Origin of the sequence: Candidatus Pantoea multigeneris (assembly GCF_011752615.1) — a bacterium.
Taxonomy (GTDB): domain Bacteria; phylum Pseudomonadota; class Gammaproteobacteria; order Enterobacterales; family Enterobacteriaceae; genus Pantoea; species Pantoea multigeneris.
Window position 1 is genome coordinate 1 of sequence record NZ_VWXF01000015.1, and the last position, 57,348, is coordinate 57,348.

Sequence of the window (57,348 nt, forward strand, 5' to 3'; positions counted from 1 at the left end):
ACCCGTCGGTGCAGATACAGTATCTGCACTGCGACCTGAACAGCGCCCCGCTGGAGTGCACCGACGAACAGGGCCAGCTGCGCTGGTCCGGCGACTACGCCCCGTTCGGCGAGGTCACCAACCCGGTTATCAACAGCATGCCGATGCTGAAAAATCAGGTACATATCCCGCTGCGCTACGCCGGGCAGTACGAAGATGAGGAAACCGGACTACACTACAACCTGTTCCGCTATTACGATCCGCAGGTCGGCCGCTTTACGACCCCGGATCCGATTGGTGTTCTGGGTGGGTTTAATCTTTACCAGTATGCGCCGAATCCGAACGGTTGGATTGATCCGCTGGGGCTGTCATTTGGTTCGGGTAAAGGTACTCATACTGCTAATGCCACATTATTTGATTCTGATGGTAATATAAAAGCACAAGGAATATGGCAAAGTGGCAATATGACACCGGAAGAAAAAGCCCTTGGCTTTCCCCAGAGTTCACTGGCAACCCATACAGAAGCGCGAATAACACGTGAGTTAGATCAAATAGCTTCACCAGGAGACAAATTGGTTATTGATGGCCAATATCCTCCATGTACTTCATGCCGTGGAAAGATGAACAAATTTAAATTAAACACTGGTTCAGATGTCGTCTATACATGGCCCGATGCAAAAGGTGAAAAAAATGTCTGGGCTGCCGCAGGTAAAAAATTAACAAGAGCCAAAACTTGTTCTGGCCTAAGGAATAATCAATGAGTTCTACTAAAAAAATCGATGCTATCTGTGTAAACTGCTCTGATGAAGACGATGTGCTTACACTGGCAGTGGGCGATGATAACAGCGATCCTAAAAACTTTTTTATAATCGGAAGATTTGACGAAGATGATTTATCTGTTGATGAATGTATTGGGTTTCAGAATGAGTCTACTCAATACGAGATACCATCAGCAATAGAGTATGTTGAGCTAAATGATAAGGAATTGGTGATTACAGTGAATGACATGGCCTCCAATGAGGCTGGTGCAAAAATTTTTCATGCTGTTTTTAATACTACTATTGATAAAGAAAAAATAAAGCAATTCCTAAAATCTATTTTTAAAGATAGCAGTACAAAATTAATTACAAAATAGTTTTCTAAAAAATAACAATTAAAAGTCAAGTGCCTGAATCTTGACTTTTAACTTTTAAATATGAGCAGCTAGAATAATAGTAAACTCATAGCCTGGGAACTTGCATATAGAAAACTCAATATTATTAGACTAATTCACGGTAGTTTTGGAGAAGTTAACTAGCAGGCAGAAGGCTTCCACAGATTCACGCAAAAAAAGTAGATGTTTTCGGAAATGAAAGCCCCATATCGGAACAAGAAGCATGGTTATCTCCCAGAATGATCCCACACTCCGACTATCATATTAAATCATTATTGAAATATGCTTATGAAATTAAAGGTAGATAAATAAAGGGGTGCATATGAATGATTTCAAATTTTGTGGTTGGGAGAAGAAGCCAAGAACCATGCTTCGTTTTGTTAAGCCTGGTGATATTTTTTGTTTTCGATTAGATGATAAAAAATATTGCTTTGGTAGAATTATATCAAAAATCATGCTTGGCCATGTTGCTGAGATCTTTGATTCTATATCTTCCTTACCGGAAATAAGTGAAAAGGAAATAATTACAGCGAAAAAAATTATTGACTTGGTTGTAATTGACACATATTCATTATTTGATAAGAAGATAGAAAACGGTAGTGATTGGCGTATTATTGGCCATCAAAATAATTACACACCTAAAGATATAGATGGTGTTTATTTTACATATGGCTTAGGTAAGTCTTGTAAGAAAGTGGATGTTTTTGATAATGAATCTTCAATATCAGAGGAAGAGTCAAAGAAATTCCCTCGTTTAATCCCCCATGGTGATTTTGATATCAAAAATTTAATTAAAAAATAATGAAAAATGTGGGGCTAGGCCCCACTTTTTTCATCAGCTATTATACTAAATGGTCATCAACAGCACGCCCATGTTGAAAATTAGGCATATATCACGCTGCGCTAAGCCGAACAGTTTTAAGGTGAATAAACCAACCTGTTCCACTACTACGATCCGCAGGTCGGCCGCTTTACGACCCCGGATCCGATTGGGGTTCTGGGTGGGTTTAATCTTTACCAGTACGCGCCGAACCCGAACGGGTGGATAGATCCGTTAGAGCTATATAAAGGTGAGGGGCAACGAGGTTTAGGTAAATACCATGTGTTCCATGAGCACACATTAGATCCTTCAGAATACACCATGACGGATAAAGAGCATTTTAGTCGTGCTAATGAGTCGGTTTATAAACGCCTGCAAACTGACGCTGAATTTAAGCGTGAGATACAAACAAAATATCCTGGTGTGGTGGATCATGTTCAGCCAATGCGAAATGGCAATTTTAGAGGCTCTTCTCCTAAAGGGATGACATGGCATCATGGTGACTCACCAGGCTCACTACAACTTGCTGATTTTAATGACCATAAAAGCTATCACAAGATTTATCACCCTGATGGAACCGGGGGGCGTAATAAATGGGGTGGTGGAACTCAATGTCGAAAACAAAGGGGGTTTTAAATGATTGTTATCTCAGGTTTTGATGAGTTGCTACAGAAATATAAAGAACTTCCAGATGTAGGTTGGCTATATGTGGAAAGTTCCTTTGATTTAGAATCTAGGAGCGATATCCATAGTGGAAAATATTATATTTCAGAGAATGAAGATGAAGAAATGGATTTTGAAGAGAACTATGGGACTTTTTTAGAAGCTCCTATCTTTACTGCTATCATTGAAAATAAACTTGAGAATAGCCCCGATTCGACTAAAGAAGATCTTTTTGAAGCCACTATATATTATCTGGAAAACGACGACTTCTTAGACTGACTATAAAGCCGGAAGCGATCTCCACGATCCTTCCGGCTTGTTCTCTTTAACTGCCCGCAGTCAGAATCAGACAACCCTGTTCAATCGTCACCGTTACCTTCTTGTCAAAGGTGATGTTCAGCTTAAAAATCACACGATCAACCAAAGGTAATAACAATGTCAGATATGATTGGGAAAATTTATTTAACAGATGATTAAACAATTTATTTATAAAGAGATATTGATTGCATATTAATATATTTAAGTAACATAGGTCATTATTACTTTAACGAATCAACAATTGATTAGGAAAGATATAGAGCATATGAGCAAGAAACTACTAACTTCATTGAAGATAATGAAATTAGTAAGTTAGTATCGAGGGTCAGGGGGGGATTGGAAGTAAATTTTAACTTGAACTTGAACTTGAACTTGAACTTGAACTTGAACTTGAACTTGGAGAAGATGATATGGACGATTTGGAGCAATCTACTGAAAACACTAAATATTGGGAAAAACCATAATTGTGAAAGCATATATTTGATTTTAAAAAATATATTGACAATTCATTTAGCTTATTAGTGAATAATGATATAGCTACATTCCCACCCACTAATTTTAAATAGTTCTGATGATCCAAGATGGCTGATTGGTGGCGTAGAATATCTACGCTTATGCCTCTAAACAGGGCTACACTATAACCTGTTTCGCTATTACGATCCGCAGGTCGGCCGCTTTACGACCCCGGATCCGATTGGGGTAGCGGGTGGGTTTAATCTTTACCAGTATGCGCCGAACCCGAACGGGTGGGTGGATCCGCTGGGGCTGACTCCAGTTGATGCAGCAGGTTATAGTGTTTATGGTTTATTTGATTCCGGAGCGAAAGAGCCTTATTACGTTGGTATTACCAATGATGCGGATCGAAGAATGGGTGAGCATATGGCATCAGGGAGATTAACTTCTCAGTCATCAATGATTGTTCTTGATGAAAATATAACATATGGTCAAGCCAGAGGTTATGAGCAGCATTATATAGAAGAATATAAAACCAGAACCGGAACCATTGGAGAAAAACCATCGCCAATCAACCGAGGAAATAAATATAATTCGTTTGAACATGGACGAACTGATCCCAGAGCGCTGGCATTTAAAGATGCTTATAATAGTAAGAAAAATGGTTCCGATGGAGGAAGATGTGGATGAGTAACTTTAAATTCTGGAGTTGGGATAAAAAACCGAGAACAATGCTGCGCTTCGTGAAGCCAGGAGATATATTCTGCTTTAAAATAGACGATAATACATATCGATTCGGAAGGATCATGTCTAAAATAATAACGGGACATATTGCTGAAATATTCGACCACTCATCTGAAAAGCCTGAAATAACTATGGATGTGGTTAATAAAACACAGAGGTTAATTCCACCAATCATAATAGACACTTATGGACTGTTAGATAAAAAAGTATATAAAGATGGTGACTGGAGAATCATTGGCCACCAAGAAAATTACATCCCTCAAAACGTGAGTGATGTCTATTTTGCATTTGGCATAGGGAACAACTGTAACAAGAAGGATTTCTATGGGAATAATACACCTATATCTGAAAGTGAATGGGAAGCACTACCGAAGTTATCCCCCAAAGGAAACCTTGATATTATAACCCTGCTGAATAACATTCAAAAACAATAAAACAGGCTATATAGGCGTGATTTTTTATTATTTAACTTTGGTTCAACCTACCAAACCAATACATTCTTAACCCTCGCCACCGCCAGCGGTGCCTCGTAAATCTGCTGGCGGGCTTTCTGTATCTTGTTACTGTTCGGGATAAGCACCACAAAGCCCTCCAATTGCTGTACCGTAAACGACGCCTCCGTCTCAAAACCCACTGTTACCAGCCAATTCTCTTTGATAATCATCACCAGATACTGCGTGTAGTTTTGAACATCTCCCGGTCACACTGTTAGCAACACTGATATAGGGCAGGTTCTCGTCCTCCCCAATCAGGCCAGAGTCGCGTGTTGTTGACCGGTACGGCCCCGGAAGCACCCGCTACCAGTACGATACCGCGGGCCGCATGACCAGCGTAATCCCGCACCCGCATACCCGGCCCATGACCCACCTTCGCTATGACGGGGCGGATAACCTGCTCGACGAGACCCCGGTGAGGCTGAGCAGCAAGGACGACGCCCCGCTGCACCACGTCACCGGCAACCGCCTGCGCCACTGGCAGCGCCTGTTTAACCGCTATGACCCGTGGGGCAACCTTATCAGCCGCCGCTGCGACTGGCTGGAGCAGCACTACGAATACGATGACGACAACCGCCTGATTCGCGCCCGCGGCACCGGCCCCCAGGGCCGCTATCAGGCCGAATACCACTACGACGCGCTGGGGCGGCGCAGCAGCAAAACCGTCACGCGCGAGCAGTGTGACCCGGAGACCACCCGCTTTGTCTGGCAGGGCTGGCGTCTGCTGCAGGAGCAGTTCGCCCCGCACGCGGGCTACGGCGACCGCTGCCGCACCTGGTGCTACGACCCGGACAGCCCGTGGACGCCGCTGGCCGCGCTGGGCCACACCGGCGGCTACCCGTCGGTGCAGATACAGTATCTGCACTGCGACCTGAACAGCGCCCCGCTGGAGTGCACCGACGAACAGGGCCAGCTGCGCTGGTCCGGCGACTACGCCCCGTTCGGCGAGGTCACCAACCCGGTAATCAACAGCATGCCGATGCTGAAAAATCAGGTACATATCCCGCTGCGCTACGCCGGACAGTACGAAGATGAGGAAACCGGGCTACACTACAACCTGTTCCGCTACTACGATCCGCAGGTCGGCCGCTTTACGACCCCGGATCCGATTGGGGTGGCGGGTGGGTTTAATCTTTACCAGTATGCGCCAAATCCGAACGGGTGGATTGATCCGTGGGGGCTTTCTGCTGAAGGTCTGGTTCGCTATAAACCCGTTTCCACACTCAGCTCCCAACCAGGAGCAAGAGCGACCGCAATAAGCCGTGCCTGGGGTGAGGAACGAGAACTAGTTGCGGCTGGTGGAGGAACTAGAGAATGGTCAGCCGGCGAACGAGAAGTAATCATCAGTACAAAAAACAACCGCCAACTTTCTTCGGTTATGTCTGATATGGGATATACTGGCCACCACATTAATAGTGTCAAAGGCAATGGCATACTGGGCGAAAAATGGCAGGGTGATCCGCGAAATATTGTTTTCCTGCAAAATGCTAATCATCCTAGCGGCTTCGATGAGCACCTGCATGGACTACAAGGTCACCGTGGCAGCTATGAAACTCCTGGAAAAGGCCGTTTAATTGACAGGAGTTTGACTCGAAAAAACTTAACTGGGTGTAACAGGATGTCTAAATAGACCGGAGAAATGTGATGAATGACATGCATAGTATATTTAAAAACTTCGTTTATGCTTGTGAAAAATACTCCATCCCTGGTGATTTCAAAGTTACAAACGGTGAAGTTGAGCTTTTTTTTGATAATCTCACAAACTCCAGTGATATTGGTTTTTTTTACAAAAATTACAACCCCGAAGGATTAAAAATTGAAACCGGATTCACACCAATAAAAATACATTCCATTACGGACATAGAAAAAGGTAAAACTGGATACGCTTACTTACCAGATAATTATCTTGTATTTGGTGATGACGTTGGCGGAGGGAAGCCCATAATAGCTGCATTTAATGACAAAGGTACATCAATATATGCGAACTATGATGTTGGACTACCATTTGAAATAGGAAGTAGCTTTTGTGAGTTTATTTCATCATTAACCAAACTAATTGAGTTGGTTTATGGTAAATATAACATCTTCGATATTACTGATGATGAAGACATCATCAAAACTGAATTCATTGAAGATTTAAGAAAATCTATAACACCAGTCATAGGGAAGGAAAAATTCCTTAAATTTTATGATTATTTTTATGGGTGATCAATAACCTATTCATAGCTTCATTAAAATAGTGAGTCAGGATAATGCATCATAGTAACAAAAGCATCATCCTGCCTCAGGATTATTTTCATTTAAAGGAAGAATTTATACCATTGTATTAAAAACATTAAACTGACCTTTTCATAAAAAATGATATTTCCTATACATCCCCTGAAGGTCAATTATTCAAAATAAGGAATCACCCTAAATATCTGGGTGGAATAGTGCTCCACTTTTTGTCGGCCATGATGGGACTGGGTGCTTTCGCTGCCACTTGCTGTTACATCAGGTTTACCATACCTCGTTCTAACATACCTGCCAGCCCCCCGCCGCCTCTTATCCCTTGGCCCATGACCAGCCTGCGCCACTGGCAGCGCCTGTTTAACCGCTATGACCCGTGGGGCAACCTTATCAGCCGCCGCTGCGGCTGGCTGGAGCAGCACTACGAATACGATGACGACAACCGCCTGATACGCGCCCGCGGCACCGGCCCGCAGGGCCGCTATCAGGCCGAATACCACTACGACGCGCTGGGGCGGCGCAGCAGCAAAACCGTCACGCGCGAACAGTGTGCGCCGGAGACCACCCGCTTTGTCTGGCAGGGCTGGCGTCTGCTCCAGGAGCAGTTTGCCCCGCACGCCGGCTACGGCGACCGCTGCCGCACCTGGTGCTACGACCCGGACAGCCCGTGGACGCCGCTGGCCGCGCTGGGCCACACCGGCGGCTACCCGTCGGTGCAGATACAGTATCTGCACTGCGACCTGAACAGCGCCCCGCTGGAGTGTACCGACGAGCAGGGCCAGCTGCGCTGGTCCGGCGACTACGCCCCGTTCGGCGAGGTCACCAACCCGGTTATCAACAGCATGCCGATGCTGAAAAATCAGGTACATATCCCGCTGCGCTACGCCGGACAGTACGAAGACAGGGAAACCGGGCTACACTACAACCTGTTCCGCTACTACGATCCGCAGGTCGGCCGCTTTACGACCCCGGATCCGATTGGGGTTCTGGGTGGGTTTAATCTTTACCAGTATGTGCCGAACCCGAACGGGTGGGTGGATCCTTGGGGGTTAACTGGTAAACCTCTGAACTCACCTTTGCTAGATAAGTGGAATGAAAAGGGTGGAACAGTCTGGCAGGAGATTGATACCCGTACATGGGTGTATCAGGATAATAGTGGTAATATTGTCCGATATCCAAATGGGTATCCAGATTTTAAACCTTATGAGATTCAAAGCGTTGATGTACCAGATCTTAAGGGGAATCATCGGCTCGGCCCTAGTGGTGATTTTGGCAAAGCCAACGCCTTGGCTCCTAATGGACCCGCTAATTTGGAGAGCAATACATGGCACCATCATGAAAATGGGATTACGATGCAAGAAGTACCCAAAAATATTCATAGTAATTTCACCCATCGTGGTGGCGTTTCTAAAATTAAAAAATCTTGCCAATAAAAAGGAAATATAATTATGCCTATTTCTTGTGGAAAACCATTATTAGGTCCAGAAATCCATTCATTGGAAATGAAGTACAATACTCGTCTTCCAGATGATTATAGAAAATTTTTGGAAAAGAAAAATGGATTTGTAGTTAAAAGCCCAGATTTTAGCGAATTACACTATGATGGTGTTGATGAAGGAATCATCGCTTTCCATGGATTATTCGGCATAGAAACTCAAAACCATTACAATGATGTCTATTACCACAATGATAACTTCCTAAATGAAGTTGACTTTTTAAAAGAAAAGATGATTATTGGCGATGATCCAGGAGGGAATTACTTTTTGATTATTAACATTGACAATAAAACAGGAGTTTACTACTGGGACAGAACCCACTTACATTCGGAAGATGACATTCAAATCTTCGCAATACCTGAAAAAAATGATAGTGGAAACATATATAAAATCACAGATGATTTTACATCTTTTTACAAAATGGTGCTGCAGACAACCGCAGATCTAGGAATGAAAATAAATAATGACCTTTGAACATTAAGTGAATAACATTGCGACAAAATAATTTCCAGCATGGATTATAAAAAATCCAGCTGGTTATATTTGTCAATAATTTAAATATAAAGTTTTCATAAAAAATATCACTATCATGCGATTTGTAGAGACAACCGTTTAAGAAGCCACGTTGCTCAGTAGGCAAACACGAACAGCATCATAGTGTAAAATATGAATCATTTGAAGTTGAGAAAAATAAAAACCATTTAATTTTAAATATTTATGGCTGACATAGATTTATCAAGATTGAAATCATAACGTTGTTCGCTACCTTGATGGACATCCGAATTTCATCGTTTAAAAAGGCAGGAAATTAACATTCCAGAATTAAAAAGTGATCACAGCCAGTTAATGGGTAAAAATTTCAGACAAGCAGATGCGAAGTCTCCTTTGGAGACAGGCTGACTATAATATAAGTACTTATTATAAAAATCAAAATGGAAAAAATGCAATCCCCCACCAAATATAAATAAAAACCTTTACAGAAATTAAGGAGTTTAAAATTGGCTATTTTAACAGGTGTTAGCATCAGTCAAATAGATATAGATTTATTAGCTAAAAGGTTGTCAGTAGTGTTTCCTGACGATTACAAAAATTTTCTAAGCAATTACAATGGCTTTAGAGTATCATCTCCGGATCATTGCGATATTCCATACAATAATGTAGATAATAATTTCATCTCATTCGATGCTTTGTTTGGTCATAAAGTTAATAATGACAACTATGATATCGAAAGTGTGAATGATGATGTAATTGACGAATTATCATTCATAAGTAACGCAGTAGTTATTGGTATTGACCCGGGTGATAACTTCTACGTGTTGGTTACTGAAGGAGAAAAATCAGGGGTGTACTATTGGGATAGGGCCTGTTTGCATGCTGATGATAAAAAAAATAATTATTCTATTTCAGGCGAAGATGGCTATCTTCACCTCTATTTTTACGCAAAAACATTTAAGCAATTCTTTGATCTGTTGATAGGTCAAACAATAAAAAAAGGGATGACAGTATCCTCAGGACTATAATATATCTAAAAAATATTCTTGATATCGTGCTCCCTCAAAATAACATGGGTATTATGCAACCTACAGAACGAAACTCACACTAAGGGATTATCCACAGCGGCAACTTCAGTTAAAATAAAGCAATCACTGAAAAAAACATACATATCCAGAAATGTTATAAGGGTAAAAATCATGTCCTTAACCTTAGAGGGATCAGAAGAAAATATCACTTTAGATGATATAAGAAAATTTGAAATGTCTAATAATGTAGAGCTACCAACCAATTTCATTGATTTTTATTTGATAAATAATGGCGGCTATTCCCCCGAAAAATATGAGCCTAATCCGTTTTTGCTGGGTGGTTTTTTCTCATTTTCACATGGAAAAGTTCCAATAGAAAAACGCTATAAAGAACTGTTAGAAGATTGGCCTAATCTTTTGGGTCTTATTCCATTCGCATATGATGATGGCGGGAATTTATTCTTAATATCTACTGTTTCGGACAGTTATGGTGAAATAAAGATCTGGATCACTGACGAAAGTGAGTTAGGTAATGTTTCAATGTCGTTCTTATCGTTTATAAATGAAATGAAAAAAGATTACCTTTTCATTCCCTAAAATTATGCATCAGTGATTTTCTCTAGTTCAAGGTGGTGAAAAATGCTAAGTGAAATTGAGTTGCTTGGGGTAAAACATGCTCCAATTGAGACGATCAAAAAAAACAATCTATTAGGAAAACTGGAAAAATTAACTGGTGTTCTGCCGAAAGATTATAGTGATTTTTTATTGCATTTTGGTAGCAACATAAATTTTAATACCATGGTATATTTCAAGAGCATTGAACCTTCTCCATGGGCAGATAATAATAAATTAGATGCTATTGAATATTTTTATGGATTGAGTAGTACCGATGATGGTTATACTATTTTCGAAGCTATAAATACTTACCAGAATAATTTTAAAATGAAATTAATTCCGATTGGTTTCTCTTCAGGTGGAAACCAAATATGTATATGCACTAAAGGAAAAAGAAGAGGAAGCATCTGGTTTTGGGATCATGAAATTGATCCTATTTTTGATGAAGGGATAACTATATCAGGATTAACATTGGTTGCATATGAATTCAAAGAATTTGTTGCCAAACTAACAGTAGAAAAAGATAACTCACCCTCAAAAGGTATTGGCGGCCACTTTGATTTTTAATATTAAATTAAAGATAAAAAATAAAAAATAACTGGAATTATTAAATAAATAATTCCAGAAACAAACTCATCAACAGAGTTGTGTTATTTTACCTGAGGCTTCACGCCAAGAAATAGTTGATTTGGTTTATGATGATTTAATATTAATCCAAGATGCCTAATCCAATTAACAACCTCACCACATCCCCACCAAAAACGGCAGCGAACCACCTGCCGTTTTCAGTGACGGGTTGAGCGACTACTCGACCCGTTGATGTTCGTCTTCATCGACGGCGAAGCAGGCAACGGCCTGATCGCCGTAGGTTTTTAGCTGCGGCTGGAACTGGGTGCAGGTGCCGAAACGACGACGGCAGCGGGCGTTAAAAGCACAGCCAGGGGGTGGATTGAGCGGGCTGGGCAGTTCGCCGGTGAGCTTGATGCGCTCACGCCGCTGCTCTGGGTTGAGGCGTGGCGTGGCCGATAACAGCGCCTGTGTATACGGATGCCGTGGATGGGCAAACAGCTCTGCCTTGCTACTTTTCTCCACGCAGCGTCCGAGATACATCACCATCACCTCATCGGCAATGTGTTCCACCACCGACAAATCGTGGGAGATAAACACATACGAAAGCCCCATCTCCTGCTGGAGATCCATCATCAGGTTCAGTACCTGAGCGCGCACCGAAACGTCCAGGGCTGAAACCGGCTCATCGGCAATCAACACATCCGGGTCGAGCATCAGGCCGCGTGCAATGGCAATGCGCTGCCGCTGTCCGCCTGAAAACATATGCGGATAGCGATCGTAGTGCTCGGTTTTCAGGCCCACTTTCGCCATCATCTCCAGCGTTTTTTCCCGCCGTTCCGCTTTGGTCAGTGACGTGTTGATCAACAGCGGCTCTTCCAGAATCTGGCTGATTTTCTTACGTGGATTCAGCGAGCCATAGGGATTTTGAAAAACGATCTGAATCTTTTGCCGCCGCAATTTTTGCGCCTGCGGATCGTGTTTCAATAAATCCTGGCCGTGCCAGTAAAGCTCGCCCGCGGTGGGGGTTTCGATCATGGTGAGCAAACGTCCCAGCGTCGACTTACCGCAACCCGACTCCCCTACCACCGCCAGCGTCTTGCCGCGCTCCAGATTAAACGACACGCCATCCAGCGCTTTAACCAGCCGTTGTTCACCAAACAGCCCTTTTTTCACCGGGTAGTGCTTTTTCAAATCAACGGCCTGTAACAGGAAATCCTGTGGGCCTGCATTAGTGCTCATAAGTGGGTCTCCCGGCGTCATCCAGCGGAAAGTGGCATTTTGACTGGCGGCCTGGGATATCCCGCAGAGCAGGCTCCTCCTGGCGGCAACGGTCAGTCACATAGGGGCAACGCGGGTTCAGCAAACAGCCGGTTGGGCGGTCATATTTGCCCGGTACCACTCCCGGCAGCGAGGCCAGACGCGCCTTGTCACTGGAAAACTCGGGCAGCGCACGCAGTAGCGCCTGGGTATAGGGGTGACGCGGCGCACGGAAAATATCCGCCGCTTTGCCGCTCTCCACCACCTGCCCGGCGTACATCACAATAATATGGTGTGCCGCTTCAGCCACCAGCGCCAGGTCATGGGTGATCAGGATCAGCGCCATGTTCTCCTGTTGTTGCAGCTCCAGTAACAGCTCAATAATCTGCGCCTGAATGGTCACATCCAGCGCGGTGGTTGGCTCATCGGCAATCAGCAGTTTGGGTTTGCAGGCTATCGCCATCGCGATCATCACGCGCTGGCTCATCCCTCCCGAAAGCTGATGCGGATACACATCCAGCCGCGAGGCGGGATCGGGAATCCCCACCTGCGTCAGCAGATCTATCGCCCGTTGGCGGCGAGTGCGGCGATTTCCTCCCTGATGCACCTTCAGCGCTTCCATGATCTGGAAGCCGACGGTGTAACACGGATTCAGGCTGGTCATGGGGTCCTGAAAAATCATCGCCACTTCCGCCCCCACCAACTGACGACGCTCTGCTTCTGAAATCCGCTGTAAATCGCGCTGATTAAATTGCAGCGAATCGGCCTTCACCTTGCCTGGGAAATCAATCAGCCCCATTATCGCCAGCGAACTGACCGATTTACCGGAGCCGGATTCGCCCACAATCCCCACCACCTGGCCTTCATCCACCTGATAGCTAATGCGATCAACCGCGCGGAACGGGTGGCCATCATCGCCAAAATGTACCGAAAGTTGTTCTACCTGAAGTAATGACATTTTCGGCCCCTACTGCTTGAGTTTTGGATCGAGCGCATCGCGTAAGCCATCGCCCATCAGGTTAAATGCCAGTACCGTCAACAGGATCACCAGCCCAGGGAAAGTCACCACCCACCATGCGCTTTGCGCATATTGCAGCACGTCAGAAAGCATGGTGCCCCACTCTGGCGTCGGGGGCTGTGCGCCCATGCCAAGGAAGCCCAGCGCCGCCATATCGAGAATGGCGTTGGAAAAGCCCAGTGAGGCCTGCACGATCAGCGGAGCGAGGCAGTTCGGCAGAATATTGATAAACATCTGACGCAGCATGCCAGCACCGGCCACGCTGGAGGCGGTCACATAGTCGCGATTGACCTCAACCAACACCGCAGCGCGGGTCAAACGGATATAGTGCGGTAAGGCGACAAAGGTCAGTGCCAGTGCGGCATTGACGATCGAAGGGCCAAAAATAGCCACCAGCACCAACGCCAGCAGCAGGCTTGGCAGCGCCAGCATGATATCGACGATGCGCATGATCACCGCATCCACCACGCCGCCGAGGTAGCCCGCCAGCAGACCAAAAATGACCCCCAGAATCAGAGAAAGCACCACCACCAGGCAGCCCACCAGCAGCGACAGACGCGCACCGTACATCAGGCGCGTCAGGACATCGCGGCCAACGTCATCGGTCCCGAGGATGAATTTCCAGCTGCCGCCCTCCTGCCACACCGGCGGGTGCAGCAGCGCGTCGCGAAACTGCTCAGCAGGGGCATGAGGCGCGAGCAGACCGGCAAAAATAGCCACCAGCAGCATCAAAACGATATAAACCAGACCGACGACCGCACCATGATTGCGCCGGAAGTAGTGCCAAAATTCCTGAATCGGGGTCATTGGCTTGGGTGCAGCGTTTACGCTTGCAGGATCAACAACACTCATTTTTCCCCCTCACTTCTTATGGCGGATGCGTGGGTTAACCACGCCATACAGCAGATCAACCAGCAGGTTGACGAGGATGATCAGGATAGCGACCAGCAGCACGCCGCCCTGCACCACCGGATAGTCACGGCGTTGCAAAGCTTCAATCAGCCAGCGGCCCAGACCTGGCCAGGAGAAAATGGTCTCTGTGAGGATCGCCCCCGCCAGCAGCGTTCCCACCTGCAAACCAATCACGGTGACAACCGGCAGCATGGCGTTACGCAGCGCGTGTACCACGATGACGCGCATCCGCGTCAGCCCTTTGGCCCGCGCGGTACGGATATAATCTTCTCCCAACACTTCCAGCATGGATGAGCGGGTCATACGCACAATCACCGCGAGGGGGATAGTCCCCAGCACAATGGCCGGTAATAGCATGTGCATCACCGCATCTTTGAAGTCGCCAGGCTCACCCCAAAGCAGCGTGTCGATCAGCATAAAACCGGTCAGCGGGTGGCTGTCATCGAGGAACAGCGTATCGCTGACGCGCCCGGAAACCGGTGTCAGGTTAAGCTGCACCGAGACCAGCATAATCAACATGATGCCCCACCAGAAAATCGGCATGGAATAGCCGGTCAGGGCGATGCCCACCGCAGTGTGATCAAAGATGGAACCGCGTTTTACCGCCGCCAGTACGCCAACCGGAATACCCACCGCAATCGCAAACAACATGGCGCAAATGCCCAGCTCCAGCGTGGCTTTAAAGCGCGGCACAAACTCATCCCACACCGGAATACGACTTTTCAGGGAGACGCCCAAATCGCCATGCAGCACCCCATTGACGTAGGTGAGGTATTGCTTCCACATGGGCTGATCGAGACCAAACTGCGCCAGTAACTGGGCGTGGCGCTCGGGGGAGATACCGCGTTCACCCGCCATGATCAGCACCGGATCACCGGGGATCAAATGGACAAACGCGAAGGTCAACAGCGTGATGCCGATAAACGTCGGGATGACAAGGCCCAGACGCCGGAGTACGAACTGCAGCATAAGCCAAATTCTCACTTTTCCCGCACAAACAACGCGGGTACTGATTGCTCACAAACGCGCCCGACAAAAACAGCCGAACGCCACGCCTTACGCGCGCAAATAAAAGGAAGTGACCGGAGCTGGGCGATAACCTCTGGCACCCGGGTAAGTGCCGTTATCGCCCGGTCCGCAAAGGTTATTCCTGAATATCGACGTTTTCGAAGTGATGTTTGCCCAACGGATCAACCACATAGCCAGTCACTTTCTTACTGACCGGTTCGTACACCGTTGAATGGGCAATGATCAGAGCCGGAGCCTGGTCATGCATCACTACCTGCGCCTGTTTGTAATACTCAATCCGTTTATTGTGGTCGGCTTCAGCGCGCGCGGGCTGAATCAGGTCTTCAAACGGTTTGTAGCACCAGCGGGAGTAGTTGGAGCCGTCTTTGGCTGCTGCACAGCTGAACAGCGTCGCGAAGAAGTTATCCGGGTCGCCATTGTCTCCGGTCCAGCCCATCATCACGGTCTGATGTTCACCGGCTTTGGCGCGTTTCAGGTATTCGCCCCATTCGTAGGTCACGATGTTGGCTTTCACGCCGATTTTCGCCCAGTCTGCCTGAATCATCTCCGCCATACGGCGTGCGTTCGGGTTATACGGGCGCTGCACCGGCATCGCCCACAGGTCGATACTGAAGCCATCTGGCATGCCCGCTTCTTTCAGCAGGGCTTTCGCTTTGGCAGGGTCGTAAGGATAGTCTTTGACGTCATCGTTGTAGCCCCACATGGTAGGTGGGATCAGGTTTTTCGCCGCCTGGCCCGCCCCCTGATAGACCGCATCAATGATCGCCTGCTTGTTCACCGCCATGGTCAGTGCCTGACGCACTTTGACGTTATCCAGCGGTTTTTTCTCGGTGTTGAATGAGAGATAGCCCACGTTCAGGCCTGGCTGCTCCAGCAGATTGATATTGGTATCTTTCTTCATGCTGGCGATATCTGCCGGGTTGGGATACGGCATCACCTGGCACTCGCCTTTCTGCAATTTGGCGTAGCGCACGGAGGCATCCGGGGTGATGGAGAAGACCAGACGATCAATTTTCGGCTTGGTGCCCCAGTAGTCCGGGTTGGCTTTATACAGGATGCGCGAATCTTTCTGGTATTGCAGCAGCACAAACGGGCCAGTACCAACCGGATTAAGGTCGACTTTTTCTGGCGTACCCGCTTTCAGCATGTTATCCGCGTATTCCGCAGACAAGATGGAGGCAAAGTCCATGCCCAAATCGGCGAGGAACGGCGCTTCAGAACGCGTCAGGGTGAAGCGTACGGTATGGTCGTCCACCTTCTCGATTTTGCTGATCAACTTCGGCATGTCCATGCCTTCGAAGTACTCGTAGCTGCCGCCAGAGACACCGTGATACTTATTGTTTTTGTCGAGCTGGCGTTCGAAGGAGAACACCACGTCATCAGCGTTGAAGTCGCGCGTGGGTTTAAAATCTTTGGTGGTTTGCCACTTCACACCCTGGCGCAGGTGGAAAGTGTAGGTTTTGCCATCTGCGCTGACGTCCCATTTTTCTGCGAGACCAGGTTGCAGTTCAGTGGTGCCGGTTTTGAACTCGACCAGACGGTTGTAGATCGGTACTGAGCTGGCATCGTAGGTGGTGCCGGAAGTGAAGAGCTGCGGGTTGAAGCCTTCCGGTGAACCTTCTGAACAGTAAACAAGGGTTTTTGCCTGAACACCGGCGGCCACGGTCATAGCCAATAGGCTAAGACCGACCTTCAGCATCCTGGATTTTGCCAGGGAGTTGCTCATGTCGTTGCTCCATCGTGATGTGTTGTTGTGTGCTTCGTCCGACCTCTGTTTTTTTTGTGCGGTTCGGACAGGTCACGTCAAATGACCCCTGCGCGTGGCGATTTTTTTAGTAAACCGTTCTGGTAAGAAGCGGGTTATTTGACCACTGCGCAGCGTGACGACTCAATTTGTCAACAGTTGCAATCAACGTCAATACAAGCACAAGTTATTTACATAGAGTGTGAGTAACCGCAAGCAACGATAAAAAAGTGAAAAAAACGTGACCAGTAGTGATTAATTTTATCTTTCAGTGGAAAAATCCAGTAATCACGCTGTGAACTATCCCCTTATTAGCCATTTTTCATCGCTAAAAAACCTTAGTATATTAGCGGCAATTGCTGACAATATGAGCGATATTGCGTGCGTTATGACGTTCAGGCAGCAAAATATGCTGCTTTGCGTGTATAAGAATTAGGCAAGTGGTCGATTTTTATCATAAGAAAAATGTGTCACGAATTAAGATTCGAGCGCAGATACCGCAAGGGCTGAGAAGAGATTGATCTGCTTTTTTACGCGTTGAACTAATGAAAAGCCGCTAAGCCGGATTTTTTGGTAATTACTGACAACGGTAACAAAACATGACGTGAGCGCGCCACTCGCGGAGGAAATCAGGGGAATTTACACAGATGGGGCAAAAAATAGACGAAAAAAAACCTGCTTTTTCAAGCAGGCTTTCTTAAAGATGGTCGGCGAGAGAGGATTCGAACCTCCGACCCACTGGTCCCAAACCAGTTGCGCTACCAAGCTGCGCTACTCGCCGATGGGGGCGCATGTTACTGCTCCCTCATGGGAGCGTCAACCGCTTTTTAATCCCCCCGGTTTGATTGCCTGAAAAGCAGCCAAATTAGAGCCAAAACACCGTTTAAAGTGGATGCGCCACCGGTTTTGCCGGTGGCTGACACCAGTTGTTCGCCGGGTTGATCCCACCGTTTGGCGAGGTATAACCGAGGCAACCCAGAATGGAGTCAAACAGCTCGACGTGACGATGGGGTTGGCCCACACGCTGTTCTGCCTGCAAACGCTCAAAGCGAGCGCGGTTCTGTGCGTCCGCCAGATAGCTATCGGAAGCCCACACCAACATAGGCACGCGGAACTGCTCTGGTGGAGCCATCTCGCGTGGCGTCCCGTGCAGGTGCATATTTTCGCTGATCGATTCACCGTGATCGGCCGCGTAGAACACGATCGCTTTCTTGTTACGTAGCTGGTCAAACACGCTATCGAGCATGTTATCCACGTACATCACCGAGTTGTCATAAGCGTTGATCAACTGTGCTTTACTACAGAAATCATCCACACCGATACATTCTGGCTGGTAGTGGGCAAAGCTGCGTGGATAGCGCTGAGAATAGAGATAGTGCGAACCCTTGGTATGCAGGATCACCAGATGCTTGCCCTGAGGATAGCGTTCCAGTGACTTCTGCAATTCAGGCACCAGCAGCATGTCATCCACGGCTTTCCCTGCATTGTCTTTTTCCGAGCCAATCTGCTCGCGGAAAGCAAAGTTGTTGACGTTGGTGTTGTCGTAGAACCACACCTCACTCTGCATAGCAAAGAGTTCAGAGGTGAACCCCAACGATTTCATCACTGCGAAGACGTTTTCCTCTTTCAGGGTGCGGCCTGGGTTATCCATGGTGCCGCCCTCGCGTACAAACATGCAGCGTAATGAAAGCTTGGTTGCGGTATCACATGACTGGCCACGGAAAGCCACCAGGTTCTTCTCCTGTGAAAGCTTCGGCGTGGTATTCCGCTCATAACCAAGAATGCCCATGTGATCCCAACGGGTGGTTTCACCGATGACAAAGACCACGTAGGTGTCATCAATACCCGCAGGGGCTACGTAAGTGAAGGCTTTGGCCGGATCGAACAGTGACGATTTATCCATTTTTTCGTCGATGCGAGTCCAGGTGAACAGCCCCAGAGCCGCCAGCCAGTTCGAAGGCAGGTAAGAGTGGGCAACCACGCCGCCATAACTGGGTAAATCGATATTGGTGATTTTCTCCTGCACTTTTTGCAGGCGATCAAAATAGCGGATAGGCAGCCAAACCAGCGCCACACACAGCAACAGCGTCAGCGTTGGCCGCAGGCGCTGCCCCGGCGTACGCAGCTGTTCGAGCAGGGTATTGCGGAGATGACTGCGCCAAATCAGCAGCAACGGCAGCGCACTGACCAGCACCATCCACACCACATAGTGAAAACCCACCACCTCTTTGGATAAGTCGGTATCGGTGGTCATCACTGAGGCGACAATCCCATAGCCAATCACCACGTTGAAAAAGATCATGTAATAGGCGGCAGCCACCGAGATCAGTACCAGCAGGCTGGCAAGGATGCGCCAGGCCAGCTTCCCGCCCAGAGAACAGAGGCGAATTAAGAAGAACGGTAACAGCACACTCGCCATGATTTCAGCGAGCGCAGAGAAAAGATTGGTCAAAGAGGGGTGCTGCAAATAACCGTCAAAACGGCGGTAAAAAATCGGCAAATTCAATAAGATGCCGATATAGAGCGCCAGCAGCATTGAGAGCTTTTGTTGGCTCAGCGTTTTAATAAAATTCATTGAACACAGGTATCCCGAGGTGAAGAAAATAAACAACAAGCCTTACTGTGACTAAAGCGAAACGCCAGAGTTCGTTTTATCAGCAAATTGTGAGCAGATTGTCTCATTCTGGTGGGGATTCTGAAAGGAAGCAGGCCCAGAACGGGCCTGTTGTGTGACAGGGATGCTTTAACGCCAGTATATGTTGTTAGCATTTATGCTCAGAACACATAACGCGTCCCTATAGAAATCTCACTGGTACTCAGGCGGCCTTTCATTTGCTCATCTTTGAGGCCACGTACATTACTGAAATTGTTGTAGCCGCTTTCAATTTTCCCCATATCCACATAACGGTAGCCTGCATCAATACTCAAGCGAGCTACGGGGATATAGCTGATACCAGCACCCACCGCCCAGGATAAATTATTTTGCGTGTTAGAGGCATATTCACGCGAGGGATTCCCCTGCCAGCCACCCGCATCCACTTTTGTTATCCCCAGCCCTGCTGTACCAAACAGCGATAATCCGTAACCGATATCGAAGTCACGATAGGCATTGAGCATTAACCGTTCGGTTTTTACTTTTAAATGGTTATAACTCGTTGAGAATGTGGAAGAACCGCTAGTGAACTCGGTTTTCTGAGGAACGGTATACTCCCCTTCAGTACGCCAGCCATTGCCATACTGGTAGCCAGCAGCCAGTGAAATGCCGCCATGACGCGCTGTTGTCTTACCTTCCACAAACTGCCCAACGCCGGGGCGACTGCTCGTGTCCTGCCCACTGGCACGTTGTTCACTGTAGGCGTATTTCGCGGCAGCATAATACCCTTCGTCATCTGGCGCAGCCAGCAGTGGACTCGCCATCAGCATAAGGGGAATCGCTAACAAACCCGTTGTTTTTTTCATCTTCATTGATCCTTGTTGTGCTATCCCGCCTTCTCAGGGCGATGGTGGGATACGTTTCGTGAAGTTGCATGTGGCGACCTGTCTGTGCGCCATACTAAGAAACGTTCAACGAGGAAACTATTGAGGCAATTACCTAACTAACCAGGTGTTTTTACGTATTTTTCTTTAGCGATCCCACCATAGATTTGCAGTAGCTTCGGCAGTGACTTTACGTCCAGTTTGATGAAAATATTCGCGCGATGCGCTTCAACGGTGCGAGGAGAGAGGGAGAAACGCTGAGCGATTTCTTTGCTGGAATACCCCGTCATCATCTGTGCGAGTATCTGTTTTTCACGCCTCGTCAGCAGCGAGAGTTTTTGCTGCAGTGGCTGCACTCGCTGTTGAGCTTCTTGCTGTTTTTTCTGCTGTTCAATTGCCGCGCCAACCACCTCAAACAGCAAGTCTGCATCAATGGGTTTAGTGAGAAACTCAAAAGCGCCGTCTTTGAATGCACGGCGGCATAAATCAATATTTCCGTGTCCCGTCATGATGATAACGGGCAATGTCAGCCCTTGCTGTATCCACTCATGAAGCCATGTTAACCCTGTTTTCCCGGGCATACGGATATCAAGCAAGATACAGCCTGCCAGGTCGTTTAAATTCCCCACCTGCCGCTGAAAATGCTGAGCACAGCTAAAGGTTTGTGTTTGCCAACCAACGGTTGAAAGTAAAAGGCTAAGGGAGTCGCGAATTGCCACATCGTCGTCAATAAGCCAGATTTTGGGCCCCATTAATTTGCCTCTTCCCTTAGGGGAAACCACAGCCGAAAACAAGCACCCTGGCCCGCAATATTGCTCGCCTCAATAGTGCCGTTCAGTCGATGCACCAGGGTATCCACCAGTGCCATCCCCAAACCAATTCCTGCCACTCGCGTGGTAAAAAATGGCATAAATACCCGTTCCAGCGCTTCTTCTGAAAGGCCAGGTCCGCCGTCGGTCAGTGTCATCACTATTCCTCGATCTTTGTGTCGCACATCAAAATGCAGCCACGCCGCCGCACACCCCACCTGAGCCTGAATCGCGTTACTGGCGATATTATGGAGAATTTGTTCTACCCATAGCGGTGGTGCTACAAGCATCGAGAGATCGTCTGCAAAATGGCTGCTCAGGTGAACTTTTCCTGCACGAAATTCGTTATCCAGTAGCTGGCATACCCGCAGCCAAAGTGCCGGGAGCACTATTGGCTGATCAGCGGCATCATCACTGGCGAGTCTTTGTCGGAATTGGCTGAGCAGCGCATCAATGCGCTTTATCTGGACGACGGCGGCGTTAAGGAGACCGGGAATTTGTGCCAGCTTATTCTGCTCAATTAACCTCACTGCGGCTTGGTTATAACTCATGATCGCAGTCAGGGGTTGGTTGAGCTCATGCATCATCCCTCCAGCAAGTTCACCCAGCGTATTCAACCGGGTCAGCTCAGCATAGTGAGCGCGCAGATCGGCAATATCCCGACGACGCTTGTTCGTCTGATACTGTGTGAGTAAATAGAGCGCTAGCGCCCAGAAAAGCGCCGGTGATCCTACCCACCACCATGGCAGCGTTTCCCAGGTCGGGTTGCCACCCGCAGAGAGGAGAAAAGGCTGATTCGGGCTGACAACGGTTTTATCCCATCGCCACCAGGTAGAGGTATTGCCATCCCCCTGTTCATATAACCTGGCCTGCTGCCAACTGATGGCAAAATGCTGGAAGGTCTTTTTCTCTTCCTCACCCGCAAGCAGCACCGTTAGGTCAATCAGCAACGATAAACCGCCATGACTCAACCAGTATTGTCCCTCACCCTCGGGAATCACTGGCATGCGAGGTGTCAATGCAGAGTCGTGTCTCCACTGCACAATCTGCGGCAGCATATGTGTTACTTCAGCCATATTTTGTTGGGTCGAAAGCAGTGGCATGATCGCGTCATGCTGCGAGAGTTTCACCGTGATATCGCGGTAGAGGATACGGAAATCAGCTGATTTTTCTTCATATTGCTGTAGCAGAAACCAACCACTAAGACTGGCACTGCTAAGCAGTGTGAGAAGTAGCCAGGTGACGCCCCTCAACATGTCAGTGCTTTTCATAGATGCAGGCTTTGCAGAATAAAGGTTGCTAAGCATGGACTGATGGGTGAAAAAAAAATCTGGGATGCGTCGGGTAAGGCCACTGGCTGGAAAAATAAGGCATAAAAAAACCCGCCAGCGGCGGGTCATTTCATCTCTCTTTGATACTTTTCAATCTAACAGCTGACGTCCCAAATACGGGTTTGCATGTAACAGCTTCATCAATTTCTGAGCCGTAGCAGAAGGACGGGTACGACGTGCTTCCCAGCTTTTTACTGAAGAGACACTTACGCCCATGACTCGGGCAAATTCATCCACCTGCATCCCGGTCAGTTCACGTAAGCGCTGCGGCTCAGGAAGTGATGGGGTTGATACCTGCACCGCAGGCTTCAGGCTGTCACGCGTTAAAACAATCTGTTCAAGGCTACTCAGTAATTCAAAAACAGGATCTTTTACTTCCATAGAGAACTCCTTAAAACTCACTATGAATCACGCGAAAGTAGGAAGATAAGAATCTGCAAGGAGATCCAAAGACCAGGACCGCAGGCTGCATCCCGCAAGGGTTTATAATTTTTAGTGTAAAACCCCTACGGGACACAGCCTGCCCGTACCACCCGAAACAGCGGCACCCATGTATGTTGGCCTGGGAAGTAATTATGGATAAAGAAAGCAACTTTTGCCGGGCAAAACAGGGAGATTATTTCAGCTTTACTTTTCATTTACATTGCAAAGCCGCTAACGCTTTATTGCGTCTGGATATTCTTCCTACCGCTACGCTTTCATAGCCAAAGCTGATATAGCATAAATTGCTACAACGCCGTTCCACCTGCCAGGCCATCACCGGAGAGTGAAGCAATAAACGCACCATTTTCACCCAGCAGGCCTGCATGGCCTAACGCAGCTTAAGGGCCACTCCACTGCGCTGTTTTTGTGCAAAAACGCACTAACATGCAGCAACTGCGCCAGTTACCCCTCACCGCCATTGTGCCGACTCAGGCCTTTGTTCTATCCTTTAAGACTGTTCTTATCCCAGCAGATTTTTCGCCATTTTACTGACAGGAGTTGCAGACATGGCTATCGGACTAACCCGCATCGGGAAACGCGCAGGTTTGCTGCTCGTCACCGCGCTTATGGTTGTGCAGCTCACGGGCTGTGGCGACAAACAGGGCGATCAACGTAAAGCATTTATCGACTTCCTGCAAAACACCGCCATGCGGAGCGGCGAGCACCTGCCTTCACTGAGTGAAAGCCAAAAACAGAGCTTTGGCCCCTACGTCAGCGATTACGCCATCATTTATGGTTTCTCACAGCAGGCGAGCAAAGCGGTTGATCAGGGTATTCGCCCGGTGGTCGATGAGCTGGCCGCCATTCATGTGCCACAGGATTACCTGACCCGCCGTGATTCTCTGCGCCAGGCGAGCGGCGCGTTAACGGTGGTCACACAGCAGGTTGAGAGCGCTAAATTACAGGCCGATAGCGCGAAAGCGACCCTGAAACAGCCGGACGACCTAAAAAGCGTGTTTGATAAAGCGTATGACCAGGTTGTCACGCTGCCATCAAACCAGCTGACGCCGCAATTGACCCAGTTGCAGAGCCTCAGCCAGTCTGCGGTTCAGGCAGGCGATCTGCTCCAGGCACAAGGAACCCACGTCAGCTTCAATAATGGTGGCGTGCAGTTCTCCAGCCAGGATCCTGCTACGCAGTACAACGCACTGATGAGCCAGATTGCCACCGATGCCCCCGCATTAGTGCAGGCTCAGCGCACGGTGCAGAGCGCGCAATAACTGAATAGCGGTTAAGCCAATAACTGGGTTTAACCGCTCTCCTGCTATTAGTTACCACCCCGCCGATTCACCAACGCACCCACACGTGACCAAAGTGTGATCTGCGGCATTTTTGACCAAAAATTGTTTGTGATTCAGATCACATTAATGAAACAAACACCCGCCACATAAAAGTGACACAAATCACAAAAACACCTCTTATTTGTACAGAAAAAACCCACATCGCCGCACTTATCGCGTTTATGTGTGATCCCGATCACGCAAAATGGCCTCCACCCCGGGGGGTTAAAGTGATCCAGATCACACTAAAGTGCACCGCTACGCAGCGTCATATTCGCGTGATAGAGTCCGCGTGCATACAGTAATAGCGACGGCTCCCCGCCGTAACGCCTAAACAAAAACAAACGCGCTCTCCTGGTTTGCAGCGCGTCTCGAGAAGAGAAGGGGTGGATTTATGTCCTCATCAGCTAAGGTCAAAGTTCAAAGCTTTGGTCGTTTCCTGAGTAATATGGTGATGCCTAACATCGGTGCGTTTATCGCCTGGGGTATCATCACTGCGCTGTTCATTCCAACCGGTTGGATCCCAAATGCCACGCTAGCTAAGCTAGTTAACCCGATGATCACCTATCTGTTACCTCTGTTGATCGGCTTTACCGGCGGTCGCTTAGTGGGTGGCGATCGCGGTGGTGTGGTGGGTGCTATCACCACGATGGGGGTTATCGTCGGTGCGGATATGCCGATGTTCCTCGGTGCGATGATCGCAGGCCCGCTGGGTGGCTGGGCGATTCGCGCATTTGACCGTGCCGTTGATGGCAAAATCAAAAGCGGCTTCGAAATGCTGGTAAACAACTTCTCCGCAGGCATCATCGGTATGCTGCTGGCGCTGTTGTCTTTCAAAGCCATTGGGCCACTGGTGGAAGGGCTGTCGCATATTCTGTCGACCGGCGTAAACATCATGGTGCAGCACAACCTGCTGCCGCTGACCTCCATCTTCGTTGAGCCAGCAAAAATCCTGTTCCTGAACAATGCCATCAACCACGGTATCTTCTCACCGCTGGGCATTCAGCAGGCCAGTGAAGCAGGCAAATCGATCTTCTTCCTGATTGAAGCGAACCCAGGCCCAGGTATGGGTGTACTGGTAGCCTATATGCTGTTTGGTCGCGGTAGCGCGAAACAGTCTGCGGGCGGTGCGGCAATCATTCACTTCCTTGGCGGTATCCACGAGATCTACTTCCCTTACGTGCTGATGGCTCCGCGCCTGCTGCTGGCGGTAATTTTAGGCGGGATGACCGGCGTGTTTACCCTGACCCTGCTGAACGGCGGTCTGGTTTCTCCCGCTTCACCAGGTTCTATCCTGGCCGTGCTGGCGATGACACCTAAAGGCACCTACGTCGCAAACATCGCAGCGATTATTGCCGCCTTTGCCGTCTCCTTTATCGTCTCTTCTGTCCTGCTGAAAACCAGCAAAGTCAAAGAAGATGACGACATCGAAGCGGCGACCCGTCGTATGCAAGAGATGAAAGCACAGTCTAAAGGCCAGAGCAGCGCAGGCAGCACCGTGGTGGCGGATGCCAACAGTGTTGATCTGACTCACGTGCGTAAAATTATCGTGGCCTGTGATGCCGGTATGGGCTCAAGCGCCATGGGTGCTGGCGTACTGCGTAAAAAAGTTCAGGATGCGGGTCTGACTAACGTTTCCGTCACCAACAGCGCGATTAATGCGCTGCCGGGCGATGTTGATCTGGTGATTACCCACCGTGATTTAACGGAACGCGCTATTCGTCAGGCTCCGCAGGCACAGCACATCTCACTGAATAACTTCCTTGATAGCGCGCTGTATACCAATCTGACCGACCGTCTGGTGCAGGCTAATCGCAGCGAAGGCCATCGCGAGAAAGTCGAGCACACTCTGGCAGACAGCTACGATGACGGCCAGTCTCAGCTCTTCAAACTCGGCGTCAGCAACGTGTTCCTGAATCTGCATGCGGATAACAAAGAGCAGGCGATCCGCTTTGCCGGTGAGCAGTTGGTGAAAGGAGGCTACGTTGAGCCAGAATACGTTGATGCCATGCTGCAACGTGAAATGCTGACACCAACCTATCTCGGCGAATCCATTGCTGTGCCACACGGCACCGTGGAAGCTAAAGATCGCGTGCTGAAAACCGGTATCGTGTTCCTGCAGTATCCAGAAGGGGTGCGCTTCGGTGAAGAGGAAGATGATATCGCCCGTCTGGTGATCGGTATTGCAGCACGCAATAACGAACACATTCAGGTGATCACCAGCCTGACCAACGCCCTGGATGATGAAGGGGTGATTGAGAAGCTGGCGACCACACACAACGTGCAGGAAGTGCTGGACCTGCTGTCTGGCAGCACAGCGGCTTCATAAACAGGCTGTTTTTCCTGGGGCGGGTGAGCCCGTCCTGAATCCGGGGCGGGCCTGCCTGCCCCATTGTCATTTGCAACGGGTCTCTACTATGAAAGCGTTACATTTTGGTGCGGGCAACATTGGTCGCGGCTTTATCGGCAAATTACTGGCAGATGCGGGCATCGAACTGGTGTTTGCCGATGTGAATCAGGTGGTGTTAGATGCGCTGAATGCTCGCCATGAATACCCGGTGAATGTCGTAGGCGAGCAGCAGCAGGTTGAGATAGTGCGCGGCGTGAGCGCCGTGAACAGCACCAGTGATGACATTATCGGACTGGTGGCTGAAGTGGACCTGGTGACCACCGCCGTTGGCCCTACCGTGCTGCAACGTATCGCACCGGGTGTGGCAAAAGGGTTGATTCAGCGTCACGACAGCGGCAACACAAACCCACTGAATATTATCGCCTGCGAAAACATGGTGCGTGGCACCAGCCAGTTTAAGCAGCATGTACTCCAGGCCTTGCCAGAACAGTACCACGCCTGGCTGGAACAGCACGTTGGCTTCGTCGATTCAGCCGTAGACCGTATTGTTCCGCCTGCCGACAGCGCCAGCAATGATCCGCTGGAAGTGACGGTAGAAACCTTCAGCGAATGGATTGTGGATAAGACACAGTTCAAAGGCGCGCTGCCGGTGATTGCGGGCATGGAGTTGACCGACAACTTGATGGCGTTTGTCGAGCGCAAGTTGTTCACCCTCAACACCGGTCATGCTATTACGGCTTACCTCGGCCAGTTGGCAGGTAAACAGACCATTCGCGATGCCATTCTCGATCAAGCGATTCGCCGTGTCGTGCTGGGTGCCATGGAAGAGAGTGGCGCAGTGCTGATCCAGCGCTATGGCTTCGATGCGGCTAAGCATGCGGCTTACATCCAGAAAATTTTAGGCCGTTTTGAAAACCCGTGGCTGAAAGATGATGTAGAGCGCGTTGGCCGTCAGCCACTGCGCAAACTCAGTGCGGGCGACCGTCTGATCAAGCCCACGTTGGGTACGCTGGAATATCAGCTCCCGCACAGTAACCTGGTGCAAGGTATTGCTGCTGCGCTGCACTATCGCAGTGAACAAGATCCTCAGGCGCAGGAACTGGCTGCGTTGATTGCAGAGAAAGGAGTGAAAGCCGCACTGGTCGAGATCTCCGGCCTGGATGCCGATAGCGAAGTGGTCGCCTCTGCGGTAGCCGCCTATCAGGCTACGGCTTAAGGTACTGGGCACAGCTTTGCTGTGCCCGTTTTACAGCAAATATGCAGGCAATAATGGAAGAGAAGCAGGCTTTTGAGAACCGGGTGCTGGAGCGTCTCAACGCTGGCCGCTCGGTGAGAAGCTTTTTAGTGGCCGCTGCCGAACTGCTGGCGGAAGCGGTGCATCTGCTTGTCCTGCAGGTTTTCCGTAAGGACGATTACGCGGTTAAATATGCCGTTGAGCCACTGTTGTTGGGCGACGGTCCGCTCGGTGAACTGGCGGTGCGACTGAAGTTAATTTACGGCCTCGGCGTGCTCAGTCGCCACGAGTACGAAGATTGCGATCTGCTGCTGGCACTGCGTGAAGAGCTGAATCACGATGACGCCGACTATCGCTTTACCGATGATGAAATTCTTGGCCCATTCAGTGAGTTACACTGCGTGGCAGCCTGGCCACCCAAGCCGCAATTTCACGCCGAAGACAGCGAACTGCATCTGATGCAACAACAGCGCTATTTACAGATGGTGCGCTCAACCATGGTACTTTCACTCACTGAGCTCATCTCCCGAATCTCTCTGAAACAGGCATTTGGTAAATCCTCAGGTTGAGTCTGTCACCTGTTGCTCGGTTTTGCTGTATGCTTTGCCTGTTTTCCCTAACGAGTTGTTGTCATGAAAGAGCCAGAAAAGAACGAAATTAAACGTCTCAGCGATCAACTGGATGCCCTGAATCGCAAAGAGCCACAGCTGCTGGAATCCGGTGAAGCCGAGAAACTGGGCGAGCTGTTGAAAGAGAAAGAAGTGCTGGTGGCGGAGATTGAACGTCTGCGTGATGTCCGCGATCAGAAACTGAGCAAAGAAGCAGAAAAGCTGATGAAGCTGCCTTTCTCACGTGAAATCACGAAGAAAGAGCAGGCTGATATGGGCACGCTGAAAAAAACCGTACGCGGCATCGTGGTGGTTCACCCAATGACCGCGTTAGGTCGCGAGCTGGGTCTGAAAGCCATGACCGGCTACGCGAAAAAGGCGTTCTGATTACTCAGACGCGGGTACGATGTACTCCTCGCCTGCCGCTGCCATCACCTGCTGCGCTAAGCTGTCCAGCAGGCTGTAGCGGCGGCGGTACTCTGCCCGCTTTTTGCTGGCAATCTCTTCCAGTGATTTACGCGTCATGCTGAGCGGTAGCTGGAACATGCCGTCTTTACGCCCTTCCCCACCCAAAGATAACCAAAATTCACTGTAGCTGGCGTGGAAATGCTGACCTTTGCTGTGACGATAACGCAGGCTGCGGAAGACGTGTGTGTCATCGCCTACGGCGGAAATCGCCTGCGCGCCCGTGACTTTAGCCAGTAAAAATACCGCTTCCATCACCAGACGTTTAGGGAACAGGCCATGCGCGGATTTTGTCGCATCGCGGACTGCTTCCGCATAGATATGCTTGCGTGGGCCCTGTAAGCCGCCAATCAGCAGCGTCGGAACACCCAGTTCCTGCACCAGTGAGAAAGAGAGCGAAGCGATCAGATGCTCCTGGAAACGCAGTTCCAGCGTGGCTTCTCCTTCACGGTCAAACCGGCCAGGACAGCAGTGGATCTGAAACACCTCTTCGTTTTTACCCCTGAATTCAGCCAGCAGGTGATCGCCTGGATGCTGTAGCAGGTAACGCAAGGCGGGGTTAGCGATCTTAGCCACCGTGCGATAGTGATGAATAATGGCTTCGGCACGTTCCGCTACGCTAATCCCTGCGCGCAAATAAGGTCGGTGTAATTTAACCGGCAGCAATCCCTGCACTTGCAACAAGGCCGGGAGTTCGGGAAGTTGAGAAAGCGAGTTAAGGTAGCGCAGCGTGCTGACCGGGAAAGCCAGGGTACGCAAGGCGAACTTAACGCGAAAGCCTTTACTGAGCCACATGTGATTCGCAGGGACAACTTTGCCGTTCAGCAGCTGTACAAACAGTGAAGCGGACGTGCGCTGCTCCGCAGCCGGAGTGGTCAACATAGACATGAGAATTCTTTATTTGCTCAAAGTTGATTAAATTACCGGCAGGTTAAGGCAGGTATCTTCAACGGCAATTGAATATCACGCCGAGAAACTACTCGTTCGGCTGAAAGTTCTCTTTTGTTTAATGTGGGTTTAAGAAAAATTCAAGACGTTAAAAAACCGGTGCCTGACAGGCTACCGGTTTTGGTGAGGGGCACCGCTAATTCAGCAGGTGCGATCGCAACACTTATTTAGCAGAAGCGAAACGTGCAGCTGCTTCGTCCCAGTTCACAACGTTCCAGAACGCTTTGATGTAGTCAGGACGCTTGTTCTGATACTTCAGGTAGTAAGCGTGTTCCCACACATCCAGACCAATGATTGGGAAGCCTGATGCGCCAGAGATGGCTTCGCCCATCAGTGGGCTGTCCTGGTTAGCGGTAGAAACCACAGCCAGTTTGTCGCCTTTCTTAACCAGCCACGCCCAGCCTGAACCGAAACGCGTTGCTGCTGCTTTCTCGAATTCAGCCTGGAAAGCTTCTACGCTACCGAAATCTTTTTCGATGGCTGCTTTCAGGTCGCCCTGCAGAGAGGTACCCAGTTTCAGGCCTTTCCAGAAGAAGCTGTGGTTAGCGTGGCCGCCAGCGTTGTTACGCAGTGGGCCTTTTTTGTCTGCTGGCAGTTGATCCAGTTTAGCGATCAGTTCTTCTACCGGCAGGTTTGCGAATTCAGTACCTTCCAGCGCTGCGTTAGCGTTGTTCACGTAAGCCTGGTGGTGTTTTGAGTGATGGATTTCCATCGTCTGCTTGTCGAAATGCGGTTCCAGTGCGTCATAAGCGTAAGGCAGGGATGGCAGTGAGTAACTCATGTTCTTCCTCTCCATTTAGTGTTGGGCAACGCCTCTCAGCGGGCGCGCCGCGTAAGCAGTCAGGTCATTATAGTGAAATTCTTGATCGGTAACAGCGTAATCAATGCCCTAATGTTGCTAAGGTTTTTCACCGTCTGGCAAAAGGAATTGTGCTGAAGAATGAGGGAGATAGCGGCGGGTCTGGCAGAATAATACGCGGGGTTGTATCGACAACCCCGCTTGTCCGTTAGTGCCCTAATGCGGTTAAAGAGGCATCCAGCGCACCGACCAGCCAGTCGATATCGCTTTCCTGGAACGCCAAAGGTGGACGCAGTTTCAGCACGTTGCCATAAGGCCCGGCCACGGATGTCAGTACGCGGTGTTCACGCAGTTTTTCAATCAAGTCCAGCGCCAGCGCTTTATTTGGCGCTTTGCTGTGACGATCTTCTACCAGCTCAAAACCAATAAACAGCCCGGCACCGCGCACATCGCCGATGCACTCATGGCGATCCATCAGCTTGCTCAGCTCTGCCAGCAATTTCGCGCCCACTACGCGGCTATGCTCTTGCAGCCCCTCTTCTTTGATCACTTTCAGCACGGCCTGGGCCGCCGCCATCGCTACCGGGTTACCGCCAAAGGTGTTGAAGTAGGGAATATTGTCGCTAAATGAGGCCAGTACATCACTTTTTGCCAGCAAGCCAGACACTGGAATACCGTTACCCATCGGTTTGCCGGTGGTAATCACATCCGGCACCACCCCATGGCGGCCAAAGCCCCAGAAGGCATCGCCGGTACGGGCAAACCCTGGCTGCACTTCATCGGCAATAAAGATCCCGCCGTTGGCGTGCACCACATCCACCGCCTTTTTCAGGAAGCCGCGCGGGTTAGGTAATACGCCATCAGAAGAGAAGATGGAGTCCGCCAGGAAGCCGGCAAATTTGATGCCGTGCGCTTTCATATCATCAATCTGTCGCTGAATTTGATCGGCAAACCATTCGCCAAGATCCGGTGCATTAACGCGGTAAGCATCCGGTGGTGACACCAGGCGCGTCGTCGGCGCCAAAGGCTGACCCGAACCCAGCGCTGGAGACGCCCCAGAGGTCAGTTCACTGGTGCCGTGATAAGCTTCCTGCGTCACGATAATCCCGGTGCCGCCACTCCAGGCCCGCGCCACGCGCATTGCCAGGTCATTCGCTTCTGAACCCGTACACATGAACATGGCACGATCGATTTCGTCCGGCGCGGTGGCCAGCAGCTCTTCACTGTAATTCAGAATATTTTCATGCAGATAGCGCGTATGTGTATTCAGCATCTTCATCTGCTGATTCACCGCTTCAATCACTGCCGGATGGCAGTGACCAATACTCGCGACGTTGTTATAAACGTCGAGATATTTATCTCCCGCCGCATCCCATAGATATTGCCCTTCACCGCGCACCAGGTGTACCGGCTTGCGATAGAACAGGCGATAGGATTCGCCCAGCACTTTGCTGCGTTTTTCGGTTAGTTTGCGTGTGTCGTCGTCCAGCGCCGCAGCATGTTCAGCGCGAAAGCTGTTGGTATCCATGATAGTAGAGCGAGTGACCATGGGAACTCCCGTTGCGAAGGTGAAAAGGGGTGGTTGATGGTTTTACTATGCCTGCTTTTTTATAAAATGCAACCAAATACACAAACACAACCAAATACACATGACGTCATGCACCGACTACGATAAACTTGCCGCCATTCGCGTTTATCAGGAAGCATCATCATGTTGCAGGAGACCCGTTTACACCGCATTCGCGCACTGCTCACTACGCTGCATCAGGTGAGCACCGAACGCATCATTACCGAACTGGGGATCTCCCGCGAGACCGCTCGCCGCGACATCATTGAGCTAGAAGCTCAGGGCGTAGCGCGGCGTGTGCATGGCGGGCTGGTCGCGGTTGAGAGTCAGGAAGAAGCCCCGCTGCGCGTGCGCCTGAGCGCACAGGCCAAAGAAAAACGGGCGATTGCGCGGGCTGCCGCCTGTTTATTGCAGCCAGGGCAGACGCTGTTTTTGGATGCAGGCAGCACCACCACCATGCTGGCTGAAGAGCTGCGCACCATGTCCGGCCTGACCATCATTACCAACAGTTTGCAGGCTGCGCTGGCGCTGAGCGCAGGAGAAGAGCGGGATACGCTGAATAACGAAGTGATTCTGCTGGGAGGCGTGATGGGCGCAGGCGCTCAGCAAACGCGGGGGGAATCCACCATCGCCGAAATTTGCCGTTTCCGTGCCGATGTCGCCCTGCTTTCTCCCGTCGGGATTGACGCCAAAGCCGGGGCCAGCAGCTTCTACCCCCACGAAGCCGCGATTGCCCGCGCGATGGTACAACAGGCAGCGCGCACCGTGCTGCTGGCCGATCACAGCAAAATTGCCGTAGTCAGCCGCGTGGTTTATGCGTTGCCGTCGAACATCAGCGTACTGGTGACCGATGCCGGAGGCCAGCATCCTGCGGCGCTGAAAGCGCTACGCCAGGCGTTGCCAGAAGTGATCAGCGTTTAAACCAACCGTTGTGGATGGGTATAAATGATGCCTCGTCCCGGTTTGGCAAAACCGACCAGTGTCAGGTTAGCGCGTTCTGCCACCTCCACCGCCAGCCGGGTCGCGGCGGAGACGGCAAACAGAATCTCGACGCCACACATCGCCGATTTTTGCACCATTTCATAGCTGGCGCGGCTGGAAACCAGCACCGCGCCCTGCTGCCACTGTGCTTCGCTGCGTAGGCCCAGTAGTTTATCCAGCGCCACATGACGACCCACATCCTCGCAGCCACCGCTCAGACTGCCGTCTGGGGCGATCCACGCCGCGGCATGCGTGCAGCCGGTTTTATCGCCAATCGGCTGGAACTGACGCAACTGTTGTAATGCGCTATCCAACTGCGCCAGCGCGAAGGTTTGGGTAAAGGGTAAAGGCGTAATGGGGCGCGCAATATCAGCCAATTGCTCCACGCCACACACTCCACAGCCAGTACGCCCAGCCAGATTGCGGCGGCGCTCCTTCAAAGCCATAAAACAGCGGCTCGCCAGCTCAATCTGCACTTCAACGCCTCCACACTGCATCACCACCTCAATGCCATAAATGTCACGTGGATGCGCAATGATGCCCTCTGAGAGAGAAAAACCCAGCGCAAATGCAGCAAAATTGCCGGGTGTTGCCATCATCACTACGTGGGAAATGCCGTTGTAGACCAGCGCCACTGGCACTTCATCGGCCAGCCAGTCTTGCTGAGTATTGTGCTGATCTTCTCGTGACCAGACATTGCGCTGTGCCAACCCTTGAGCGGCTTCAGCGGATAAAATTTCATCACTCATTTTCACGCTACGCGCTCCTGAAAATCCGGCCTGGTGCCAGAAAATAACTGGCAAGTCATGGGCGAATACCTCTATTCTGAACCTGACAGGCAAGGAGGACAAGGAGACGCGCTGCGGGGAAACTGGCGCAGATGCACAGCCGCTTTCATGCTGGCATCAGCAAACGCTGGCTATACTGGCCATTTCGCCCAACCATCAACACAAAAGGTTTCTGATGACAATTCGCATCATCCCGCACCCGCCGCTGGAGAAGCGCGATAGCTTACTTAATCAAGAGACACCGCTGTTACTGTTTCCTCAGCTCAAACCGCTGTATCAGCGCCGTACCGCACGCCTGCGCCAACTGGCAGAGCGCAATCCGCTGGGTGACTACCTGCGTTTTGCCGCCGTGATTACCACGGCTCAGGAGATCGTCCTGTACGATCATCCGCTGCATTTCAATATTGTCGAGCAACTTACCGACAGCGCAGCCCGGCAAAAACCGCCATTGGATATCACCACGCTAGCGCGCAGCGATCACTGGCAGCGCTTACTACACTCCCTGATCGCCGAGCTAAAACCGGAGATGAGCGGCCAGGCACTGGCGGTGCTGGAAAATCTGGAAAAATCCTCCGCCAGTGAGCTGGAAATCATGGCTGAAGCACTGTTAAAGCATGAATTTGCGCAGGTGAGCAGCGATAAATCGCCATTTATCTGGGCTGCGCTCAGCCTGTATTGGGCACAAATGGCCGCGCTGATCCCAGGTAAAGTCCGTATAGAACAGGGCGAGCACCGTCAGTTCTGTCCGGTGTGCGGTAGTCTGCCGGTTTCTGGCATTATTCCGCTGGGCGGCAAGCAGGATGAGCCACGTTATCTACACTGTAATTTGTGTGAGTGTGAATGGCTGGTGGATGAGGGCAGATGCTCGAACTGTGAAGAGGAGAACGAGCTGCACTTGTGGTCGCTGGAGGGCGAGCAGTCCGCCGTGAAGGCAGAGAGCTGTGGCGTTTGTGGCACCTACCTCAAACTGCTGTGGCAAGCGCGTGACCCGGCGATTGAACCGGTGGCCGATGACCTTGCTTCACTGCTGCTGGATGCCCGCATGGAGCAAGAGAGCTTCTCACGCAGCAGCCTGAATCCCTTTATGTTCCCCGGAGACAGCTGATTTCTGCGTTAATAACGGAGGTGAAAATGAAACTGATCGGCAGCTATACCAGCCCTTTTGTGCGGAAGATCTCCGTTATGCTGTTGGAAAAAGGCATCATTTTCGAGTTTGTTAACGAATCTCCGTGGCTGGAGGAGAGCGAAGTCCCGCGCTACAACCCGCTGGGGAAAGTCCCGGCGTTGGTGGATGACAACGGACAGTGCTGGTTTGATTCGGCAATTATTGCCGATTACCTCGAGCTTCAGCATACACCTCCCGCCTTTTCACCCGCCGACCCGCTTAAGGCATTGCAGGTGCGTCAGTTGGCGAAGCTGGCGGATGGCATTACGGATGCTGCCGTGCTGATCGTGCGTGAGCAGCAGCGACCGGGCAATCAGCAATCCGAAGCACTGCTGATCCGCTGTCGCGGCCACATTCTGCGTGGACTTGATCGTCTGGAGCAGGAAGCCCGCGACGGGCAGTGGCTGCATGGCGATACCCTGAACCTGGCGGATATTGCGACCGGCTGTATGCTCGGTTATCTCAACTTTCGTCGGATTGTGCCGGACTGGTGCGTGGAACGCCCGGCACTGGTCAAACTGGCAGAAGATCTGTTCCAGCGCGCCAGCTTTGCGCGCACCGTCCCGGCGGCCTGAGCCTGACGCATTCCCGACAATAAAAAAGCCGACCAGCATCATGACCGATCGGCTCTATTCAACCTTCCAGACCTGATAAAGTTACTGTAGCAGCGAGATATCCGCGACTTGCAGGAACAGCTCACGCAGCTGGTTTAGCAGCGTCAGGCGGTTAATACGTACCGCCTCTTCTTCCGCGTTAACCATAACGTTGTCGAAGAAGTTATCTACTGCTTCACGCAGTTGCGCCAGTTCAACCAGTGCGTCCTGATAGCGGCCTTCCGCGAAGTACGGCTGGAGTTTATCACCCAGACCGGTCACGAAAGTGGCTAACTGAATCTCAGCATTCTCTTTCAGCAAGGCTGCCTGCACGCTTTCGTTCAGCGTTTCGGTGGATTTTGCCAGAATGTTAGACACACGTTTGTTGGCTGCAGCCAGTGTGGATGCAGCTTCCAGAGTACGGAAGTGCGAAACAGCTTTCATGCGCGCATCGAAATCAGCCGGTCGGGTTGGACGACGCGCCAGTACCGCCTGAATAGTGTCAACGCTGTGACCCGCTTCCTGATACCAGGTACGGAAACGACCCAGCATGAAGTCGATCACTTCATCGACCACTTTCGCGTTGCTCAGCTTACTGCCGTACAGACGCACCGCTTCTTCTGTCAGGGTTTGCAGATCCAGCGGCAGGTTCTTCTCGACGATAATACGCAGCACGCCCAGCGCAGCACGGCGCAGTGCGAACGGGTCTTTATCGCCTTTCGGATGCTGACCAATACCAAAGATGCCCGCCAGGGTGTCCATTTTATCGGCAATAGCGACTGCACAGGCAACCGGGTTAGAAGGCAGATCGTCTCCCGCAAAACGCGGTTGATACTGCTCGTTCAGTGCAACCGCAACGTCTTCCGCTTCACCGTCATGGCGCGCGTAGTGCATGCCCATCACACCCTGGGTGTCCGTGAACTCGAACACCATGTTGGTCATCAGGTCACATTTGGACAGCAGGCCAGCACGGGTAGCGTGATTCACATCTGCACCGATCTGAGCGGCAACCCAGCCCGCCAGGGCCTGAATGCGATTGGTTTTGTCACGCAGGGTTCCCAGCTCTTTCTGGAACAACACGGTTTCCAGACGTGGCAGGTTATCTTCCAGACGCTTTTTACGGTCGGTATTGAAGAAGAACTCAGCATCGGCCAGACGCGGACGTACCACCTTCTCGTTACCGGAGATGATTTGCTGCGGATCTTTCGACTCAATATTGGTCACAAAGATGAAGTTAGGCAGCAGTTTGCCGTCAGCGGCATAGACCGGGAAGTACTTCTGGTCACCCTTCATGGTGTAAACCAGGGCTTCTGAAGGTACTGCCAGGAACTTCTCTTCAAATGTCGCCGTCAACACCACTGGCCACTCGACCAAAGAAGCAACCTCTTCCAGCAGGCTGTCGCTCAGGTCAGCTTTACCGCCCAGTTTTACCGCGGCAGCTTCAGCATCGGCCTTGATTTTGGCTTTACGCGCAGCAAAGTCGGCAACGACTTTACCGCGTTGCTCCAGTACCTGTGGATACTGATCGGCATTTTCCAGCGCAAATTCAGGCTCACCCATAAAGCGGTGGCCGCGAATGATGCGGTCAGAAGCTACGCCCAGAATCGTTGCCGGGATCAGCTCTTCACCCAGCAGCAACGTCACGGTGTGAACCGGACGCACGAACTGAACATCGCTGTCCGCCCAACGCATCAGTTTAGGAATTGGCAGCTTAGTTAATGCGGTGGCAATCATGGCTGGCAGCAACTGCTGAGCCGTCTCGCCTTTCACCTGCGCACGGTAAACCAGCCACTCACCTTTGTCGGTGCTCAGGCGTTCAGCTTCATCAACGGTGATGCCATTACCACGTGCCCAGCCTTCCGCTGCTTTAGTGGCTTTGCCGTCAGCATCAAACGCTGCCGAGACTGCCGGGCCACGCTTTTCCACTTCACGATCTGGCTGCGCGGCACTCAGGCTAGCCACTTTTACCGCCAGGCGGCGCGGCGATGCAAACCAGTTAATCTCGCCGTGGCTCAGGCCTGCGCTATCCAGTTCGCTGGTAATCTGTGCAGCAAAGGCTTCCGCCAGGCTGCGTAGGGCTTTTGGTGGCAGCTCTTCGGTGCCAATTTCCACCAGGAAAGTTTTTTCGGTCATGGCTGCCTCTTACTTGTTGTTATTGCACATCGGGAAGCCCAGTGCCTCACGCGAGGCATAGTAGGCTTCGGCCACTGCTTTGGTCAGAGTACGAATGCGCAGGATGTAGCGCTGACGCTCAGTGACCGAGATGGCCTTACGCGCGTCCAGCAGGTTGAAGCTGTGGGCGGCTTTCAGGATGCGCTCATAGGCAGGCAGTGGCAGCGGTTTTTCCAGCGCCAGCAACTGCTGAGCTTCTTTTTCATACTGCTCGAAGCAGCTGAACAGGAAATCCACGTCTGCGTATTCAAAGTTGTAAGTGGACTGTTCCACTTCGTTCTGGTGGAACACGTCGCCATAGGTGGTGGTACCAAATGCGCCGTTGCTCCAGACCAGATCGTATACGCTGTCAACGCCCTGGATATACATCGCCAGACGCTCCAGACCATAGGTGATCTCACCGGTTACCGGTTTGCACTCCAGTCCACCTACCTGTTGGAAGTAGGTAAACTGCGTCACTTCCATCCCGTTCAGCCAGACTTCCCAGCCCAGTCCCCAGGCACCCAGCGTTGGGTTTTCCCAGTTATCTTCGACAAAGCGGATATCGTGCACAGTAGGATCCAGACCCAACTCTTTCAGCGATCCGAGATACAGCTCCTGAAGGTTGTCCGGGTTAGGTTTAATCATCACCTGGAACTGGTAGTAGTGCTGTAAACGGTTAGGGTTTTCACCGTAGCGGCCATCGGTTGGACGGCGGGAAGGCTGCACATAGGCGGTCGCCATTGGCTCCGGCCCAATTGCGCGCAGGCAAGTCATTGGGTGTGAAGTGCCAGCGCCTACTTCCATGTCCAGAGGTTGAACAATGGTGCAGCCCTGACGCGCCCAGTAATCCTGCAAGGTCAGGATCAGGCCCTGAAAGGTCTTGGTATCAAACTTTTGCATGTTGAATTCGCACGCGTTGGGTAGATGAAAAAAGTGTGCGCCAGTATACCCTTTGACCGCGCGATGTGCAGCCGGAAATCCTGCGCCCGGTGCGGCTGTTGAAGCAAGGTTACACGACAGACAGCTCTGAAAAGGCAGGTGGATAGGTTGTCGTCTGCTATGCCGCTGCTACCCTTGGTGACGGAGTATCCTGCCAATAGGCTTCCTGACAGCAAAAACGCAACGGATTATGACGCAGAAAATTCACTGGATTAGCAACTTACGCGCGGTGGCCTGTCTGATGGTGATCGTGATTCACACCACCACCTGGTACATTACCGGACCCGAAGCGGTGCGTGGTTGGGGCTGGGATCTGGCAAACTTGCTGAACTCCGCCTCACGGGTCTGCGTTCCCCTGTTCTTCATGATGTCAGGCTACCTGTTTTTCGGTGAGCGCAGCGCACAACCACGCCATATGTTGCGGCTGGTGGCCTGTTTACTGTTTTACAGCGCTGTCGCCCTGGCCTATATCACCCTGCTGACCCCCATTAACGAGGGGCTTTCACTGCTGCACCTGCTGCAAAAACCGGTGTTTTATCACCTGTGGTTCTTCTTTGCCCTGATTGGGATTTACCTTCTTTCACCGCTTATTCAGGTGAAACCGGTACAGGCTCGTTACGTCTTACTCGTGGTATTGGTACTGGCGGTGTTGGCTAATCCCAATACCGCCAGCCAGTCGGTCGGCGCTTTCCACTGGCTGCCGCTGAATCTTTACGTCAGCGGCGACAGCTTTTATTACCTGCTGTATGCGCTGTTAGGCCGTGCCATCGGCACGATGCATACGGAACGGCGAAGCATAACGTCACTGGCATTGTTGGTCTTCGCTGGCTGCGTCATTGGCATTATGTTGGGCACCCGGCAAGAACTGAAGATCAATGGTGCATTCAACGATACCTGGTATCTTTACTGTGGCCCGCTGGTATTTATTGCAGCGATGAGCCTGCTGGTGCTGTTTAAGAATGCGTTTAACCAGCGCCCGCTGCCGTTGCTGGCGATGATTTCACACTATTCTCTGCCCATTTATGGCTTTCACGCACTGTTCATTCATTTCATTCGCACCCACCACTATGACGCGATGCGCTATCCGCTGCTGGACATACCCTGGGTGTTTGGCGTGACGCTGGCAGGCAGCTTACTGCTGGCGTGGGGAGTAAAACGCGTCGACCGTTATCACCTGGTCAGCTGATACATACCCCCTGTCGCCAGGGGGCGTTCGGTTTAGAAGTGGTACTTCATGCGCAGGCGCGCACCGTAGCGAGGATCGCTATGGGAATTGTTCGCCATCTCGCTGTTAATCACGGAAGCGTAACCGCCAAGATAGATGGCAAAGTTGTCCATCTGCAGCATATCCGGCAATTTCCATGACGCATGCAGCGTATGAATGTTGTAGCTGCCCGGCTTAGTTAACCACGGCCCGGCCCCGCCAAAAGCAGCGGGATTGAGCTTATCGATTTTGTTGTGGGCGAAGATATAGCCCAGTTCAACATCACGCCACAAGCCGTTAGCGCCCAGCGACAGATCGCGTTCATCCTTTGCATCCAGCATGGCGGCATTAAAGTTCATCACCAGGTTGTCACGGGGATCAGGCTGCGCCGCCAGCCATTTCATCGTCAGACCATAACCGGTGCGGCGGGACTGATCGACCCATTGACCACGGGTATCATGATAACCCCAGGCATTCCGCATCAGATTGCTTTCCATGCCAGCGGCCACAGTGACGTTCTCACCACGCCATGCCAACACCGGACGCATCCGCAGGCTGTTTTTACGATTTTCCAGTTTATAACCATGGTAAGTGCCATCAGCAAACAGCGCACTGCCATCCTCCAGCACGGTATTAACTTCAAAATACCAGTTATCCCACTCTTTATTGACTAACAGGTTGCCCCCATTTTTACTGCGGCCACGCCCCTCTTTCATCATATAAATGTAGCCATAGCCATCACTGTAAAGATCGTTAGCCGTATTGCCTGAGTGCTCAATAAATGTGTCCTGGTTAAACGCAAACATGTCCCAGGCTTCAAAGCGACCCGCTTTTATTTGCCAGTTTTTAGTTTCACCAAAATAGAAAGCGGCATCATCAAGCCCCATTTCGCCGTTGACTTTTGCCAGTGGCTGCACAGTAAATCCGGCATAATGGCCATCAGCCATTTCTCGTTTTCCATCAAACCCCAGTAATATTCTGCCGCCAATATTCAGGCGTTCGTTATTACCTTCCCCCCAGAAACCCTGAGCGTGCTTGTTTGAGGTCAAACGTCCAGTGCGGCTGGCGGCGTCGAAATCAAATTCCACATCACCATAAAACTTAAGGTTATTTTTACTGTCATTGCTATTTATAAACCCGGTTCCCTGCTGTTGTTGCAGGCGGCGTTCAATTTCATCTAATCGGGATTCAATGTTGTTGTCTTTTAAACTTGCAGACGCGGAGATCGGAAAGAGGGCACAGATTAAAATCGCCAGAGCATTTGCTTTCATAGAAATAATCCTTATGAAAATAAAAAATCCTGATTCTTGATCAGAAGATAACATCAGAGTGTCTTTTTGGTTGTCATGACACAGTAATAATTCACTGCGAGGCGATAATAAAAGGCAACCATTAATTATTCAAGGAGGCTAATTTTACGGTATAAAGATAACTTAAGTTACCAAAATATTAAATACGTTGCATTAAATGCAAAATACAAAAACTTCATATACTTAGCGGAAAGTTAATTATTTAACTAACTTTTTCCGCTCATAATAAAATATAAGAAATTAGTAAGTACGTAATGTTGGAATTGTGTAGGGGATCACATCCATTAACTTAAAGCTTAAAGGGATAACCTTGCATTTAAGTTTTGTATATTCGCGTGCAAACTGCCCTGACAGGCAGCCAACACGGATCACTGGATGTGTACAGAAACCGCCGCCTGGAGCGGGCGGGGAATCGCTAAATCAATAACGCTTCGTCATGCAACGTGACTGCCAACGCTAAACCTTGCGCAGGCGCAACCCGTTCGGGCAAGAAATGCAGTGCGGTATGTTGTGACACCAACGGCAGTGAACAAGCATTGAAACTGTCGTATACGGCCTTGATAAAATGCGTATCTTCACTCCACGGCCCATCAATAATGATATTGGCTGGATCGATCAGTAGCGCTAACTGACTGAGCACTTTGCCCAGGCTGTCTCCCGCCAGTTGCATCACCTCTGCAACGATATCGGGTGCCAGATGACGCGACTCCCAGCTCAGCCCAGCCTGACGCAGTGCCAGTCTGCTGTTGACCGCTGCCACGCTGATTAACCCTTCCAGGCATCCACGGCGGCCGCAAAGGCACATGTCGCCTTCTGGATCGACCGTTAAGTGCCCCACTTCGCCTGCCGTCCAGCTGTCGCCATACATCAGCCGACCCTGCTGCACCAGTGCCCCTCCAACCCCTTCAGCTATTCGCAGATAGAAATGGCTGCTGGTGTGGTCCAACTGCGCCTGTTGCACGGCGAACAGCGCGGCAGCTTTGACATTGTTCAACATCATCAGCGGTAACCGGGTGACAGGCTGCAAATAGCCCATCAGATCAACGTCCTGCCAGCCAAGGGGAATAGAGAGATGTAACCAGCCGCGGCTCGTATCGACAATCCCTAGGAATCCGATCGCAATCCCCTGCAGCGCTGGCCACGCTTTGGTGAGAGTGCGGCAGATATCTGCCAGCTGTTCGAGAACACTTTCGACCTGGTGGTTATGCAGCGGGATAAATGCTTCTTCAACCACCACAGAGAAGCAGTCACAGATACTCCAGTGAATGCCATCTCTTTCCAACATAATACCTGCACTAAGCAGTTTATCTGCGCGTAGGCTGATCTCGATTTTAGGTCGCCCGACCAACGGTTTATTCAGCGGGCCACGTTCATCAACCACGCCGAGCGCGAGTAAATCATCGATTATCAGAGAGACGGTGTTCTTACTGAGGCTTAACGCAGCAGACAAATCCTGTCGAGACGTAGCTTTACGCCTGCGCATCTCTGCAATGACGCGTCTTTGGTTGTGCGATCTGAGTAACGCCGGACCTTTACCTGGCTCTTTCATTATGCTCACCACCGGAAGAGAGTGTAATAAGCAGTGTAACAGCGAGTGAGCCGACATCATCTGGGTCTTTTAAAACTATTTTTTTGGTTACTTTAACTAATCTTAAGGATTACTTAATATTCATCGCCCCGCACGCGACTGCGATAGCTCTCCCAGTCAAATCTTACCCAAAGGCTATTCCCCAGCCTCATTCGGTCCATCACACGCTCTCCCAGCAGCGTGTTCATACCGGCATGGTCGAGGTTGGAGAGCATTCCCGTGGGGCGTTTGGACGAGGAACGCCGGTCAACAATCTGATTGATAATCACTTTTTCATAGCGTGATTCGCTCTGCATACCAATTTCATCGATCACTAACAGATCAACGCTGCTGAGATCCTGTAGCAGTCGCTCTTCGGTGATATCGCTGGCCCCGCTGAAGGTGCCTTTCATGCTCGACATCAAATCGGCGACGGTCACGATCAGGACGCTTTTTCCACGCAGGATCAGATCGTTGCCAATGGCCGCAGCCAGGTGGTTTTTACCGGTGCCCGGACGACCAGAGAAGACAAAGCTGGCAATACTGCCATCAAACTCTGCCGCATATTCACGCGCCAGCGCCAGAGCTTTGCGCTGCCCCTCATTTTCGACCCGATAGTTGTCGAAAGAGCAGTTGATGTGCAGTTCACGAATACCTGAACGCCCCATGATGCGCTGCATTTTCATTGCGCGGTTTTCCCGCACAATCGCTTCTGAGCGGCTGCGTCCCTGCTCCTGATTCCAGTTGAGCAGTTCTTCACCCGAAGTAAATTTCGGTTTTACGCCGTCAGGCATCATTCTTTTTAAACGGCGAAACAGATCGTCAGGCGTTTTCATTAGTCACCTCGGAAGCCATCGGGAGTGGTGCGATCGGGATCAGTGATGCGCGTGATATCGCGCTTAGGCTGACCACCTTGTGTTGCACGCTGCATTTGCACACTGCGAGCCAATTTTTGCTGCCATTGCACATGGTGAAACAGCCGCCCTTCTGCCTGCCAATAGGCCGTGAATCCAGCCAGTTCAGTGGCCGTTAACGGCTCGCTAAGGGCGATTCCCCAAATGGCAGCCTGACGTTCAAAGTCAGCATCCGGTTGCCATTGAGGATACATCGCAAATTTCCCGGCAGGTATGGCCACTGGCGCGCTCTCGGAGCTAAATAAGCTCTCATCTAACATCACATCATTGGGTTGCTGCGCGGCGGCTTCCAGCGCCAATAGCTGAGCTAAGCGCTCAGGCGTAATGGCGTACATTACCGGGGCATACTGCTCCAGCACCGCGAGCGTACCCTGTTCGGCATGTTGCAGCGCAGCCACGGGATCCTGGCGGAACTGATCAAGGCCAATGAGTGTTGAGGTTAAAATTTTGACTGCCATGAGGAAACCTGCGGTGAAGAGATCAAGTCCGCCAAATACCGGACGCTACGACATTAGTGTAACTTTTTTCCTGAGTGGGATCGCCTAAAAAGTCGAACCCACCGCCGCATTGAGCTACACCCCAAAGCCGGATTGCCGCTATACAAGAGTACGGTATAACTATTATTCGGCTGGCGGTAATATCAAGCTCTGGCCAAAAATTTCCCCGTAAATAAGGAACATGACAATGCAACGCTGCGGTTGGGTAACACAAGATCCACTCTATCTGGACTACCATGACAACGAATGGGGCCGCCCACAAAGGGATAAACACAGCTTGTTTGAGATGATCTGCCTGGAGGGACAGCAAGCGGGCCTCTCCTGGATTACGGTGCTAAAAAAACGGCAGAATTATCGCCGAGCCTTCTTCGATTTTGATGCACAGAAAATTGCATTGATGGATGAAGCGGCGCTGGCAGAAAGAATGAGCGATTCAGGCCTGATTCGCCACCGGGGTAAGCTGGAGGCCATTATCAGTAATGCCCGTGCTTTTCTCGCGATGGAGGCCGCAGGCGAGTCATTCTCGTCATTTGTCTGGGAATTTGTCGGCAACCAACCGCAAATCAGCCACTTCGCCAGTTACCGCGATGCCCCGACCACACTGCCATGCGCAGAAGCGCTTTCTAAGGCACTGAAGAAACGCGGCTTTAAATTTGTTGGCCCGACCACCTGCTACTCCTTTATGCAGGCCTGTGGGTTGATCAATGACCATCAAACCGACTGCTTTTGTCACCCTGCTAACGTTTCGGGATGAAACTTTACACATTCAGACCAAACCGCAACCCTTTCCTTATTCTGGCACGGCATAATTACGCTGCTTTTAGTGTTCTGGCGAAGCCTTAGAGGAAAAAATGCAGAAGAAAAATCTAATTTGGGCGCTTACTTTGAGCGCCACCATGGTTCTGACCGGTTGTACGGTCAATCCTTATACCGGCGAATCAGAAGCGGGCAAATCGGGCATTGGTGCTGGTATTGGTGCGGCACTCGGTGCTGGTGTAGGGATGCTCTCCTCATCACGCCACGATCGCGGTAAGGGGGCATTAATTGGTGCTGCTGCCGGTGCTGCATTGGGCGGCGGTGCAGGCTATTACATGGATGTACAGGAGAAAAAATTACGCGACAAAATGCGCGGTACTGGCGTCAGCGTAACGCGTCAGGGCAACAACATCGTGCTCAACATGCCTAACAATGTGACCTTTGATTCCAACAGCAGCAACCTGAAACCGGCGGGCGCCAACACCCTGACCGGCGTAGCGATGGTGTTGAAAGAGTACAAAGACACGGATGTGAATATTGCTGGCTTTACCGACAGCACCGGCACCCGCTCGCTGAATATGCGCCTGTCTCAGCAGCGCGCAGACAGCGTGTCCAGCGCACTGATTTTACAAGGCGTTGACAGCAGCAGGTTGCGTACTCAGGGCATGGGGCCAGATAACCCGGTTGCCAGCAACAGCACTGAAGCGGGTAAAGCGCAAAACCGCCGCGTTGAAATCACCCTGTCTCCACGCAATAGCTAATCATTCGGCTCACCTTTTCTGGGTGAGCCTTTTCTCTCCCGGCGCTATATCACAATTTTCTACTCGTTATTGGTCAAGGCCCGCCAAATGTATCGTGTTAAGTCTGATGCCTGACGGCACGCCAGCTGCGGGCTGGAAACCAAGCGCGGTAGCAACGGTTTACCGCGACCAGCGCCCTGATTTTTGCCTGTTGGCTGTGCTAGTCTCTGGCAGTCTTCTCCTTACAGGTATTTTTAATGAACAGCAGACCGCCGCGTGCCACCATCACGGACGTCGCTAAAACCGCTAAAACCGGCAAAACCAGCATCTCCCGCTATCTGAATGGGGAAAAACATTTGCTGTCTGATGATCTTCAGGCACGCATCGAGCAGGCCATCGCCTTGCTGCACTATCGGCCCAATCAGATGGCTCGTGGCCTCAAACGCGGCAGAACCCGGTTGATTGGTGTGATCATTGCGGATATCACCAATCCCTATTCGGTTGAAGTAGTCTCGGGAATCGAAGCCGCCTGTCGCGAGCGTGGTTTTACGCTGCTGATGTGCAACACCAACAACAGAGTCGATCTCGAAGAACACTACTTGCAGTTGCTGAATAGCTACCAGGTGGAAGGTGTGGTGGTGAATGCTGTTGGTATGCGGGAAGAGGCGCTGAATCGCCTGCAAGAGTCAGCGCTACCGCTAGTGCTGATTGACCGTAAAATTCCTGACTTTACCTGTGATGTGGTTGGCCTGGATAACGCTGCGGCCACCCATGTTGTCACTCGCCATTTACTGGATAATGGCTTTAATGCGTTACTGTTTCTCAGTGAACCGCTTGGTAGCGTCAATACGCGCCGTGAGCGTCTTGCTGCCTTCCATGACTGCTTGAGTCGTTTTCCTGAAATTGCCCATGAGCATGCGGGCGTGCCGCTACAGCAGCCGGAAAATATTGACCAAATCCTCACAGATTTTTACCAGCGCCACGGTGAGAAGCGCTGCGCTGTCATTGCCGCTAACGGCTCGCTGACGTTACAGGTGGCCCTGGCCATGCAACGCTGCCAGCTTAAGCTGGGTGAGCATATGGGATTACTCGGCTTCGATGAACAAGAGTGGGCTGCACTGGCGGGGCCTGGTATTACCACCTTAAAACAGCCCACCCGGCAAATGGGCTATGCAGCTCTGGAACGCGTGATCGCACGTATTGAAGGCGACGAACATCTGCCCCTCAGCGAGCAAACATTTGAGGGTGAGCTGGTCATTCGCGGCTCCAGCCAACCGCTGGGTTAAGCAACGCGCTATAGGATTTCGGTTGTAGCGCTCTTCACGCCAATAGTGTTAACTGTTCGGGCTAAAACAACTCAACATCACTGCACCATGCACACGTTTTTTGCGGGTAGCGCACACCCCCTACCCACTGCAATTCACAAGGAACCTGCAATGAAGCCGAATGTCATTTTGTACAAAACACTCCCAGACGATCTGCGCCAAAAGCTGGACGCCCAGTTTAACGTGACAGAAATTCCTGATTTGTCCGCTGAGAATCAGAAAAAATATGCTCACGCGTTGGCGGAAGCGCAGGGTCTGTTAGGGTCTGGCGACAAAGTGGATAGTGACCTGCTGGCAAACATGCCGCACCTGCGCGCCTGTTCGACCATTTCAGTGGGCTATGACAACTTTGATGTTAACGCGATGAGCCAACGTAACGTGGTATTGATGCATACGCCCACGGTACTGACCGAAACGGTGGCCGATACCCTGATGGCGCTGGTTTTGAGCAGCGCTCGCCGCGTCACCGAACTGGACGCCTGGGTCAAAGCCGGGAAGTGGAAAGAGAGCGTCTCACCCGCGGAATACGGCGTGGATGTCCATCATAAAACGTTGGGCGTTGTAGGAATGGGCCGCATTGGTCTGGCACTGGCTCAGCGTGCCCACTTTGGCTTCAGTATGCCCATTTTGTATAACGCGCGCAGCGTACATAAAGAAGCTGAAGACCGCTTTGGCGCACAGCGCGTTGACCTCGAAACGCTGCTGAAAGAGAGCGATTTCGTCTGCATCATCCTGCCGTTAACCGAGCAGACTCATCACTTGATTGGTGCCGAACAGCTGAAGTTAATGAAGAAAAGCGGCATTTTAATCAATGCTGGCCGTGGCCCGGTGGTCGATGAAAACGCACTGATCGCGGCCCTGCAAGCGGGCACTATTCATGCGGCAGGTTTGGACGTCTTTGAGCAGGAGCCGGTTCCGGCAAACTCCGATCTACTCAAGCTGCCAAACGTCGTCGCATTACCGCACATTGGTTCCGCTACCCATGAAACCCGCTATGGCATGATGCGTGATGCGGTAGATAACCTGATTGCAGCGCTTCAAGGCAACCTGGAGAAGAACTGCGTTAACCCTGAAGCCGCGTCGTAAAACCTTCGGCTCCCCATTGCACCTGCGTGTGGCGGGCGTTATGGTGGAGCCCCATTCCGCAGGAAACGTTATAAACCGCTATGTCTTTTTCTCAGTTCGGCGACAAATTCACGCAAAATTCCGGTATTTCACGTCTGATGGAAGATATGGGCGAAGGACTACGCACGCCTGGCACGATTATGCTCGGTGGCGGTAATCCCGCGCAGATCCCCGCCATGAATGACTATTTCCAGCAGTTGCTGGCGCAGATGTTAAGCGAAGGCAAACTCACCGAAGCACTGTGCAATTATGATGGCCCGCGCGGAAAAGCCGTGCTGTTGGAAGCATTGGCCGGCATGCTGCGTGAAGAATTTGGCTGGCCGGTTACGGCAAAAAATATCGCCCTGACCAACGGCAGTCAGAGCGCCTTTTTCTATCTGTTCAATCTGTTTGCCGGACGCCGGGCGGATGGCAGTAAAAAACGGGTACTGTTCCCACTGGCCCCTGAATATCTCGGCTATGCCGATGCGGGCCTGGATGAAGGCCTGTTTGTCGCGGCCAAACCCAATATTGAACTGCTGCCGGAAGGGCAGTTTAAGTACCATGTGGATTTCGAGCATTTGCCGCTACAGGAAGATATTGGCCTGATCTGCGTTTCACGCCCGACCAACCCAACCGGCAACGTCATCACCGATGATGAACTGCGCCAGTTAGATGCGCTGGCCCAACAGCGGCAAATTCCGCTGTTGATTGATAACGCTTACGGTATCCCCTTCCCTGGCATTATTTTTAGCGACGTTCGCCCGCTGTGGAACCCTAACGTTATCCTGTGTATGAGCCTGTCCAAACTGGGGCTGCCTGGCGCACGTTGCGGTATCGTCGTTGCCGACGAAAGCACCATTGATGCTATCAGCAACATGAACGGCATTATCAGCCTGGCACCGGGTAGCGTGGGGCCAGCCATGGCGTGTGAGATGGTTAAACGTGGCGATCTGCTGCGCCTGTCCGAAACGGTGATTAAGCCTTTCTATCAGGAAAAAGTGGCGCGTACCCTGGCGATCATTCGACGTCATATTCCAGAGGAACGTTGCCTGATCCATAAACCAGAAGGGGCAATTTTCCTTTGGTTATGGTTCCGCGATCTGCCAGTCAGCACCGAGGTGTTGTACCAGCGCCTCAAGGCGCGCGGTGTGTTGATGGTTCCAGGCCACTTCTTCTTCCCTGGCCTGGAACAGGCGTGGCCGCATACCCATCAATGTATGCGTATGAACTACGTGCCGGATGACGCGCAAATTGAACAGGCAGTAGCAATTCTGGCTGAAGAGCTGGAACTGATCTGGCAATCTTAAGCCCACGGCTGACGACACTTAAGCGTTAGCAGGTTAATCCAGCGCTTCACGCCCTCTTCGCACCTTGAGCAAGGTGCGAAGAATCTTCTTCCCCTCAGTCACAGAAATCCGCCTGCCAGCCGCGATTCGCCCACGACATCGGTTATGATGATGAATATGTACAAGCTTTGTTCGCGTTAACATCGCGATCGGGTGTATTGTTGAAATTGCATGCTTCTTTAATTACATCATTGATAAAAATGGATACCTCAATTAACAAGGAACAAGACAATGTCAGTCAAAGATATGCTGTTAGCCCTGTGTGTCGTCGTTGCCTGGGGCATCAATTTTGTGGTGATCAAGGTTGGATTACAGGGCATGCCCCCCTTTTTACTGGCCGGTTTGCGTTTTACCCTGGTCGCGTTTCCCGCGATTTTCTTTATTCGTCGCCCGGCCGTTCCGCTGCGTTGGCTGGTGCTCTATGGCATGACGATTAGCTTTGGTCAGTTCGCCTTTTTATTCCTCGCCATCAAACTCGGCATGCCAGCGGGCATCGCCTCTTTGGTTCTCCAAGCGCAGGCATTTTTCACACTGGTGTTAGGCGCGCTGCTGCTGGCAGAAAAGCTGAGCTGGAATCATATCCTCGGTATGGTTATCGCTACGCTGGGTATTTTTCTCCTCGCGAGCGACGGAATGAGTGGACAGGCCGGGGCTGGCATTACGCTCACGACCATGATGCTGACACTGGCCGCCGCACTGTCCTGGGGAATGGGCAACATTACCAATAAGATGATTATGCGCAACCACAGCGTCCCAGTCATGTCGCTGGTGGTCTGGAGTGCCCTTATCCCGATCGTGCCGTTTTTTGCCTGCTCGCTGCTGTTTGACGGCAAAGCCGCGATGATAAACAGCCTGCTGAATATCTCACTGCAAACCGTGCTGGCTCTGGTCTACCTCGCTTTCATTGCCACCATCGTCGGCTACGCGATTTGGGGCAACCTGTTGAGCCGCTATGAAACATGGCGAGTTGCGCCGCTCTCGCTGCTGGTTCCGGTGATCGGACTACTCAGTGCAGCACTGTTACTGGGTGAGACGTTAAGTGGCCAGGAGCTGGCTGGGGTGTGCGTGATTGTCATCGGTCTGCTGGTCAATGTCTTTGGCGGCGTAATTAAGCAGCGCTGGCTGAATTACGCCGAGTAGTGGCCAGCAGGCAGCCACTGCCTGACTGACTTCACCGCACATTTTCCCTGCGCCAGTTGTCGGGAGAAATCCCCTCTAATCGCTTAAAGGCACGTCCAAGCGTGATCGCAGAATCATAGCCTACCTTGCAGGCTATCGCGTCAAGCGTGAGATGGGGGTAATGCAGCAAACAGCGCGCACGATAGATACGCCAACGCGTCAGATAACCCAGCGGTGTTTCACGCGTGCGCCGATGGAAATAGGCGGCAAATGCGGAGCGTGACATACCTGCACGTCTGGCGAGTTCAGCCACGGTCCACGGATAGGAGAGATCGCTGTGCATATGCCGGATCAGCGGCCCGAGCCGGGCATCCGCCATTGCCGCCAACCATCCCTGCTGACCCTGTTGTTGCGCCAGATGCGCCCGAATAGCCTGCATAAACAGGACATCCGCCAGGCGGCTAATCACAATGCGCGCACCGGGATTATCTTGCGTTGTCTCAAGGACTAAGAGCTGCAAAGTTGCAGCCAAAAGAGGAGAACGTTCAACATCTGCCGGGATAATAGTGGCTCGCGATAACAGGGCCAGTAAAGGCTCAGCCCCTGCGGCATCGAAAGTAAAATAACCACACAAGATGTCCGAAACGGCACCTGATCCACCAAATTGTGCTTCCTGCCCGGCGCAATCCTTGAAGACGTCTTCACACCAGCGTGTCGGGCTGTCGGGGTGATCGCTCAACGCAAACAGCGTCTGTGGCTGAACAATGAATCCCTCTCCGGTGCGAAGCAAGAGTGGCTCACTACTTCCCTCCACCGTCAGCCAACTCTCTCCCGCCATGACAAAACCAAAGCGTAATGAATGACTTTTGATAAATTTTACGCCCCAGGGCGCGCGCGGGTGCAGACGAGAATAGAGCGCACTTTCCAGGCGCATTGCCGCAAAAACACTGTCTAGTGGGTCCATTTACATCCTCTTTTTATGGACGATAAGTCGCTAATTAACGACTTACAGTCATTCTGCGTCCCGTGGGTTAGGCCTAAGGTAATAGCACACCCATGTTACGGAGGCAGTAAAAATGTACAGCTATCGCCTGCATCAGTTTGGCCCAGAGGCGCGGCCTCACCTCAGTGAAGAACCTGTTCCTCAACCTCTGGCACACCAGGTATTACTGCGCATCACCGCGTGTAGCCTCAATTACCGCGACCTGGCGATTCTGCGGGCGGCCAGCACGCTTTCCCCTAAAGCCGGGTTAATTCCGTTGTCTGATGGTGTGGGTGAAGTGATTGCCACAGGGGAAAGCGTCTCGCTATTTCGGCCTGGCGACAGAGTGGCCGGGTGCTTTTTCCCCCACTGGCAGGCAGGGCCGCTCACCGCAGAAAAAGGACGAGGTACCTACGGGAGCCAGAGCGATGGCTGGCTCACACAGTATAAAGTGGTCGATGAGCAGGCGTTGGTGGCCATCCCGGATTATCTGAGTGATGTAGAGGCCGCGACTTTACCCTGCGCGGCGGTCACTGCCTGGAACAGCATTCAGCAATCGTGCCCGTTACAGCCCGGTGAAACGCTGTTGATTCAGGGAACAGGTGGTGTATCCCTGTTTGCTTTGCAGTTTGCCAGACTCATGGGCGTTAGGGTGATTGCACTGACTTCTGATGAGCAAAAAGCGGCCCTGTTACGTCAGCTAGGGGCGAATGAGGTGATCAATTACCGTCAGCACCCCAACTGGTCCAGCGAAGTGCGCCGCCTGACCCACGGGAGAGGCGTTGATCGAGTAGTTGAAATTGGCGGACCTGGCACACTTCAGCAATCGTTGCTGAGTTGTGCCTCAGGCGCAGAGATTGCGCTGTTAGGATTTGTAGCCAAAGGGGATGAAACGGTCGATTTCTTTACTCTGTTTAAAAGCGGAACAACCGTGCGCCCATTTAGCGTAGGCAGTCGCGATGACTTTATCGCCATGAACCGTGCCCTGACCACCGAAAAATTACGCCCGGTGGTGGATAAAGTCTTCCCCTTCACCCAGGCAGTGGAAGCCTGGGACTATTTCGAACAACGCCAGCACATTGGCAAAGTCGTGATTCGTTTCACCCATGAATAGCCAGACAGCGCCGCATCCGGCGCTGCTCTGTCAGAACATGCTGTTACCGCTGACGGTTTTGTCAGGTACCACCTGGGTTACGTCCCAGTGCTCAACAATTTTATGCTGCGGGTCGAGACGGAAAATATCGACAATCGCCTTCGTTTCACCCGCTTCACGACCGGTTGTTTTAACGTGCAAAATCACATAGTCGCCATCGGCGAAGGTGCGCACAATTTCACTGTGCGAATGCGGGTATTTTTGCTGTAGAAAAGCGACGAAGTGACGAAAGCCTTCAATGCCATCCTGCGCGCCAGGATTGTGCTGTTTATAATCATTGCCAAGATATGGCCGCGCGGCATCAAAGTTCTTCTCATTCAGCCCCTTATTGTAGAAATTCACTACATTTTGAATGTTTTGCTTTTCAGCTGGGCTTTCGGCGGCCAGTGCACTGCCGCTCAGAACGGCAAACGCCAGCAGGGCGGTAAGGGTTCTCTTCATCGCTTGCTCCGGTTGAGTTTTCCTGTCGGCAGCATAGCACTTCCTCGCGCGGCATCAGCCTGGCAACGCACAGGTTGAGAAAACAAAAAACCCGGACTTCTCAGCCCGGGTTTGCTCACCATCGTTAACGCTACGACCTGCGCTTATTTAAGGATTTCAATCCGGCGCGGTTTGGCTTCTTCCGGAACGATACGTTCCAGATCGATACTCAGTAAGCCATTTTCCAGCTTCGCATCGCGCACAACGATATGGTCAGCCAGTTGGAATTTACGTTCAAAATTACGTTCAGCGATACCCTGATAGAGGTATTTACGCTCCGGCTGCGCTTCCGGGTGGGCACCGCGCACAATCAGCACGTTGTCATGGGCAGTAATCTCCAACTCAGCCTGGGAGAAACCGGCCACGGCAATGGTAATTCGGTAGTGGTTCTCATCCACCAGTTCTACGTTATAAGGAGGGTAACCGCCGTTGGTCTGGCTCTGATTAGATTCCAGCAAATTGAACAGGCGATCAAAACCGATAGCAGAACGATAAAGTGGGGAGAGATCAAAATTACGCATGTTAAGACTCCTGAATTTCAGCAAGTTTTTTGCGATCTTCCACAATGGACAGATCGTTGATTGAACAGCCATCCCTGTCGGCAATGACTTTCGCATCTGAACTATAAATGGGCGCTGACCACCATAATTCAACCCTCGATGTGCATTTTTTTTCGCCATCCTGAGGAAATGACATACACTCAGCTTTCAACTCTTTTGAACCCCGCGCACATCGCCGCAGAGTGAAGGCGCTTTCAGAAGGACATTCTCAGCCACCGCGATACTGTGACTGAAGGGATTAAATCTAATGAAGAAGATGATGAAGAAAATGCCGCTGGCAGGGATGTTGGTGTGCTGTTCTGTCACCTCGGGTTGCGCCAGTGTGATGTCGCATACGGGTGGTGAGCCTGGCTATTACTCCGGCACCCGCGCCAGCGCTGATGTACTGTCTGATGGTAATGCCAGTTGGGCAATGAAACCTCTTGCTCTGATCGATCTTCCTTTCTCTGCGGTTATGGATACGGTTTTACTGCCGTGGGACTATTTCCGTGACGGCAGTAAAGATCCTGAACACCAGTCAATACGCGATCGCGTACTGACCAGCGAGCAGCAAAATCACACCAGTGAAAGCCTTGCTCAGGCAGCTCCCGGTCCTGGAGGCCCCGACCACGGCGGCCCGGCTAGCGGTGGGCATCGGCCATAAAGAGCTGCCGCCAGCCATCAACATCCCGCATAAAGGCGATATGCTGCCCATCCGGGGACCAAACCACAGCATCAGCCGAAGGGGGCTGTTCGCTGCGCGCGGTTAAACGCTGACAGTCGCCGGTTTTGATGTCACAACGCATCACACTGTTATCTGCCACGAAAGCCACTGCCTCACCATGTGGGTGCCAGCTAAAGGCCGACTGAATGCTGCTGTTCAGATGGGTTATCTGCTTTGGTGTTCCACCGTTGGGTGACACCGTCCAGAGCTGAATACACCCATGATCATCGGCCTGTAAAAAGGCAATTGCACTGCCATCCGGCGAGGCACGTAGCCAATGACGCGGTTGCAAGGCCAGCCCACGCCCAAAGGTGAGCCGCCGCTGCTCTACGCCCGCGGGTGGCGCTGGCAATTGCAGTTCACTGCCTTCCAGTGGCGCATGACCAGCGCGGGCATAGTCAGACAGCGCTTCTGGCAGGTCGACAATAAACACTTCCGGCACTTTTTCCCCCGAGGCTGAAAGCGTGTCGCCAATAAAGGCAATCGCCCATCGCTGCCAGCTTCCATCACTTTTGCGATAGCCTTGGGTGCCAATCCAGCCCTCTTCATATGCCCGGTTGATTTGGTCGCTTCCTGCAACAGGCGTTGACGTCGTCTGGCTGACCAGCACGCAGAAATGGCTGCCGCCATATTCACGTGGGTGCTGTTTTACTGGCTCCACGGCACGCAGTGGGACAGCAACACCCACATTACGTAGCTCTTCAGCCGGGTTTTGCTCATGCAGCACATGATCGTTGTAGGTAAAACTCAGACGGGTGCCATCCGGGCTAAACACATGCACATGGGATCCACCGCGCAGCGCGCCGGGCGTGAAAGGCGCAGTGATGTCACAGGCATCAAGATTCTCCGCTTGTTGCTGCTGGATTATCACACCGCGCCGATGGTGAAAATCATACTGCCACTGGGCATCAGGATGTTCCGGGCCATGAATACAGACATAACGCGCGGGCAGGTCGGGACTGACCGTCACGACCCCGACATGTGCCCCATCGCGGGCCTGGTACAACAGCTCCACCGCACCACTCTCTACGTTGACGCGTTCAATGGTCAGGCCGGTAAAGGATGCCCCGGACGGACGGACATCAAAGGCCAGCCACTGACTATCTGCTGTCCAGACGTTGATATTGGTTAACTGATGGTGCCGCAGTGCGAATGTAAGCTGTTTTTCCTGCATGAGTTACAGCACCAACTCTTCAATGGCGTAAGCAACACCATCTTCCATATTGGTTTTGGTAATGAACTGGGCGATCTGCTTCACGGAATCAATGGCATTGCCCATCGCGACACCCATGCCCGCATACTCAATCATCGACAGGTCATTTTCCTGATCGCCAATCGCCATCACTTCGTGCTGCTGTAATCCCAGCTTTTCTGCCAGCATTTTGACGCCCTGCCCTTTATTCACGCGCGGGTCGAGGATTTCGAGGAAATACGGCGCACTTTTCAGGATGGTATAACGCTCACGCGTTTCGGCAGGCAGATGACGAATTGCGGAATCCAGCACATCAGCGCGGTCAATCATCATGAGTTTAGGGAAACGGGTCTGCGGGTCCATTTCCTCTACCGCACGATAACGCAGGGCGATACCGGTCAGGCTGGCTTCATGGATCGTGTATTCACTGATGTCTTTGTTGGTGGTGTAGAGATAATCGCGCTCAAAAGCCTGGAAATGGACGCCAAGATCCCGTGCCAGCTGTTCAACGTAGAGATAGTCGTCAAAACCCAGGGCCACTTCAGCGACGGGTTCCCCACTGGCCGCTTGCTGAACTAACGCACCATTGAAGGTGATGCAGTACTGTCCGGGCAGTGCTAAATCCAGCTCTTCTAAGTAGCGCTGCACGCCAACATACGGACGGCCCGTTGCCAGTACCACCGCCACACCCTGATCGCGGGCGCGCGTAATTGCCGATTTTACTGCTGGGGTAATCAAATGCTGCGGATTGAGCAGCGTGCCATCCATATCGATTGCTACCAGTTTTATCGCCATAACCGCCTCGTCAGTTCAGAAAGTCTTTCAATGCTAGCGCGATTCAGCTCACATTGACCAGTTACCACTCATGGTTTCATAGCGCAGCGCAAACAAAAAGGGCAGAACTCGCGTTCTGCCCTTCCGTATTTCATTGCTGACTAATCAGATATCGATATTGGCAGCACGCAGTGCGTTCTCTTCGATGAAGGCACGGCGTGGTTCTACCGCATCGCCCATCAGCGTGGTGAACAGCTGGTCAGCCGCGATGGCATCTTTGATAGTGACACGCAGCATGCGGCGGCTATCTGGATCCATGGTGGTTTCCCACAGCTGCTCTGGGTTCATCTCACCCAGACCTTTATAGCGCTGTACTGAAAGGCCACGACGCGACTCTTTCACCAGCCACTCAATTGCCTGCTCAAAGCTGGCAACCGGCTGACGACGATCGCCACGTTCGATAAAGGCATCGTCTTCCAGTAAGCCGCGCAGATCGCCACCCAGATCGTAGATTTTCTGGTATTCCGGCCCCTGAATAAATTCGCTATCCAGCGTGTAGTCGGTATCTACTCCGTGCGTGCGTACGCGCAGTACTGGTTCAAACTGGTGTAGCTCGTTTTCACGAACCTGTGCT

Annotated in this window: 55 protein-coding genes, 1 tRNA gene and 3 pseudogenes (1 of these 59 only partly in view); 32 read left to right on the plus strand and 27 right to left on the minus strand. The window is 51.2% G+C overall.

What is annotated here, in order from left to right:
• The 15 genes and pseudogenes from F3J40_RS22780 to F3J40_RS22845 all read left to right on the plus strand — a co-directional run.
• Positions 1-740, plus strand: a 740-nt coding sequence (locus F3J40_RS22780; protein WP_205297494.1) for an RHS repeat-associated core domain-containing protein, incomplete at its 5' end; no start/stop codon positions are given.
• Entirely contained in the window at positions 737-1,114 is a 378-nt protein-coding gene (locus F3J40_RS22785; protein WP_167018307.1) for a hypothetical protein, read from the plus strand. The genes F3J40_RS22780 and F3J40_RS22785, both read left to right, overlap by 4 nt.
• A gap of 340 nt (positions 1,115-1,454) precedes the next feature.
• Positions 1,455-1,934 carry an immunity 26/phosphotriesterase HocA family protein gene (locus tag F3J40_RS22790; protein WP_167018309.1) on the plus strand — a complete coding sequence of 160 codons (480 nt, stop codon included), beginning with the start codon at positions 1,455-1,457 and terminating at the stop codon, positions 1,932-1,934.
• Between the two features lie 132 nt (positions 1,935-2,066).
• Positions 2,067-2,588, plus strand: a pseudogene (locus tag F3J40_RS22795) (RHS repeat-associated core domain-containing protein); the annotation flags it as partial.
• Positions 2,589-2,894: a DUF7716 domain-containing protein gene (locus tag F3J40_RS22800; RefSeq protein WP_167018311.1), complete on the plus strand. Its 306-nt coding sequence runs from the start codon at positions 2,589-2,591 to the stop codon at positions 2,892-2,894.
• 663 nt (positions 2,895-3,557) lie between these two features.
• A pseudogene (locus F3J40_RS22805) lies at positions 3,558-4,076 on the plus strand (RHS repeat-associated core domain-containing protein); the annotation flags it as partial.
• Entirely contained in the window at positions 4,073-4,564 is a 492-nt protein-coding gene (locus tag F3J40_RS22810; protein ID WP_167018313.1) for an immunity 26/phosphotriesterase HocA family protein, read from the plus strand. The pseudogene F3J40_RS22805 and the gene F3J40_RS22810, both read left to right, overlap by 4 nt.
• A 313-nt stretch (positions 4,565-4,877) precedes the next feature.
• The gene (locus tag F3J40_RS22815) at positions 4,878-6,254 is read left to right on the plus strand and encodes an RHS repeat domain-containing protein (RefSeq protein ID WP_505543777.1); all 1,377 of its coding nucleotides are present in this window, start codon (positions 4,878-4,880) and stop codon (positions 6,252-6,254) included.
• Between the two features lie 14 nt (positions 6,255-6,268).
• A complete protein-coding gene (locus tag F3J40_RS22820; protein WP_167018317.1) occupies positions 6,269-6,832 on the plus strand; it encodes a hypothetical protein in 564 nt (187 codons plus the stop codon).
• 314 nt (positions 6,833-7,146) lie between these two features.
• Positions 7,147-7,908 (plus strand): annotated as a pseudogene (locus F3J40_RS24995) (RHS repeat domain-containing protein); the annotation flags it as partial.
• Positions 7,909-7,992: 84 nt separating this feature from the next.
• A complete protein-coding gene (locus F3J40_RS25250) occupies positions 7,993-8,286 on the plus strand; it encodes an HNH endonuclease signature motif containing protein (protein WP_369410967.1) in 294 nt (97 codons plus the stop codon).
• 15 nt (positions 8,287-8,301) lie between these two features.
• Positions 8,302-8,823 carry an SMI1/KNR4 family protein gene (locus tag F3J40_RS22830; protein ID WP_167018319.1) on the plus strand — a complete coding sequence of 174 codons (522 nt, stop codon included), beginning with the start codon at positions 8,302-8,304 and terminating at the stop codon, positions 8,821-8,823.
• A gap of 524 nt (positions 8,824-9,347) precedes the next feature.
• Entirely contained in the window at positions 9,348-9,869 is a 522-nt protein-coding gene (locus F3J40_RS22835; RefSeq protein ID WP_167018321.1) for an SMI1/KNR4 family protein, read from the plus strand.
• Positions 9,870-10,040: 171 nt separating this feature from the next.
• Positions 10,041-10,466: an SMI1/KNR4 family protein gene (locus tag F3J40_RS22840; protein WP_167018323.1), complete on the plus strand. Its 426-nt coding sequence runs from the start codon at positions 10,041-10,043 to the stop codon at positions 10,464-10,466.
• A 42-nt stretch (positions 10,467-10,508) separates the two neighbouring features.
• Complete coding sequence (locus tag F3J40_RS22845; RefSeq protein ID WP_167018325.1) at positions 10,509-11,051, plus strand: SMI1/KNR4 family protein; 543 nt, start codon at positions 10,509-10,511, stop codon at positions 11,049-11,051.
• A 237-nt stretch (positions 11,052-11,288) separates the two neighbouring features.
• Here the strand turns inward: F3J40_RS22845 and dppF are convergent, their stop codons facing one another.
• The 11 genes from dppF to F3J40_RS22900 all read right to left on the minus strand — a co-directional run bounded on the left by dppF (position 11,289) and on the right by F3J40_RS22900 (position 23,012).
• Complete coding sequence (dppF, locus tag F3J40_RS22850) at positions 11,289-12,293, minus strand: dipeptide ABC transporter ATP-binding subunit DppF (RefSeq protein ID WP_167018327.1); 1,005 nt, start codon at positions 12,291-12,293, stop codon at positions 11,289-11,291.
• On the minus strand, positions 12,283-13,269 hold the full coding sequence (gene dppD / locus F3J40_RS22855) for a dipeptide ABC transporter ATP-binding protein (protein WP_167018329.1): 987 nt from the start codon (positions 13,267-13,269) through the stop codon (positions 12,283-12,285). Before dppD ends, dppF begins: the two co-directional genes overlap by 11 nt.
• 9 nt (positions 13,270-13,278) lie before the next feature.
• A complete protein-coding gene (gene dppC, locus F3J40_RS22860) occupies positions 13,279-14,181 on the minus strand; it encodes a dipeptide ABC transporter permease DppC (RefSeq protein WP_017349306.1) in 903 nt (300 codons plus the stop codon).
• Positions 14,182-14,190: 9 nt separating this feature from the next.
• On the minus strand, positions 14,191-15,210 hold the full coding sequence (gene dppB, locus F3J40_RS22865) for a dipeptide ABC transporter permease DppB (protein ID WP_167018331.1): 1,020 nt from the start codon (positions 15,208-15,210) through the stop codon (positions 14,191-14,193).
• 175 nt (positions 15,211-15,385) lie between these two features.
• Complete coding sequence (gene dppA / locus F3J40_RS22870; RefSeq protein ID WP_167018333.1) at positions 15,386-16,996, minus strand: dipeptide ABC transporter periplasmic-binding protein DppA; 1,611 nt, start codon at positions 16,994-16,996, stop codon at positions 15,386-15,388.
• Positions 16,997-17,718: 722 nt separating this feature from the next.
• Positions 17,719-17,795 (minus strand) — tRNA-Pro (locus F3J40_RS22875).
• Between the two features lie 102 nt (positions 17,796-17,897).
• The gene (gene eptB, locus F3J40_RS22880; RefSeq protein WP_167018335.1) at positions 17,898-19,589 is read right to left on the minus strand and encodes a kdo(2)-lipid A phosphoethanolamine 7''-transferase; all 1,692 of its coding nucleotides are present in this window, start codon (positions 19,587-19,589) and stop codon (positions 17,898-17,900) included.
• Between the two features lie 200 nt (positions 19,590-19,789).
• On the minus strand, positions 19,790-20,473 hold the full coding sequence (locus F3J40_RS22885) for an outer membrane protein (protein WP_370659876.1): 684 nt from the start codon (positions 20,471-20,473) through the stop codon (positions 19,790-19,792).
• A 137-nt stretch (positions 20,474-20,610) separates the two neighbouring features.
• Positions 20,611-21,243 carry a response regulator transcription factor gene (locus tag F3J40_RS22890; RefSeq protein ID WP_167018439.1) on the minus strand — a complete coding sequence of 211 codons (633 nt, stop codon included), beginning with the start codon at positions 21,241-21,243 and terminating at the stop codon, positions 20,611-20,613.
• Positions 21,243-22,571 carry a sensor histidine kinase gene (locus F3J40_RS22895; RefSeq protein ID WP_240155588.1) on the minus strand — a complete coding sequence of 443 codons (1,329 nt, stop codon included), beginning with the start codon at positions 22,569-22,571 and terminating at the stop codon, positions 21,243-21,245. Before F3J40_RS22895 ends, F3J40_RS22890 begins: the two co-directional genes overlap by 1 nt.
• Before the next feature lie 150 nt (positions 22,572-22,721).
• Positions 22,722-23,012 (minus strand): HTH-type transcriptional regulator, encoded by a 291-nt coding sequence (locus F3J40_RS22900; protein ID WP_167018339.1) that lies wholly within the window; start codon positions 23,010-23,012, stop codon positions 22,722-22,724.
• A gap of 608 nt (positions 23,013-23,620) precedes the next feature.
• On the opposite strand from F3J40_RS22900, the gene F3J40_RS22905 reads away from it, so the two are divergent.
• The 5 genes from F3J40_RS22905 (at position 23,621) to F3J40_RS22925 (ending at position 28,973) form a co-directional block, all read left to right on the plus strand.
• Positions 23,621-24,334 carry a DUF3053 domain-containing protein gene (locus tag F3J40_RS22905; protein WP_017349311.1) on the plus strand — a complete coding sequence of 238 codons (714 nt, stop codon included), beginning with the start codon at positions 23,621-23,623 and terminating at the stop codon, positions 24,332-24,334.
• A 454-nt stretch (positions 24,335-24,788) separates the two neighbouring features.
• Positions 24,789-26,723, plus strand: coding sequence for a PTS mannitol transporter subunit IICBA (locus F3J40_RS22910; RefSeq protein ID WP_167018341.1), 1,935 nt, complete (start codon positions 24,789-24,791; stop codon positions 26,721-26,723).
• A gap of 88 nt (positions 26,724-26,811) precedes the next feature.
• On the plus strand, positions 26,812-27,960 hold the full coding sequence (gene mtlD, locus F3J40_RS22915) for a mannitol-1-phosphate 5-dehydrogenase (RefSeq protein WP_167018343.1): 1,149 nt from the start codon (positions 26,812-26,814) through the stop codon (positions 27,958-27,960).
• 41 nt (positions 27,961-28,001) lie between these two features.
• Positions 28,002-28,547, plus strand: a complete 546-nt coding sequence (gene mtlR, locus F3J40_RS22920) for a mannitol operon repressor MtlR (protein WP_205297495.1) — start codon at positions 28,002-28,004, stop codon at positions 28,545-28,547.
• Between the two features lie 63 nt (positions 28,548-28,610).
• Positions 28,611-28,973 (plus strand): YibL family ribosome-associated protein, encoded by a 363-nt coding sequence (locus F3J40_RS22925; protein ID WP_167018347.1) that lies wholly within the window; start codon positions 28,611-28,613, stop codon positions 28,971-28,973.
• Here F3J40_RS22925 and F3J40_RS22930 read toward each other — a convergent pair whose 3' ends face one another.
• From F3J40_RS22930 to F3J40_RS22940, 3 genes are all read right to left on the minus strand, one after another.
• Positions 28,974-29,939 carry a VirK/YbjX family protein gene (locus F3J40_RS22930; protein ID WP_167018350.1) on the minus strand — a complete coding sequence of 322 codons (966 nt, stop codon included), beginning with the start codon at positions 29,937-29,939 and terminating at the stop codon, positions 28,974-28,976.
• Positions 29,940-30,162: 223 nt separating this feature from the next.
• Complete coding sequence (sodA, locus tag F3J40_RS22935; RefSeq protein WP_017349317.1) at positions 30,163-30,780, minus strand: superoxide dismutase [Mn]; 618 nt, start codon at positions 30,778-30,780, stop codon at positions 30,163-30,165.
• A 226-nt stretch (positions 30,781-31,006) separates the two neighbouring features.
• On the minus strand, positions 31,007-32,347 hold the full coding sequence (locus tag F3J40_RS22940) for an aspartate aminotransferase family protein (RefSeq protein ID WP_167018352.1): 1,341 nt from the start codon (positions 32,345-32,347) through the stop codon (positions 31,007-31,009).
• Between the two features lie 162 nt (positions 32,348-32,509).
• Here F3J40_RS22940 and F3J40_RS22945 point away from each other — a divergent pair, with 162 nt between their 5' ends.
• On the plus strand, positions 32,510-33,286 hold the full coding sequence (locus tag F3J40_RS22945; RefSeq protein ID WP_167018354.1) for a DeoR/GlpR family DNA-binding transcription regulator: 777 nt from the start codon (positions 32,510-32,512) through the stop codon (positions 33,284-33,286).
• Here F3J40_RS22945 and fdhD read toward each other — a convergent pair.
• Positions 33,283-34,095, minus strand: coding sequence for a formate dehydrogenase accessory sulfurtransferase FdhD (gene fdhD / locus F3J40_RS22950; RefSeq protein WP_167018356.1), 813 nt, complete (start codon positions 34,093-34,095; stop codon positions 33,283-33,285). The genes F3J40_RS22945 and fdhD overlap by 4 nt on opposite strands.
• Before the next feature lie 214 nt (positions 34,096-34,309).
• Here fdhD and fdhE point away from each other — a divergent pair, with 214 nt between their 5' ends.
• Together fdhE and F3J40_RS22960 are read left to right on the plus strand one after the other, a co-directional pair.
• Positions 34,310-35,239, plus strand: a complete 930-nt coding sequence (gene fdhE, locus F3J40_RS22955; RefSeq protein WP_167018358.1) for a formate dehydrogenase accessory protein FdhE — start codon at positions 34,310-34,312, stop codon at positions 35,237-35,239.
• A 26-nt stretch (positions 35,240-35,265) separates the two neighbouring features.
• Positions 35,266-35,874 (plus strand): glutathione S-transferase, encoded by a 609-nt coding sequence (locus F3J40_RS22960; protein ID WP_167018360.1) that lies wholly within the window; start codon positions 35,266-35,268, stop codon positions 35,872-35,874.
• An 81-nt stretch (positions 35,875-35,955) separates the two neighbouring features.
• Here F3J40_RS22960 and glyS read toward each other — a convergent pair whose 3' ends face one another.
• Positions 35,956-38,025: a glycine--tRNA ligase subunit beta gene (gene glyS, locus F3J40_RS22965; protein ID WP_167018362.1), complete on the minus strand. Its 2,070-nt coding sequence runs from the start codon at positions 38,023-38,025 to the stop codon at positions 35,956-35,958.
• A 9-nt stretch (positions 38,026-38,034) separates the two neighbouring features.
• The gene (gene glyQ, locus F3J40_RS22970) at positions 38,035-38,946 is read right to left on the minus strand and encodes a glycine--tRNA ligase subunit alpha (protein WP_017349324.1); all 912 of its coding nucleotides are present in this window, start codon (positions 38,944-38,946) and stop codon (positions 38,035-38,037) included.
• 229 nt (positions 38,947-39,175) lie between these two features.
• On the opposite strand from glyQ, the gene F3J40_RS22975 reads away from it, so the two are divergent.
• Positions 39,176-40,171, plus strand: a complete 996-nt coding sequence (locus tag F3J40_RS22975) for an acyltransferase (RefSeq protein ID WP_167018364.1) — start codon at positions 39,176-39,178, stop codon at positions 40,169-40,171.
• Between the two features lie 32 nt (positions 40,172-40,203).
• Here F3J40_RS22975 and F3J40_RS22980 read toward each other — a convergent pair whose 3' ends face one another.
• The 4 genes from F3J40_RS22980 to dnaT all read right to left on the minus strand — a co-directional run bounded on the left by F3J40_RS22980 (position 40,204) and on the right by dnaT (position 44,438).
• On the minus strand, positions 40,204-41,460 hold the full coding sequence (locus F3J40_RS22980) for a carbohydrate porin (RefSeq protein ID WP_167018366.1): 1,257 nt from the start codon (positions 41,458-41,460) through the stop codon (positions 40,204-40,206).
• Between the two features lie 454 nt (positions 41,461-41,914).
• On the minus strand, positions 41,915-43,048 hold the full coding sequence (locus F3J40_RS22985) for an ROK family transcriptional regulator (RefSeq protein WP_167018367.1): 1,134 nt from the start codon (positions 43,046-43,048) through the stop codon (positions 41,915-41,917).
• A 113-nt stretch (positions 43,049-43,161) separates the two neighbouring features.
• Complete coding sequence (dnaC, locus tag F3J40_RS22990; protein ID WP_017349328.1) at positions 43,162-43,902, minus strand: replicative helicase loader DnaC; 741 nt, start codon at positions 43,900-43,902, stop codon at positions 43,162-43,164.
• Positions 43,902-44,438, minus strand: coding sequence for a primosomal protein DnaT (gene dnaT, locus F3J40_RS22995; RefSeq protein WP_167018369.1), 537 nt, complete (start codon positions 44,436-44,438; stop codon positions 43,902-43,904). The genes dnaC and dnaT overlap by 1 nt, the downstream gene beginning before the upstream one ends.
• Positions 44,439-44,664: 226 nt before the next feature.
• Here dnaT and F3J40_RS23000 point away from each other — a divergent pair, with 226 nt between their 5' ends.
• The 6 genes from F3J40_RS23000 to F3J40_RS23025 all read left to right on the plus strand — a co-directional run bounded on the left by F3J40_RS23000 (position 44,665) and on the right by F3J40_RS23025 (position 50,891).
• The gene (locus F3J40_RS23000; RefSeq protein WP_167018371.1) at positions 44,665-45,231 is read left to right on the plus strand and encodes a DNA-3-methyladenine glycosylase I; all 567 of its coding nucleotides are present in this window, start codon (positions 44,665-44,667) and stop codon (positions 45,229-45,231) included.
• A gap of 97 nt (positions 45,232-45,328) precedes the next feature.
• Entirely contained in the window at positions 45,329-45,994 is a 666-nt protein-coding gene (locus F3J40_RS23005; RefSeq protein ID WP_167018373.1) for an OmpA family lipoprotein, read from the plus strand.
• Positions 45,995-46,230: 236 nt separating this feature from the next.
• Positions 46,231-47,259 (plus strand): LacI family DNA-binding transcriptional regulator, encoded by a 1,029-nt coding sequence (locus F3J40_RS23010; protein WP_167018376.1) that lies wholly within the window; start codon positions 46,231-46,233, stop codon positions 47,257-47,259.
• Positions 47,260-47,409: 150 nt separating this feature from the next.
• Positions 47,410-48,384: a glyoxylate/hydroxypyruvate reductase GhrB gene (gene ghrB, locus F3J40_RS23015; RefSeq protein WP_167018378.1), complete on the plus strand. Its 975-nt coding sequence runs from the start codon at positions 47,410-47,412 to the stop codon at positions 48,382-48,384.
• An 80-nt stretch (positions 48,385-48,464) separates the two neighbouring features.
• The gene (locus F3J40_RS23020) at positions 48,465-49,712 is read left to right on the plus strand and encodes a valine--pyruvate transaminase (RefSeq protein ID WP_167018379.1); all 1,248 of its coding nucleotides are present in this window, start codon (positions 48,465-48,467) and stop codon (positions 49,710-49,712) included.
• A 270-nt stretch (positions 49,713-49,982) separates the two neighbouring features.
• Positions 49,983-50,891, plus strand: a complete 909-nt coding sequence (locus tag F3J40_RS23025; RefSeq protein ID WP_017349335.1) for an O-acetylserine/cysteine exporter — start codon at positions 49,983-49,985, stop codon at positions 50,889-50,891.
• Between the two features lie 31 nt (positions 50,892-50,922).
• On the opposite strand, the gene F3J40_RS23030 is transcribed toward F3J40_RS23025, so the two are convergent.
• A complete protein-coding gene (locus F3J40_RS23030; RefSeq protein ID WP_167018381.1) occupies positions 50,923-51,834 on the minus strand; it encodes an AraC family transcriptional regulator in 912 nt (303 codons plus the stop codon).
• 112 nt (positions 51,835-51,946) lie between these two features.
• Between F3J40_RS23030 and F3J40_RS23035 the strand changes: the two genes are divergently transcribed.
• Entirely contained in the window at positions 51,947-52,966 is a 1,020-nt protein-coding gene (locus F3J40_RS23035) for a zinc-dependent alcohol dehydrogenase family protein (protein WP_167018383.1), read from the plus strand.
• 30 nt (positions 52,967-52,996) lie between these two features.
• Here the strand turns inward: F3J40_RS23035 and F3J40_RS23040 are convergent, their stop codons facing one another.
• Positions 52,997-53,446, minus strand: a complete 450-nt coding sequence (locus F3J40_RS23040) for a nuclear transport factor 2 family protein (protein WP_017349336.1) — start codon at positions 53,444-53,446, stop codon at positions 52,997-52,999.
• Positions 53,447-53,589: 143 nt separating this feature from the next.
• The gene (ibpA, locus tag F3J40_RS23045; protein WP_017349337.1) at positions 53,590-54,006 is read right to left on the minus strand and encodes a small heat shock chaperone IbpA; all 417 of its coding nucleotides are present in this window, start codon (positions 54,004-54,006) and stop codon (positions 53,590-53,592) included.
• A gap of 286 nt (positions 54,007-54,292) precedes the next feature.
• Between ibpA and F3J40_RS23050 the strand changes: the two genes are divergently transcribed.
• A complete protein-coding gene (locus tag F3J40_RS23050) occupies positions 54,293-54,688 on the plus strand; it encodes a YceK/YidQ family lipoprotein (protein WP_167018385.1) in 396 nt (131 codons plus the stop codon).
• On the opposite strand, the gene F3J40_RS23055 is transcribed toward F3J40_RS23050, so the two are convergent.
• The 3 genes from F3J40_RS23055 to gyrB form a co-directional block, all read right to left on the minus strand.
• Entirely contained in the window at positions 54,666-55,922 is a 1,257-nt protein-coding gene (locus F3J40_RS23055) for a YidR family protein (protein WP_167018387.1), read from the minus strand. The two genes, F3J40_RS23050 and F3J40_RS23055, sit on opposite strands and share 23 nt — an antisense overlap.
• A gap of 3 nt (positions 55,923-55,925) precedes the next feature.
• Positions 55,926-56,735 (minus strand): sugar-phosphatase, encoded by an 810-nt coding sequence (yidA, locus tag F3J40_RS23060; RefSeq protein WP_167018389.1) that lies wholly within the window; start codon positions 56,733-56,735, stop codon positions 55,926-55,928.
• Positions 56,736-56,879: 144 nt separating this feature from the next.
• Positions 56,880-57,348 carry the 3' end of a DNA topoisomerase (ATP-hydrolyzing) subunit B gene (gene gyrB / locus F3J40_RS23065; RefSeq protein WP_167018391.1) on the minus strand. The gene runs 1,937 nt beyond the window's last position, so the window shows 469 of its 2,406 coding nt (coding positions 1,938-2,406); its start codon lies off the right edge, out of view — the gene reads right to left on this strand; its stop codon occupies positions 56,880-56,882.

What these genes read in the sequence shown, in the direction of transcription:
- yidA (WP_167018389.1), bottom strand. Translation starts at nt 56,735, where the DNA reads ATGGCGATAAAACTGGTAGCAATCGATATGGATGGCACGCTGCTCAAT.
- ibpA (WP_017349337.1), bottom strand. Translation starts at nt 54,006, where the DNA reads ATGCGTAATTTTGATCTCTCCCCACTTTATCGTTCTGCTATCGGTTTT.
- F3J40_RS23030 (WP_167018381.1), bottom strand. Translation starts at nt 51,834, where the DNA reads ATGGACCCACTAGACAGTGTTTTTGCGGCAATGCGCCTGGAAAGTGCG.
- F3J40_RS23005 (WP_167018373.1), top strand. Translation starts at nt 45,329, where the DNA reads ATGCAGAAGAAAAATCTAATTTGGGCGCTTACTTTGAGCGCCACCATG.
- dnaT (WP_167018369.1), bottom strand. Translation starts at nt 44,438, where the DNA reads ATGGCAGTCAAAATTTTAACCTCAACACTCATTGGCCTTGATCAGTTC.
- dppC (WP_017349306.1), bottom strand. Translation starts at nt 14,181, where the DNA reads ATGAGTGTTGTTGATCCTGCAAGCGTAAACGCTGCACCCAAGCCAATG.
- F3J40_RS22885 (WP_370659876.1), bottom strand. Translation starts at nt 20,473, where the DNA reads ATGAAAAAAACAACGGGTTTGTTAGCGATTCCCCTTATGCTGATGGCG.
- dppF (WP_167018327.1), bottom strand. Translation starts at nt 12,293, where the DNA reads ATGAGCACTAATGCAGGCCCACAGGATTTCCTGTTACAGGCCGTTGAT.
- sodA (WP_017349317.1), bottom strand. Translation starts at nt 30,780, where the DNA reads ATGAGTTACTCACTGCCATCCCTGCCTTACGCTTATGACGCACTGGAA.
- F3J40_RS23020 (WP_167018379.1), top strand. Translation starts at nt 48,465, where the DNA reads ATGTCTTTTTCTCAGTTCGGCGACAAATTCACGCAAAATTCCGGTATT.
- F3J40_RS22985 (WP_167018367.1), bottom strand. Translation starts at nt 43,048, where the DNA reads ATGAAAGAGCCAGGTAAAGGTCCGGCGTTACTCAGATCGCACAACCAA.
- dppD (WP_167018329.1), bottom strand. Translation starts at nt 13,269, where the DNA reads ATGTCATTACTTCAGGTAGAACAACTTTCGGTACATTTTGGCGATGAT.
- glyS (WP_167018362.1), bottom strand. Translation starts at nt 38,025, where the DNA reads ATGACCGAAAAAACTTTCCTGGTGGAAATTGGCACCGAAGAGCTGCCA.
- eptB (WP_167018335.1), bottom strand. Translation starts at nt 19,589, where the DNA reads ATGAATTTTATTAAAACGCTGAGCCAACAAAAGCTCTCAATGCTGCTG.
- F3J40_RS23035 (WP_167018383.1), top strand. Translation starts at nt 51,947, where the DNA reads ATGTACAGCTATCGCCTGCATCAGTTTGGCCCAGAGGCGCGGCCTCAC.
- F3J40_RS22905 (WP_017349311.1), top strand. Translation starts at nt 23,621, where the DNA reads ATGGCTATCGGACTAACCCGCATCGGGAAACGCGCAGGTTTGCTGCTC.
- F3J40_RS23055 (WP_167018387.1), bottom strand. Translation starts at nt 55,922, where the DNA reads ATGCAGGAAAAACAGCTTACATTCGCACTGCGGCACCATCAGTTAACC.
- F3J40_RS22940 (WP_167018352.1), bottom strand. Translation starts at nt 32,347, where the DNA reads ATGGTCACTCGCTCTACTATCATGGATACCAACAGCTTTCGCGCTGAA.
- glyQ (WP_017349324.1), bottom strand. Translation starts at nt 38,946, where the DNA reads ATGCAAAAGTTTGATACCAAGACCTTTCAGGGCCTGATCCTGACCTTG.
- F3J40_RS22975 (WP_167018364.1), top strand. Translation starts at nt 39,176, where the DNA reads ATGACGCAGAAAATTCACTGGATTAGCAACTTACGCGCGGTGGCCTGT.
- F3J40_RS23000 (WP_167018371.1), top strand. Translation starts at nt 44,665, where the DNA reads ATGCAACGCTGCGGTTGGGTAACACAAGATCCACTCTATCTGGACTAC.
- F3J40_RS22820 (WP_167018317.1), top strand. Translation starts at nt 6,269, where the DNA reads ATGAATGACATGCATAGTATATTTAAAAACTTCGTTTATGCTTGTGAA.
- F3J40_RS22945 (WP_167018354.1), top strand. Translation starts at nt 32,510, where the DNA reads ATGTTGCAGGAGACCCGTTTACACCGCATTCGCGCACTGCTCACTACG.
- ghrB (WP_167018378.1), top strand. Translation starts at nt 47,410, where the DNA reads ATGAAGCCGAATGTCATTTTGTACAAAACACTCCCAGACGATCTGCGC.
- F3J40_RS23050 (WP_167018385.1), top strand. Translation starts at nt 54,293, where the DNA reads ATGAAGAAGATGATGAAGAAAATGCCGCTGGCAGGGATGTTGGTGTGC.
- F3J40_RS22895 (WP_240155588.1), bottom strand. Translation starts at nt 22,571, where the DNA reads ATGAAAAGCACTGACATGTTGAGGGGCGTCACCTGGCTACTTCTCACA.
- F3J40_RS23040 (WP_017349336.1), bottom strand. Translation starts at nt 53,446, where the DNA reads ATGAAGAGAACCCTTACCGCCCTGCTGGCGTTTGCCGTTCTGAGCGGC.
- F3J40_RS22900 (WP_167018339.1), bottom strand. Translation starts at nt 23,012, where the DNA reads ATGGAAGTAAAAGATCCTGTTTTTGAATTACTGAGTAGCCTTGAACAG.
- F3J40_RS22790 (WP_167018309.1), top strand. Translation starts at nt 1,455, where the DNA reads ATGAATGATTTCAAATTTTGTGGTTGGGAGAAGAAGCCAAGAACCATG.
- F3J40_RS22960 (WP_167018360.1), top strand. Translation starts at nt 35,266, where the DNA reads ATGAAACTGATCGGCAGCTATACCAGCCCTTTTGTGCGGAAGATCTCC.
- dppB (WP_167018331.1), bottom strand. Translation starts at nt 15,210, where the DNA reads ATGCTGCAGTTCGTACTCCGGCGTCTGGGCCTTGTCATCCCGACGTTT.
- F3J40_RS22980 (WP_167018366.1), bottom strand. Translation starts at nt 41,460, where the DNA reads ATGAAAGCAAATGCTCTGGCGATTTTAATCTGTGCCCTCTTTCCGATC.
- F3J40_RS22845 (WP_167018325.1), top strand. Translation starts at nt 10,509, where the DNA reads ATGCTAAGTGAAATTGAGTTGCTTGGGGTAAAACATGCTCCAATTGAG.
- dppA (WP_167018333.1), bottom strand. Translation starts at nt 16,996, where the DNA reads ATGAGCAACTCCCTGGCAAAATCCAGGATGCTGAAGGTCGGTCTTAGC.
- F3J40_RS22785 (WP_167018307.1), top strand. Translation starts at nt 737, where the DNA reads ATGAGTTCTACTAAAAAAATCGATGCTATCTGTGTAAACTGCTCTGAT.
- mtlR (WP_205297495.1), top strand. Translation starts at nt 28,002, where the DNA reads ATGCAGGCAATAATGGAAGAGAAGCAGGCTTTTGAGAACCGGGTGCTG.
- dnaC (WP_017349328.1), bottom strand. Translation starts at nt 43,902, where the DNA reads ATGAAAACGCCTGACGATCTGTTTCGCCGTTTAAAAAGAATGATGCCT.
- F3J40_RS23025 (WP_017349335.1), top strand. Translation starts at nt 49,983, where the DNA reads ATGTCAGTCAAAGATATGCTGTTAGCCCTGTGTGTCGTCGTTGCCTGG.
- fdhD (WP_167018356.1), bottom strand. Translation starts at nt 34,095, where the DNA reads ATGAGTGATGAAATTTTATCCGCTGAAGCCGCTCAAGGGTTGGCACAG.
- F3J40_RS22840 (WP_167018323.1), top strand. Translation starts at nt 10,041, where the DNA reads ATGTCCTTAACCTTAGAGGGATCAGAAGAAAATATCACTTTAGATGAT.
- fdhE (WP_167018358.1), top strand. Translation starts at nt 34,310, where the DNA reads ATGACAATTCGCATCATCCCGCACCCGCCGCTGGAGAAGCGCGATAGC.
- F3J40_RS22810 (WP_167018313.1), top strand. Translation starts at nt 4,073, where the DNA reads ATGAGTAACTTTAAATTCTGGAGTTGGGATAAAAAACCGAGAACAATG.
- F3J40_RS22890 (WP_167018439.1), bottom strand. Translation starts at nt 21,243, where the DNA reads ATGGGGCCCAAAATCTGGCTTATTGACGACGATGTGGCAATTCGCGAC.
- F3J40_RS23010 (WP_167018376.1), top strand. Translation starts at nt 46,231, where the DNA reads ATGAACAGCAGACCGCCGCGTGCCACCATCACGGACGTCGCTAAAACC.
- F3J40_RS22930 (WP_167018350.1), bottom strand. Translation starts at nt 29,939, where the DNA reads ATGTCTATGTTGACCACTCCGGCTGCGGAGCAGCGCACGTCCGCTTCA.
- F3J40_RS22800 (WP_167018311.1), top strand. Translation starts at nt 2,589, where the DNA reads ATGATTGTTATCTCAGGTTTTGATGAGTTGCTACAGAAATATAAAGAA.
- F3J40_RS22830 (WP_167018319.1), top strand. Translation starts at nt 8,302, where the DNA reads ATGCCTATTTCTTGTGGAAAACCATTATTAGGTCCAGAAATCCATTCA.
- F3J40_RS22925 (WP_167018347.1), top strand. Translation starts at nt 28,611, where the DNA reads ATGAAAGAGCCAGAAAAGAACGAAATTAAACGTCTCAGCGATCAACTG.
- mtlD (WP_167018343.1), top strand. Translation starts at nt 26,812, where the DNA reads ATGAAAGCGTTACATTTTGGTGCGGGCAACATTGGTCGCGGCTTTATC.
- F3J40_RS22910 (WP_167018341.1), top strand. Translation starts at nt 24,789, where the DNA reads ATGTCCTCATCAGCTAAGGTCAAAGTTCAAAGCTTTGGTCGTTTCCTG.